Here is a 56178-nt window from a genome sequence, read left to right on the forward strand (position 1 = left end):
CCTCCTTCCGAACAGGACGACGGCAATATCAACTACTTGTCATTGCTGTCGACAGCATATACCGTCGGCGCTATGGCTCGTTTCCCGAAACCACCCGAAGGCAGCTGGACCCAGCACTACCCGCAGCTGGGAACCGAACCGGTGTCCTACGAGGATTCGATCAGCCCCGAGTTCTACGAACTCGAACGCAAGGCGGTGTTCAAACGCGCGTGGCTGAATGTTGGTCGGACCGAACAGCTTGCGCGCAAGGGCAGTTACTTCACCAAGGAATTGAAGGTCGTCAACACGTCGATCATCGTGGTGCGCACGACGGCAGGCGAGATCAAGGCCTACCACAACATCTGCAGGCACCGCGGTAACAAACTGGTATGGAACGACATGCCACTCGAGGAGACCAGCGGCGTCTGCCGGCAGTTCACCTGTAAGTACCACGCATGGCGCTACGATCTCGACGGGAACCTGACGTTCGTTCAGCAGGAGCAGGAGTTCTTCGACCTCGACAAGGCCCGCTACGGACTGGTCGGTGTGCACTGTGAGGTCTGGGAAGGCTTCATTTTCGTCAACTTCGCTGACGAACCGGAGCAGAGTCTGCGCGACTTCCTCGGCCCGATGATCACCGGCCTGGAGGGTTATCCTTTCGGCCAGATGACGTCGCGGTTCTACTACCGCTCTGAGGTCAAGGCGAACTGGAAGCTGTACATGGACGCGTTCCAGGAGTTCTATCACGCACCCGTACTGCATGCGAACCAGTCGCCCGCCAAGTACTCGAAGGCCGCGGCGGAGGCCGGATTCGAGGCGCCGCACTACCGCATCGACGGACCGCACCGGTTGGTCAGCACGTCGGGAATCCGTGCGTGGGAGATGGACTCCGAGATGCGCAAGCCGATCGAGGACATCTGCCAGAGCGGCTTGTTCGGGCCGTGGGACAAGCCCGACCTCGGCGAGATGCCGGCCGGGTTGAACCCCGCGAAATGCGATCCGTGGGGCCTTGATTCGTTCCAGCTGTTCCCCAACTTCGTGATCCTGATCTGGGGGCAGGGCTGGTACCTGACCTACCATTACTGGCCGACGTCGTACAACTCGCACATCTTCGAAGGAAGCGCGTACTTCGCGCAGCCGCGCACGCCAAGGGAGCGGATCGCACAGGAACTTGCCGCGGTCTCTTTCAAGGAGTACAGCCTTCAGGACGCGAACACCCTGGAGGCCACACAGACAATGGTCGAGTCGCAGGCCGTCGACAGGTTCCTGCTCTGCGACCAGGAGGTGCTGATCCGCCACCTTCACAAGGAGACCGCGGCGTGGGTGGACGATTACCAGCGAAAGGCGGTGGAGGTATGACCGCGATGTTGCCCGCTGAATTCGCCGATCTGCAGCCATATTCGGAGTGGTGCCTGGCCAGTGAGCCCGAGCGTTACGCCAAGCGGTTGGCCAGTTCGATGGAGCAGATGCAAGCGTTCTACGACGCAATCACTCCGCGGGCCGAGGAGGCGATCGCCTTCTGCGACAAGTTCCCCCTTGATGACATGCCCGACGACGTGCTCAACCTCATGCACCTGCTGTATTCGATGATCATGGTGTCTTTCCCCGTCGAGTGCTGGAAGCAACCGCGGGTGCCGGATTCCGGCGCTGCGGCCATGGACTGCCTGTCAGAACCCGTCCCATGAGCACCACCGTTCTGCACGCCGCGCGGTGGGCGGACGTCGACGCCGGTGAGGTTTGTTCGCCTGCTTTGGTGGTAGTCGATGGGGAACGGATCCAGGCGGTCAATCCCGTTGAGCTACCGCACGATTCGATCGACATCGACCTAGGCGACGTAACATTGCTGCCGGGGTTGATGGACATGGAACTCAACCTGCTGATCGGGGGACCGGGTGGCCCGGAAGGGCTGCCCAATCCCATGCACGGCGTTCAGGACGATCCCGCGTACCGGACGCTGCGTGGCGCGGTGAACGCACGAACCACGCTCGATGCCGGTTTCACTACCGTGCGCAACCTCGGGTTGATGGTGAAGACCGGCGGATATCTGCTCGACGTCGCACTGATGCGCGCCATCGACCAGGGCTGGCACGTCGGGCCCCGCATCTATCCGGCCGGGCACGCGGTCACCCCGTACGGCGGGCACCTGGACCCGACGGTGTTTCAACGGCTGGCGCCGGGCATCATGCCGCTGTCGGTGGCCGAGGGCATCGCCAACGGCGTCGACGATGTCCGGGCATGTGTGCGGTATCAGATCCGCCACGGCGCCAAGCTGATCAAGGTGTCCGCGTCAGGCGGCGTGATGTCGCACAGCACCGCTCCCGGGGCGCAGCAGTACTCCGACGACGAGTTCGCTGCAATCGCCGACGAGGCGCACAGGGCCGGCGTCCGGGTGGCCGCGCATGCCGTCGGGGACAACGCGATACGAGCGTGCATCCGCGCTGGCATCGACTGTGTCGAGCACGGCTTCCTTGCGACGGACGAGACGATCCAGATGATGGTCGACCACGGCACGTTCCTGGTGTCCACCACCTATCTGACCGAATCGATGGCCGTCGACCGCATCGCGCCCGAATTGCGCAAGAAGGCCGAGGAGGTGTTTCCACGTGCGCAATCCATGCTGCCCAAGGCGATCGCGGCAGGTGTGCGGATCGCATGCGGAACCGACGCCCCGGCGATCCCGCACGGGCAGAACGCCAAGGAATTGTGCGCGTTGGTGGACCGGGGGATGACGCCGATGGAAGCGATGAGGGCCGCAACGGTCACCAGCGCGGAGCTGATCGAGGCAGACAACGAATTGGGCCGTCTCGCGCCGGGATATCTCGCCGACATCATCGCCGTGCCCGGTGACCCTTCGCGCGATATCGCGACCACACTCGACGTGCGGTTCGTGATGAAGAGCGGCCAGATTTACAAGCGCTGACGTCGAGGAGGCGAGCGTGGAACAACGAGACAATATTCTCTGGCTGCTCAAGCAGGCCTGGTACTTCTCGCTGACGACGGTCAACGATGCGGTCAGCGAGCACGGCGTCAGCACCGCGCAGATCGGCATGCTTCGTCAACTCGCGACGGAGCCCGGGTTGTCCGGTGCGGACTTGGCGCGTCGGCTACTGATCAGCCCGCAAGGTGTCCAACTGGCGCTCAAGGAGTTGGAGCGCCGCGGGCTCGTCGAGCGCAAACAGGACCCGCAACACGGCCGGATTCTGCAGGCGTTCCTGACCGATCAGGGGCGCAGGGTTGCCGAGGCCGTAGTCAGCGACGCAATTGCCGCCAACGACAAGGTCTTCGGCGTGTTGAGCGACGAGGAGCAGGAAACGCTTCGTGAGCTGCTCGGCCGCGTCATCGAGCAGGGCACTGGGCACAAACTGCACACCGACCACATCGGCCCCGATGTAGCAAGTAGTTGATATTAATGACAAGTACTTGATAATGTTGCCATTGATGAGCGAAGACACCGAGAAGGTCGTCATCGAATTGAACCGGGGAACGACGACCGCCGCCTACCGGGCCGGTGACACGCTGCTGCAGACAGCTCGTATCGCCGGCTTGCAGGCGCCGTATTCGTGTGAAACCGGTTCCTGCGGAACGTGTATGGCGCGAGTTGTCGAAGGCAGCGCCCGAATGGTGAACAACGACGCGCTCGAAGACGACGAGGTGGCCGAGGGCTGGGTGCTGACCTGTCAGGCGCTGCCGACCAGCCGCACTGTTCGAGTGGTCTACGAATAGGAGGCACCAGATGAGTCGCGTTGCGGTGGTCACCGGCGGTGCGTCTGGCATGGGCGAGGCAACCTGCCATGAGCTGGGCAGGCGCGGCCACAGGGTTGCGGTATTGGATATCGACGAGCGAGCCGCACAACGCGTTTCAGGAGAACTTCGCGCCGAAGGCGTGACCGCGCTTGCGGTCGCGGTCGACGTCAGTGACCGCGCCGCGGTCGAGGAGGCTTTCGCCAAGGTGCGCAGCGAACTCGGCCCGGTGCACGTGCTGGTGACCAGCGCGGGCCTTGTCGACTTCGCGCCGTTCACCGAGATCACGCCCGAGTCATGGGACCGCCTCATCGCGGTCAACCTGACCGGCACCTTCCACTGCTGTCAGGTCGCGGTCCCGGACATGATCGACGCCGGTTGGGGCCGCATCGTGATGATCTCGTCGTCGAGCGCCCAGCGAGGCTCGCCGAAGATGGCGCATTACGCGGCGTCCAAGGGTGCGCTGCTGTCCCTGACGAAATCGCTTGCCCGCGAGTATGGCCCGCTGGGTATCACCGTCAACAACATCCCCCCATCGGCGATCGAGACGCCGATGCAGCATCAGTCGCAGGCCGCCGGACACCTGCCGTCCAACGAACAGATGGCGGCAAGTGTGCCGGTCGGCCACCTGGGCACCGGTGAGGACATCGCCGCAGCGGTCGGATTCTTGTGTTCCGAGCAGGCCGGCTTCATCACCGGTCAGGTCTTGGGTGTCAACGGCGGAGCGGTGCTGTGAGAGGAGGACCGGATGGGGCGCTGGCCTAAACCGGCGGAGGGAAGCTGGACCGAGCATCACCCGGAACTCGGGACCGGCCCGGTCTCGTTTCGGGACTCGACGTCGCCGGAGTTCTACGAACTCGAACGGGAGGCCATTTTCAAGCGGGCGTGGCTCAATGTTGGTCGGGTAGAGGAGCTTCCGCGGCTCGGCAGCTATTTCACCAAGGAGATCTCCGCCGCGAAGACATCGGTGATCGTGGTCAAGGGCAAGGACCAGACAGTCCGTGCGTTTTACAACGTCTGCAGGCACCGCGGAAACAAGCTGGTATGGAATGACTTCCCGAACGAGGAGGTCAGTGGCACCTGCCGGCAGTTCACGTGCAAGTACCACGGTTGGCGTTACGGCCTCGATGGCGCGCTGACGTTTGTGCAGCAGCCTGACGAGTTCTTCGATCTCGACACCGAGCAGTATGGCCTGCGCCCGGTGCACTGCGACGTCTGGAACGGCTTCATCTTCATCAACCTCGATCCCGCACCGAAGCAGAGTTTGCGCGAGTTCCTCGGACCGATGATCACCGCGCTGGACGACTATCCGTTCGAATTGATGACCGAGCGTTACGATTTCGTCGCTCACAACAACTCGAACTGGAAGATCTTCGCCGACGCGTTCCAGGAGTACTACCACGTACCGTCGCTGCACTCGCAACAGGTGCCGTCGGCCGTCCGGCAGCCCAATGCGACCTTCGAGTGCGGGCACTTCCAGATCGACGGCCCACACCGGTTGGTGTCAACGGCGGGCACCCGCAGATGGCTGCTCGACCCGGAGTACATGTACCCCGTTGAAAGGGCCACCCGCAGCGGCCTCGTCGGCCCGTGGCGTACGCCGGAGACACACCAGTCGGCGGGCCTCAATCCCGGAGGCATCGAGCCATGGGGCATCACGAACTTTCAGATCTTCCCCAATCTCGAGATCCTCATCTACCACGGCTGGTACCTGCTGTACCGGTACTGGCCGACGTCGCACAACACGCACAAGTTCGAGGCGTACAACGCATTTCATCCTGCCCGCACCGTCCGCGAGCGCATCGAACACGAGGTTGCCTCGGTGGTGCTCAAGGAGTTCGCACTGCAGGATGCGGGCATGTTGGGCGGCACGCAGGCGGCGCTCGAGTACGGCCTGGACGAACCGATAGTCGACGGCTTCCCGCTCAATGACCAGGAGATCCTGGTGCGCCACCTGCACAAGGTGGCCGTCGACTGGGTCGCGGAATACCAGCGTGAGCGCAGGCCGGTGGAGGTGTGACCATGTCCGACAAACGTCTGCCCAGTGCCTTCGGCGAACTCGAACGGTTCGCCGACAAGTGGTGTCTGCCAACCGAACCCGAGCGATGGGCGGCTCGGCTGGGCACACCGATGCCCGAGCTGCACGAGTTCTATGACACATTCACGCCGCGATTCGAGGACGCGATCGACTACTGCGACAAGTTCCCGCTCGACGACCTGCCCGACGACGTGCTGAACCTGTTGCATCTCATCTACTCGATGGTCATGGTTTCGATGGCCATCGAGGTGTTCGGCACCCAGGAGCCGACCGACTCGGCGGATGCCGTCATCGATCGCATCGGGGCGCCGATACCGTGAGCGTGCTGACCATCAACAAACTCACCGAGTCGGTCGGTGCCGAAGTCGTCGGCGTCGACGCCGATCGGCTCACAACCGATGACCTACTCGGCGGGGCGGTGCTCGATGCCCTCGAACAGAACGGCGTGCTGGTCTTTCCGCGGCTCGGGCTGGATCCCCAAGCGCAGGTTGCCTTCAGCCGTCGGCTGGGCGAAATCGATCATTCGTCCGACGGACACCACCCGGTGGCGGGCATCTACCCCGTCACACTGGACACGTCGAAGAACGCGTCGGCGGCGTATCTGCGCGCAACCTTCGACTGGCACATCGACGGCTGCACACCGATGAACGATGAGGTGCCTCAGAAGGCGACGGTGTTGTCGGCATTCCAAGTCGCCGAGCGTGGCGGCGAGACCGAGTTCGCCAGCACTTACCGGGCGTATGACGAACTGGCCGAAGACGAGAAGGCGCGCCTGGCCACGTTGCGGGTCGTCCATTCGCTTGAAGCGTCTCAGCGCCGGGTCAACGCTGATCCGACCGCGGATAAACTGGCGCGCTGGCGGGCGCGGCCCACGCATGAGCACCCGCTGGTGTGGACGCATCGCAGCGGGCGCAGGTCGCTTGTGCTGGGAGCGTCGGCCGACTACATCGCCGGCATGGACCGGGACGAGGGTAGAGCGCTGCTGGCGCAGTTGCTCGATCGCGCAACGACTCCGGAGAAGGTCTATCGCCACGCTTGGTCGGTGGGCGACACCGTCATCTGGGACAACCGCGGTGTGCTGCACAGGGCCGCGCCGTATGCACCGGACTCCGAGCGGGAGATGCTGCGTACCACCGTGTTGGGGGATGAACCCATTCAGTGAGGGCAGGCGAGGCCCTCTCGTTGACGACGACGAGCCACTATGGAAATCTAATACCCACATATGAGAATCACGTTCTCGCATGCCGAGATCGTTGAAACGGAGCAAGCATGGCGGAAGACCTGACCGCGGTCGACTTCTTCCGGGACAGCCGTCTGACGGATGACCCGTACCCGTTCTACGAGGCACTCCGCGACAAGTGCCCGGTCACCCGCGAGGATCACTACGGCGTGACCATGGTGACGGGCTGGCAAGAGGCCGTCGATGTCTACAACGACGAGAAGACGTTCTCGTCGTGCATCTCGGTGACCGGACCTTTCCCCGGATTTCCGGTGCCGCTGGACGGCGACGATGTGACCGAACTGATCGAGAAGCACCGCGACGAGATCCCGTTCAGCGACCAGCTACCGACGCTTGACCCACCGACGCACACCAACCACCGCGCACTGCTGATGCGGCTGATCACACCCAAGCGCCTCAAGGAGAACGAGGACGCGATGTGGCAGATCGCCGACGACATGCTCGAGGATTTCCTGGCACCCGGCGAAGGCGAGTTCATCAAGGGCTTCGCGGGGCCATTCACGCTGCGAGTCATCGCGGACCTGCTCGGGGTTCCCGAGGAGGACCGCGCCGAGCTGATCGAGCGGCTGGCGCGCGGCACGCACGGCGGTGGGCTTGGCAACGCGGACAAGACGCTGACGAAGACGCCGCTGGAATACCTCTACGAAGTGTTCGCGCAATATGTGGAGGACCGTCGTCGTGAACCGCGGGACGACGTGTTGACCGGGTTGGCGACGGCCTCGTTCCGCGACGGGTCCGTGCCCGAGGTGGACGACGTCGTGCGGGTGGCCACCAACGTGTTCTCGGCCGGACAGGAAACGACCGTGCGGCTGCTCGGCACCGCACTGAAGGTGATCGGCGACCGTCCGGACGTTCAGCGGAAATTGCGTGACGACCGCAGTCTGCTGCCGAACTTCATCGAGGAATGCCTGCGCATCGAGAGCCCGGTGAAGGGCGACTTCCGATTGTCGCGTGTCCCAACGACTATCGGCGATCAGGCGCTTGCCGCCGGTTGCACGGTGATGGTGATCAACGGCGCCGCCAACCGCGATCCGCGTCGTTTCGAGGATCCGGACACCTTCGACGCCGAGCGCAAGAACGCGCGTCAGCATCTGGCGTTCGGCCGCGGAATCCACAGCTGCCCGGGTGCCCCGCTGGCGCGCGCCGAGACACGGGTCGGGCTCGAGCGCCTGCTGGATCGCACCACCGATATCCGGATCAGCCAGAAGCATCACGGGCCGGCATCCGACCGCCGCTACCAATACATTCCGACCTACATCCTGCGCGGCCTCACCGAGCTGCATCTGGAGTTCGATCTCACATGAAAGTCACTGTGGACGAGGACCGCTGCCGCGGCCATGGCATGTGCTTGACGCTGTGCCCGGAGGTGTTCCACATGCACGACGACGGGTACGCCTTCGCCGATCCATCCGAGGTGCCCGCCGGCCTGGAGGACGGTGCCAAGGACGCGATCGCCAACTGTCCAGAGCAGGCAATCAGCGAAATCAGCGATTGATCAAGGAGATTCCGTGCCCAAGGGTTACATCATCATCACCGAGGACGTGAAGGATCCGGCCGGTATGGCCGAGTACGCCAAGTTGGCGGGCAAGGCGATGGCAGGCTCGACGTTGCTGTCGTTCGACCCCAAACCCGAAGTGCTGGAGGGCGACTGGCACGGCACACAGACCGTGCTGCTGGAATTCGAGTCGGTCGAGGCGGCCCGCGAGTGGTACAACTCCGACGCCTACCAAGAGGCGGCCAAGCTGCGTCAGGCGGCGGCCGACTGCAACGGCGTGATTGTTTCGGGGCTGGGGTAGGAGCGAGAACAGAAATCCCCGAACGCACCAAACATCGACAATTGACCATCTCCTGACCGCTGGGCTCTAGTGATCAGCCGGGCATCGTGGCACGGTGGGGCTAGGGGACCGAGTTCGGTCCGACATAGGAGTCATCATGACGCTCACTCGCCGGGACATCACCCCGCTCGTCAGCACAGTGCTGGCGGTACTAGCGCTCGGTATGGCCACCGCCGGCAAAGTCGCCGCCGACCCGACTTATGACGCGAATGACACTGCATTCCTCCACAAGCTCTTCGACGACGGGATGGATTTCGGAGGCCGGGAGCTGACTGTGAAAAAAGCCCGCCAGGTCTGTGACGATCTTCGCGCCGGCGTGTCCCCGGCCGAGGTCCACGACTCGTTGATGAACGGCTCCACTTCGCGTGAGGGTTCCGCGTTCTCAGCGCGCCAGGCCTCGATCTTCATGGCTGACGCGGTCCAATTCTACTGTCCCTGAAACGCCGACTCGTTCGTCAGCCACGGCGGCAGTGAGCCGTGAACGCTGGCGATTATGATCGGCGTCTCTCAACATCGTGCGGCCCGAAACTGCAGTGCGCGAAGACGAATCGCATCACTCGTCAGATATCGAGATGGCCTGCCGCGGGCACTGCCGGACCGCCTCGCGGATCTGCTGCTCGTTCTCTGGGGTCACTTCGTCTTGCAGGATGTGCAGGTAGTCCTCGTCGTCCAGGTCGAACACCTCGGGGATGATGCCCATGCACACCCCGTTGCTTTCGCACAAGCCGAAGTCGACCACGACCTTTTGCGTCACTTCAACACCTTCACCGGCACGTTGTGATAACCCGCGACGTTCTGCATCGTGACTCGTTGCAGCCCGTCGAAATCGACCTCATAGCGCGGCATGAAGTCGAGCAGGTGCTCCAGTGCAATCGTGGTCTCGAGGCGGGCCAGCGCCGCGCCGAGACAACTGTGGATGCCGTACCCGAGGCCGAGGTTCTGCGCCTGCGTCTTGTCCCTGGTGATGTCGAATGTCTCGGCGTTGTCGAATGCACGCGGGTCGCGGTTGGCCGCCGCCTTCATCAGGAACACCGGCTTGCCCGCTGGCACGGTGCCGCTGGGTACATGGGCTTCCTTCAGCGTGTAGCGCACGTTGTACTGCACCGGCCCGACGTAACGCAGCAGTTCCTCCACGGCGTCCGGCACCTTGCTGCGATCGTCGATCAGCATCTGCCACTGTTCCGGATGCCTGGCGAACTCGACGACCGCGCTGCCGACCAACTTGGTGACGGTCTCGGCGCCTGCCCCGCCCAACAGCGTGGTGAAACCGGTGATCTCGATGTCGTCGAGCTTGCGCAGATTGCCTTCGTCGTCGGGAATCTCGGCGGCGATCAAGCGGCTGATCATGTCGTCTTGCGGGTTCTGCCGCCGATCCTGAACCAGGCTGTAGTAGTACATCGCCGAGTCGATGTTGGCCTTCATGTTCTTCTCGGACAATTCGATCTGGCCGGGTTCGCGCTCCAGGCTGGTGTCGATCCAGTGCCGGACCTGCTGCCGGAAATCTTCGGGAACCCCTGCCATCCGGGTGATCACCTCGACCGGGAACGGGCCCGAAAAGTCCTGAACGACGTCGAAGTTGTCGGGATCCACCTTGTTCAGATAGTGCTCTACGAGTTCGACGATGCTGTCGCGCTGGGATTGGATGGCGCGCGGCGTGAACGCCTTGTTCAGAAGGCTGCGCATGTGCCGGTGATCGGGTGGGTCCATGAAGATGATCGACTTCTGCGGCACCTCGCCGGTGCGCACCATGCCGAGGTCACATCCGCGGGACGACGAGAACGCTTCGTAGTCCTTCAGCGCCGCCGCCACATCCGCGTGCCGCGTCAGCGCATAGAAGTCCTCGTCGTCGTCGTAGTAGATGGGTGCCTCGTCCCGCATCCGTTTGTAGATCTCGTAGGGGTTTTCGAAGTACTCCTGCGCGACGGGATTGAACTTCAGTTTCGGCTTTGTCACGGGCTCCTCCTTCGCGGCGGGCTGATGGCCGGAAGCGTTACGGCGGACGGTCTAACTGTAACGCTAACAGTTTCGGTGTCCGGATACATCGAATCCGGCGTTTATCACGTCGTCGAGAAGCCCGAGTTCGCTGCCGAGTTCGGCTGCGGCTTTACGCACCACTGCGACGTCTTTGCCGACGAATTCGCCCACCATGTCGATGAACCCGTCAACAGAACCGCGCGCGCCAACGATGTCGACGACCCGGCTGGCGGCACTGCCGTGCCCGATCGCCTCCAGTAACCGCTTCTCGTCGATGCCCAGTCGGTCGCCAAGCCGCACGGCCTCGCGCAACAGCCCGATCTGCGCGGCGAACAACGCGTTGTTGATCAGTTTGACGGCCTGCCCGGCACCGATGGGGCCGACGTGTTGGATCGGGTCGCCGTAGCCGGCCAGCACAGGGCGGACAGCTTCGACGGCACGGTCCGAGCCGCCCATGTACAGCGTCACGTGGCCCGCGGCGATATCGTGCGGACCGCCGCTGACCGGCGCGTCAACGACCGCGACACCATAGGACTCGGCTTCCGCCGCGATGGCCTCCGCGGTGCGCGGGCTGCCCGTGGTGTGGACGACCAGCACGGCGCCGGGTCGCATCGCCGACAGCAACACGCTCTCCAGGCAGACCTGTTGCACCTGCTCGTCGGTGAACACACAGATGAGGACGACGTCGGCCTCAGCGCCGACATCGGCCAGGTCGGTTACCGGCTGCGCGCCGAGTTCACTGACGGCTCTGCGCTTCTCGACTGACCGGCCGAGTGCGCGCACCTCATGACCGCCCGCGACGAGGCGGCGCACCATGGGCGCGCCCATGCGGCCTGCCCCGACGAACCCGACCCGACTCATCGGGGATGGTCCATGGACTTCAACGCGGCGTCGGCAGCGTTGAACACGGCACCCTCGGGGGCCGACGCGTTGGCCGCCAGGCTCGCGGCGTGCCGGACGTCTTTCTGTAGTAGCCCGCCCGCGATCGGTGCCAGCCCCTCCAACGTTCCGCCGAAGACCGCGATGCTGCCGAGCGCCTTGCTGACCGCCGAACCGGCGTTGAGCACCTCGCACAGCTTGGTGCGAGAGATTCCGAGCGCATCGCCCAGTTCGAGAGTGCTGACCGCGCTGCCGAGGTTCGCGCTGAACAACAGGTTGTTCAGGATCTTGGTGACTTGGCCGCTGCCGAGTGGGCCGAGATGCACGATCGGGTCGCCGTAGGTGGCGAGCACCGGCCTGCACCGGTCGACGACTTCCTCGTCGCCGCCGACCATGACGAGCAGCTTGCCTTGCTCGACCGCGGGGCCGCCGCCGCTGACCGGAGCATCGATCACCGAAACACCCTGTGCCGCAGCCTTCTCGGCGATCTCGCGGCAGGTGTCGGGGTGCACGGTGCTGTGGATCGCGACGACGCCACCGGACGCCAAGCCGGCAAGCACCCCGCGGTCGCCGTAGAGCACCTCGCGGACGTCGTCATCGCCGACGACGCAGAGGCACACCAGGTCGCTGGCGCTTGCGAGTTCGGCGGGCGAGCCCGCGGTCTTGGCGGCGGTGTCTGCATACGGTTCGAGGCTGGCCTCCCGACGCGCCCACAGCGTCGTCTCGTATCCGCCCTCGACAATTCGCCGCGCCATGGGGCCGCCTTGGCTGCCCAATCCGATGAATCCGACGCGCATCAACCCGCCTCCCTCTCATTCGATGTGTCTTGTTGCGCCGCAACACATCCCTCGACGAACGACAACACTGAGGAGTGGTACGCGGGGGCGCTGAACGACAGCGACAGGTTGTGCCCAGTGTCGGCCTGCTGGTTGAGGACGAAGCGCGGCGATGATGTGAACATCGCGCCGATCTGCGCGAGAGTTCGTGGGTCTGAGCGCCAAACCCGCTCGTGTTGGGCCACCGTGAACTGCACAGGCACGCCAACGCGCGCCGCGAGAGCAGGAAAGTCGTGCTGTGGCCAGCTTCTGGTCATCCCGACCTCGTACAGCGCGCCGCCCGACGAGTTCGTCATTCCGGACAGCACGTCGTCGGGATACAGGTTTGCGGGTTGCCACAGTATGTCGCGCAACCCGGTGGGTCGTTGCGTCGCCGTGGCGTTCTTCAAGATCTCCGCTGTCTCCGGGTGGTATTCCACACCGGTTCCTGCCAATTCGAGACCGATGCCCCCTACCTCGGTGGCCATCCGCACCGCGAGTTCGCAGCCCGCGGAGTGGCCGAGGAAGAACAACCCCGCGCCGCGCGGGTGCTCGCCGAGCATCTTGTCGATCGCGCCAGATGTCAGGGCCACCCGTTGCTCCGGTTGGGCCATTGCCTCGGGATATGGAGCCGAGCTGCCATAGCCGGGCCGGTCCAGCGCGATCATCGTGTAACCGCTTGCCGCGCCGGTGCGTAGCAGCGACAGCTCCGGGTGGCCGGGGCAGTCGAAATACGCTGCGGTACTGGCACCGCCGTGAAACGCGACGACGACCGCCTTCGGGTCATCGGCCGCCGCGACCAAGCCCGACATCGGCACACCGCCGACGAGGACGACGCGCGGCCGCGGAGCCGCTGCGGCGGCGACATCGCGCCGCGGAGCCGCTGCGGCGGCGACATCGCGCCGCGGTGTCATGTCTGCGTCCTCAACAGGATCGCGCCGCTCGGGGTGAGCCCGCCGCTGCTGACCACCGCGACGCGGGCATCCTTCACCTGGCGGGGACCGGCCTCACCGCGAAGCTGCGTGACGGCTTCGTGGATCAGACCCATACCGTGCGTGCGGCCGTGGGAAAGCTGGCCGCCGTGCGTGTTCAGCGGTATCACGCCGTCGCGGGCGATGGCCTTTCCACCGTCGAGGAAGTCCTTGGCCTCACCGATGCCGCAGAAGCCGAGTGCCTCGAGCCACGACAGGCAGTTGAATGTGAAGCCGTCATAGAGCTCAGCGACGTCGACGTCTCTGGCCCGCAACGACGTTCGCGTCCAGAGATGGGCGGACTGGCCGAGCACCTGCGGTTCGTGCGTCAACGTGGTCTGGTCCCAGTCAGTGCGCTCGACGATCTGGGTGCCGACGGCTTCGAACAGCACCGGCTCCTTGGGTAGGTCCTTGGCCGCGTCGACGGCCGACACCACCACCGCGACGGCGCCATCGCATGGCACATCGCAGTCGTACAACCCGAAGGGGGTGGTGATGACCCGCGCGTCGAGGTAGTCGTCCATGGTCATCGGATCGCGGTAGATGGCGGTCGGATTCAGGGCAGCATTGGCGCGCTGGTTCAGCGCGATCCAGCCGAGCGTCTCTCGTGTGGTGCCGTACCGGTGGAAGTGCCGTTGGGCGTTGAGCGCCAACGTATGGGCCGCCGACGTCGCCCCGAACGGCATCTGCCAGCTGGAGGTGCGGGCACCGCCTGGCGGCGCCATCCGGCCTTCCTTCATCAGCTGCTGGAACGTCGCCTCCCACAGGGTGCGGAAACACAGCACATGGCGGGCCATGCCGGTGGCGACCGCCATCACCGCCGCGATGACGGAGCCGCCAGGCCCAAAGGTGTCCATGCCACCGTTGATCCACACCGGACGCAATCCGAGCGCGCCCTCGAGCGCGCTGACTCCGCCTTCGCCCATGCCGGCGATGTCGAGCCCGGGATATGTTGAGAGGCCGTCGATGTCCTCGAACGTCAACCCGGCGTCGGCGACGGCCTGCTCGCAGGCGTCGATGGTCAACGACAGCGGCGGTACCATCTGCCGCCTGCCGATCTTCGACATTCCGATCCCGGTGATCGCCGCCGCGTCCTCGAACTTGTCCTTGGTGAGCATCGGTGAGACGTGCTTGCCGAAGTCCTGCGGCGCGATCTCGTCGGCGGCCTGCGGTGCCGCCTCGGTTTCGGTCGTGGGGCGGAACAGCGGCAACCAGACGGCCCCGGCCTTGTCGGTGAGCTTCTCGAAGAGCACCTCGACCAGTTGGCCGATGCTGAGCTCGTCCGGATCGGAGTCGACGATGTTGGTGGTGAGCCGAACACGCGGATCTTCGACGATGGCGACCTGCGCGACGACATACGGCGGCGGCAGGTCCGGGAAGCCGAACCGGTGGTTGACCGTGAAAGCCGACAGTGTCGCCTTCCCCGACACGTCGCGCACGCCCATGTTGCGACCGCGGCAGTACCGGCAGACGGGCTGCGGCGGATGGATCAATGCCTCGCAGTCGCGGCACTCCTGGATGCGCAGCACGCCGTCACCGCCAGCGGTCCAGAAGAACTCGTTTTGGATCGTCAGTTCTGGCAGCGGCCGGGTCACCGGACGAACTCCGAAATGGCTTCACTGTCCTTGGGTTCGGGTTCAGGCGATTCTTCCGCGTCGTGATGGGCCACTGCGTCTGCGGACGGCCGGTGTTCGCCCATGTAGACGATCGCGTGCACGGGGCAGTCGAGCAACGCCCGCATCACCGCGTCGCGGTCCTTCTCGGGCACTGTGCCGTCGCCGACCAACGACGCGTAGCCCCAGTCGTCGAGCGAGAAGTGGTCCGGCGCGTGCCTGGCGCAGATGCCGAAGCCGTCGCAGACCGTTCGATCGAGCCGAATCCGCAAGCCGTCACTCATCAGTGAGACACCGCCTCCACTTCGTATGGCCGCGCGGCGTCGAATGCCGCAGTTCGGCAGGCCTCGCAGTCGTTGGCAAGGTGCTGCGCGACGAGTTGCGGGAACTGCCGCAGCAGACTTGCCGCGACGTTGGTGGCGCCGTCGAGGGTGCCGCATGCACCGCGGCTACGCAGCACAACTGACCATCGCTCGAGGCGTGTCACATCGTCTTGCGTTGCCACGCCGTCGCGTAACGCCGACGTGACGGCGGCCATCGCTGCGGTGCCGTTGAAGCACGATCCGCACTGGCCCGCGTTCTCACGGTCGAAGTACGACATCACGGACGCGGCAACGGCGACGGGGCAGTCGTCGGTGAGGATCGAGATCGCACCGCAGCCGAGGCCGCTGCCCAGCCTGCGGATCGTCTCGTGGTCGAGTGTCGCGTCGAGAATGTCGGTGTTGAGCAGGCCTGCGAAGTAACCGCCCATCAGCGCGCCGCGCACCGACTCGACGGACAGGCCGTGCCAGGTCAACAGCTCGGAAAATGGTGTGCCGTGCTGAATCTCGTATAACGCGGCGGGCCTGCCCGCACCCGTGATCGTGGCAAGAAAGGTGCCCGGTGACATCGGCGTGCCGACCGCGCGGAACTGCTGCGCGCCGTGTTCGTGGATGAAGGGGAGGTTGGCCAGTGTCTCGACGTTGCTGACCATCGTCGGCAGACCCAGCACCCCTTCCTCGAACGGGCGGGGTGGCTTGTCGGTGGGTTTGGCAGGCCCGCCGTTTATGCGGCGCACGGCGGCCGTCTCCTCGCCGGCCACATAGGTGGGTTCAACGGTGATCACGTCGACGTTGGTCTTGCTGAATGTTTGCGGCTCCAATTCCGCCAGCGCCGACGCGATCGCGGTGGCCGACTGAGGGTCGGAGACGTAGACATACGCACGGGTCGCGCCGACCATGGCGGACGCCAGGCGCAGCCCGTCGAGCACGAGATGGGGCCCGTTACGCATCAACCAGCGGTCCTTGACCGACGCCGGTTCACCCTCTTCGCCGTTGGCGACTACGACGGTCTGCGCACCACGGCGCCCGGCGTCGCGCACCGTGCGCAGTTTGGTGCCGAGTGGAAACGCGGCGCCGCCGCGGCCGAGCAGGCCTGAAAGGTCGACCTGTTCCAGCAGCGCGTCGGCGTCGGCGAGGGGTAGATAGTCACCGGCAGAAGGATGTAGCAGGCGTGGCTCGCAGTTCGGCGCGGTGACGATGAGGTCGGTGGTGCTGGACGTCATCAATGGTCCTTCTGCCGCGCGGATAGGCTGACCGACATGAGGACCGCGGTGGTGCGCGTCGGTGTCGACGCGGCAGGCCAGCTCGCGCCCGCGCAGCTACGCGAAGGCATGGCGCGTCTGCGCGAACTGGCCGGGCCCGCAGGCTTCGAGGTGGTGGAGCACGATCTCGCCGACTTGCCGCCGCGGCGCCGAGAAGTGGAACTCCTCATCGCCGGTGACGACCCGGCCGAACTCGAGCGGCGCGCAGTTGACTTGTGCGCCAAGGCGTTTGGCACCACGCCAGCGCCCGGCGTGTTGACGTACATCAGTCGCGGTACTGACGACGACGCCCACGGCGTGCTGGCCGGGTTGGGGCTGACCGGCGAGATCAATCGGGACGCGGGCGACGACGGCTGGGATGTGGTGCACGTGACGCTGCGCAGGGTGGACTTGGAGCGCGTGCCCGAAAGCCGCGTCCACACCGCGCTCGAGGCGTCGCTCAACTGCGAGGTACACATCCACACTGTCTAGCCGTCCAGGAACTTCAAGATCGCGGGGGCAGCCTGTACCCAGGTGTCGAACATGTTGAAGTGGTTGACCTTTCCCAGGGCGTTGTCCTTCGCGGCCTGCTCCCAGGCGTCCTCCGGCCACGGCGGGTCGATCAGCTCGGAACCCTTGATCAAACAGCTCACTTCCAGCGATGTCCGCTTCGGGTGGTCATAATCGTTCTCGCCGCCGCGGATGATCAGCGTCGGCACCTTGATGTTATCGAACATCCCGTCGTCGACCCCAGGAATCGTCTGCCCGGGTTTGGACACGAATGCATTCAGCCAACGCATCATCACCTTGACGAACTCGTCGGGGTCCAACGACAACAAGCGCTGTTCGTTGGCGGGGTTCTCGGCGATGCGCTCCTTCCACTCCTTCTGGTGCAGAAGGCCTTCCATCCCCATCGTGAGCACCGGTCGGATGTTCGGCGTGATGTAGTGCGCGCCGAGCACGAAGGTGCCGTACACGCCACCGACGATGTTCCACACCACGAGTTTGGTGGCGATGTCCGGATACAACATCACCGTCAGCATGGAATCCCGTGCACCGCCCGAACCACCCGCGATGATGCAAGGGCCGATGCCCAACGCGGTGATCAGCGCGTGCAGCGTCTCGGCCCGCATGTGAGATTCGGATTGACCGTAGAATTGCACGTCAGATTTGCCGCAGTTCGGTCGATCCCACAGCAGCACCCGGTAGCCACCGCCCACCAGCGCCTCGGCCAGCGGCCGCAAGCCGGGGATGTCCTTGCTGAAGCGCCCGCCCGGCGTGAGCACGATGAACTCGCCCTCATCGCCGAGGATTTCGTAGACGACGTTGCCGCCGTTGATCTCGATGACCTGTTCGCTCATGCTTGCACCAACACCTCGTTCCCGACGACGCGCACCGGGTAGGTGCGGATGCTCCACTCCGGTTTGACCGCGGTGGTCCCGGTGGCGAGCTCGAAACCCCATTGATGCCACGGGCAGTAGATGTATTCCAGGTCGCGCACCATCACCGCATCGCCCGGCACGCTGTCGTCGACGATGGTTCGGCCCCGCGCACGGCCCGAACACAGCGGACCGCCCTCGTGCGGACAGTAGTTCGCGATCGCGTAGAACGTGCCGTTGACGTTGTAAACCCCAACCCCGTGGCGTCCGATGGGGACGAGTTTGTGGGTGCCCGGCGGAATCTCATCGACCGTGGCGACGACATGCTCACGCCCCTGTGCCAATCTTTTCGGGCCTGCCGACGGCGTCTTCTCCGTGTCAGTCAAGTCAGAACACCCGTACCTGGCCCTCGAGGGCAGGCACCGTCTCAGGCAAGTGATAGGTCGCGATGCCGTTGCGGAACATCACGGCCTCCCTTGCGTGTTCGGGCAGGTGCTTGACCAGCCACCGCGGATCGTCGAACGTCCAATGTGGGTAGTCCGACGAGAACAGCAGGATCTTCTCGCACTCCATCCATTCGAACGCGCGTGTCAACTCGGTCTTGTTTTCGGGATAGTCGAGCGGCTGGGTGGTGAACTTGATGTGGTCCTTGACGTATTCCGACGGTTTGCGCTTGATGTCGACCCACGACTTGCGCGCCTCGTAGATGGCGTCCATCCGCCACATCAGCGGCAGGATCCACGTGAATGCGTGCTCCACCAACACGATTCGCAGTGTCGGGAATCGGTCGAAGAGCCCGTCGAAGACCATGCTCATCACTTGATTGGCGGCCAGCAGCGAATACGTGACCATGAAATCGTGGTTGTAGCTGGGGAAGCCGACCGGCGGGATCGGTAGCTCCTCGTGATGACTGCGTGACAGGTGACAGCTCACCGTGATGTCGTGCTTGGTCGCGGCTTCCCAGATCGGGTTGTACTTCGGATCTCCCCACGCGGGCCGCGGTTCGGCCTTGATCAGGACCTGACCCATGTAGGGATGCCCTGCCCACCGGTCGATCTCGCGCGCGGCATTCTCTGGCGCCTCGATCGCGACACAGATCGAGCCGCGCCAGCGCTCGTGCCAGTTGTTGTGGCTGTCCAGCCAATGATTGTCCTGCCAATCGTTGAGCGCACAGCTCATCGCGTGGTTCACCTCGGGGAAGCGCGCCGGGTACGCGGCCGGTTCGAGGATGGCGATGTCGGCGCCTGCCTCCATGATCAGCTGTTTGAATGCCAGATCCGGGTCACTGCCCGCGAACTCACCGTCGGCGGGGAAGGTGTCGGTCCGCATCGCATAGGCATGCGCGTAATCCGGTGCGTCGTAATAGATCTGGTCGCCGATCCGGCGGGGCAGGAAGTACTTGCTGCGCCACGGCTCCGGGATGTACTGCGCGAGAACCCCGCTCTTTGGCACCGGGTGCACATCGGAGTCGACGCATCGAACGGCGACGTGCTCCGTCGCCGGTTTGCGCTCTGCCACTGTGACTGTCATCGTGTCCTCCTCGGCTGCCTCACGGTGCTCCGACACCGGCCCCGACGTCTATGCCGTAGAGTTCAGCGGCGTTTCGCCAGCACAACTTGTCGCGTTGGTCGTCGGTGTATGCGGCGGGTACCGTCAAATCGTTGAGTTGCCAATGCGGATAGCTCGACCCGTACATCACCATGTCGTCCTTGCCGGTGAAGCCGAACCACTCGCCTGCGAACTCGGTGTCACCAGGGCCGTCCATGGCACCCTGGACGAAATAGGTGTGACCGGGCAGGTAATCGCTGGGCATCTTCGGCGCCCACGGCGTCTGCTCGAGGTGCGGACGCCCGAAGCAGTCCATCCTCCAGATGAACGGCGTCAGCAGATCGGCAGCCCCGTCGGCCCACACGAACTTCAACGCGGGCATCCTTTCGAATACCCCTTCGACGATCAGGTTCATCAAGTGGTACAGGAAGTTCAGTGCCATGAAGCTGACGTAGTTCTCGTAGGTCCTCGGCACACCTGAGGGTGTCGGTGCGAAGGACACGCCCGCTCCGACTTCGATGTGCACCGCCACCGGCAGTCCCGCGCCGGCAGCGGCCTCCCACAGCGGCCAATACTGGGGTTTGCCGTACAACTCCCGGGACTGCAGCGGAACGCCGATCTGAACCACCCGCGGGTGGTCGGCGTATTTCGCGATCTCGCGCAGTGCGCCAGTCACGTCGTCGGGATTGACGCGAATCGTGCCGCGGAACCGATCGGCGTAGGCGTTGTCCTCCAGCCACCGCGACACCATCATCTCGTTGTGCGCGGCCGCGATGGCCGTGCCGAGGTGGCGGTCGGGCATGATGCCCCGCGTCATTGGATGCAGGATCGCCACGTCGACGCCGCGCTCGTTGAACAACTGGCTGCCGACGAAGTCCGGGTCCGAACCGGGATAGCGTCGATCGCCCTCGGTGTTCGGCGCGTATTCGCCGCCCGGCGCGCCGTACCAGTCCATCTCGTAGTCGGGAAACCCGCGACTCTTGAACGGCTCGCGTAGGAAGCTGCGCAGGTCCTTGTTCGACTTACTGAAGATGTGCACGCTGGCATCGATGACGGGCGTCGGGAAACCGGACCGCGTCCCGTCTTGTATCTGCATCGCCAAAGCTGTCCTCCGAGTCATCCGGCCGACGTGGGCGCGTTCGAGCGCTGCGCTGGGAGCGCCGGATAGTCCTAGTGTAAAGCGTTGTTCTTCAATAGCAAGAATCTAGTTCTCAGCGAATCGCTTACCTTCATGCAGGTCAGGGTGCGTGCTGGTCCGTTGCGCGTGCCCGGCAACACGAAACGTGGTAGTCGATTCCAGAGAACGGCTACGTCATCTGGGGAGAATGTTATTCTCAGGTGGCGCGGCCGCAGGCGATCACGTCCCCGGGAGGCTTTGGGTGTTATTGGAGTTCGATGCCGATCAGCGGCTGTGGCAGGAGACCGTCCGTGATGCGGTGAACAAGCAGTGCCCACCCTCACTGGTACGCGACGTGGCCGAGAACGGTGTCGACCCCACCCCGCTCTGGCAGGCCTACGTCGACGGCGGCTGGACCGAGCTGACCGACGCCGAGAACGCTGTCGAGTTGGCGATCCTGCTCGAGGAACTCGGGCGCGCCACCGACCCGACGCCATTCCTGGCGACGCTGAGCCAGTACGCGCCGCTCGCGGGTGACAGGTTCGATTCGCGCCAGGCAGGCACCGCGATCTACAGCGGCGTGACCGCGCACCGGGATGCCGACGGATGGGTGCTGGACGGCACCGCACGCCATGTGCTCGACGGTGATCGCGCCGAACGGCTCGCGGTCGTCACCGCAGCCGGGGTGTTCCTGATCGACGCCGACCGCTCGGTCACCCGGCGCAGCCCGGTGTTCGATCCCGTGCTGCACATTGCCGAGGTGTCGTTCGCGGGCGTGCATGTGCCCGATTCCGATCGCGTGCATGTCGATGCGGAGAAGGCCCGTCATGTCGCACTAGCGGGGATGGCCATCACGACGGTCGGCGCATGCCAGCGGATCCTCGATCTGGTTCTCGAACACGTCAAGCAGCGACAACAGTTCGGCGTTGCGATCGGATCATTTCAGGCCGTTCAGCACAGGGCGGTCGACATGCATGTGGCCATCGAGCGCGCCCGTGCGCTGTCTTACTTTGCCGCACTGACCATTTCGGCTGACGATCCACGCAGGCGGCTGGCCGCCGCGATGGCCAAGGCGGCCGCGGGGGAGTGCCAGTCGGTGGTGTTCCGGCACGGCCTGCAGTTGTTCGGCGCCATGGGGTTCACCTGGGAGAACGATCTGCAGTTCGCGCTCAAGCGGGCGAAGGCAGGCGAACTGCTGCTCGGGGGAGCGGCGGAGCATCGGGAAGTCATAGCGAAGGAATACAGGCCCCTCTGATGCAGCTGACATTTGATTCCGACGTCGAAGAGTTCCGCGCCGAGTTCTCGGCGTTCCTCGACGAACATCTGCCGTCGGAGGCCGACACGCTGGAGCGGCCGAAGTCCGTGTCGCACATGCCGCAATGGGCGCGGGATTGGCAGCGACTGCTGTTCGACAACGGCTGGCTGCTGCCCGCTCAGCCGCCGGAGTTCGGTGGCCGCAACGCCACGGTCCTGCAGCAGTTCGTCCATCTCGACGAGCTGTGCCGACGCCGCATCTACCACAGCTTCAATCCGCAGGGCGTCAACATCATTGCCGCGTCTTTGATCTCGTTCGGTTCGGACGAACAGAAGCATCGCTGGGCGGTACCGGTGCTTCGTGGCGAGATGACCGCATCGCTCGGCATGAGCGAGCCGAGTGCAGGGTCGGACCTGGCGTCGCTGCGTACCCGCGCTCAGCTTATTTCTGACGTCGACGAGCCCTATTTCGTCGTCAACGGCCAGAAGGTGTGGACGTCCGGCGCACATCACGCCGACTTCCTGCTGGCATTCGTGCGCACTGATCCGGATGCGCCCAAGCACAAGGGCATCAGCGCGCTCATCATCCCGACCGACACCCCGGGCGTGGTGTGCAGGCCGTTCGCCGATATGACCGGGCGCGACAACGTCGATTTCAACGAGGTCTTCTTCACCGACGCGCGGGTGCCCGCCGAGAATCTGGTCGGCCCGCTCAACGGCGGTTGGGGGGTGGCGAACGGTTCACTCGGTCACGAACGCACCATGATGTGGCTCGGCTTCGCCGACCGGATCGACAACATGATCGCCGACTTCGAACCCCGCACCGCGCTCCAGCGCGATCAGTACGCCACCACGATCATGGATTACCAGGCGCTGCGCGCGATGGGATCGGCTGCGTTGGCCCGGGCGGCGCGTGGCGAGATGGACACCGCGTCGGTTTCGGTGTTGAAGCTGTTCGGCTCCGAGGCCGAACGGCAGGCCTTCGAGAACGCCTTGACCGCCGCGGGACCCGACGGGCTCACCCATCCGGCGACATCGGGGCCTTATGCGCACATGAACCTCGACCACTACTTCGTCAGCTGGTTCGAACGCTATGCCAGAAGCTTCGGCGGCACCATCGCGGGCGGCACGTCGGAGATTCAGCGCAACATCATCGCCACCCAGGTGCTGGGCCTGCCGCGGCGCTGAGTCCGGTGACGGAAACACTGACTCTCGACCGGCTCCGGCCCGGTATCCTTGTCCTGCAACTGAATCGCCCGAAACGCCTCAACGCGATCAACGAGGTCATGCGCGACGAACTCGCGCAGTCCTTCGCGACGATCGGGGCCGATGCCACGGTGCGCGTCGTGGTGCTCACCGGGACCGGCCGCGGGTTCTGTTCGGGCATCGACGTACGCAACTTCGGGCCGACGCCGCTGGAAGCGACGGACCCGGCGATCGACCGGCTGCGGTTCCAGGAGTCGATGGCCGCGCTGCCGCAGGCGATTTGGGATCTGCCTCAGCCGGTCATTGCGGCGGTCAACGGGCCTTGCGTCGGTGCGGGGTTCGCGCTGTGCCTGGCATCAGACATCCGAATCTGCTCGACGGCAGCCACCTTCGGCAACGGTGCGATCCTGCTCGGGTTGTCGGGCGCCGAGATGGGCATGAGCTATCACCTGCCCCGGATCGTCGGGACCAGCGTCGCCGCCGACTGGATGCTGACCGGTCGCACCGTGTCCGCGTCCGAGGCCGACCGGCGCGGACTGGTCAGCGAACTGGTCGAACCCGAGCGTCTGCTGGAGCGTGCGGTGCAACTGGCCTCGGGCATAGCGGAACTGGCACCGCTGGGCGTGCAGTTGACCAAGCGGGCACTACAGGTGAACACCGATGCGGCGGGGCCGGGCGCGGCCATGGAGTTGGAGAATCGCAACCAGGTGCTCACCCACGCCACGGACGAAGCCGCGGCGCGACGCAACCGCTGAGAGGGGACGAACTATGGCGTGGGACTTCTCGACCGACCCCGAGTGGGCGGCACAACTCGCGTGGGTCGACGACTTCGTCCGATCGGAATGCGAACCGATCGACCTGATCGTCAAGGAGTCGCACGACCTCAACGACCCGGTGCGCCAGGCGCTGATCCCGCCGCTGCAGGAGATCGTCAAAGACCGCGGCTTGTGGGCCACCCACCTCGGCCCGCACCTGGGTGGTCCCGGCTACGGCCAGGTGAAACTGGCTCTGCTCAACGAGATTCTGGGCCGGTCGGAATGTGCGCCGATCGTCTTCGGGTCACAAGCCCCCGACTCAGGGAACAGTGAGATTCTCGCCCACTACGGCACGCCTGAGTTGAAGAAGCGGTACCTGGAGCCACTGCTGGACAACCGCATCGTGTCGTGCTTTTCGATGACCGAACCGCAGGGCGGCGCCGACCCGAAGGTGTTCACCACCACCGCCACCCAGGACGGCGACCACTGGGTCATCAACGGTGAGAAGTGGTTCTCGTCGTTCGCCTCGATGGCTTCGTTCATCATCGTGATGGCGATGACGGACCCGGATGCGCCACCGTATGAACGGTATTCGATGTTCGTCGTGCCCGGCGAGACACCCGGCATCAACGTGCTGCGAGACGTCGGGCTCGGACATCAGCCGCTGGGCGGCGGCCGTGAGGGTTATGTCCGTTACGAGAACGTGCGCGTGCCCGCGGATCACATGCTCGGACCCCGGGGTGGCGCCTTCGTGGTGGCTCAAACGCGGTTGGGCGGCGGGCGAATTCACCACGCCATGCGGACGGTCGGCTTGGTTCGACGCATCTACGACATGATCTGCGAACGCGCGGTGTCGCGGTACACCCAGGGCGCGATGCTGTCAGACAAACAACTCGTCCAGGAGATGGTCGCCGACTCGTGGATGGAGATCGAGGCCTTCCGCCTGCTCACACTGCAGACCGCGTGGAAGATCGATCAGCACAACGACTACAAGGCGGTGCGCGCCGACATCTCCGCGGTCAAGGCGATGATGCAGAAGGTGTTGCACGACGTATCGGCCCGTGCGTTGCAGATACACGGCTCGCTCGGCACGACACACGAAATGCCGTTCGTGTCATATCTTGTCGAGTCCTTCGTGCTCGGCCTGGCCGACGGCCCGACCGAGGTGCACAAGGTGACTCTGGCGCGCCTGCTGCTCAACGATTGCAAGCCCGCCCCTGACATCTTCCCGTCAGAACATCTGCTTCGACTGCGCGACGCCGCCGAGGCGAAGTTCGCCGACAAGCTGGCCGGGATCCCGCGGACATGACGCAGCCAGACGCACGACGGTGCGAGGGCAAGGTGGCGCTGGTGACCGGCACCAGTCGCGGCCTGGGCAAGGCGATCGCGCAACGGCTCGCCAGTCAGGGCGCGACGGTCGCGCTGACCGCGCGCACGCTGGACCCCGACCCCAAGTATCAAGGCTCCCTTCGCCAGACATTGACGGAGATCGAAGCCGCGGGAGGCCGCGCCGTCGCGGTCCAAGCCGATCTGTCCAGCGCCGAGGACCGGGGGCGGCTGTTCGGCGAGGTGGTCGAACGGGTCGGCGCGCCCGATATTCTCGTCAACAACGCGGCGGTCACCTTCCTGCGTCCGCTCGATGAGTTCCCGGAGCGGCGGGTGCGGCTGATGATGGAGATGCACGTGTTGGCGCCGCTGCACCTGACACAGCTGTCGATTCCCGCCATGCGCGAGCGCGGTCGCGGCTGGGTGCTGAACGTGACATCGGTCGGCGGTGATCTGCCCGACGGACCGCCGTTCTCCGACTTCGATCGCACGGCGGGCTTCGGCGTCTACGGCACGGTCAAGGCGGCCCTGAACCGGCTGACGAAGAGCCTGGCGGCCGAACTGTACGACGACGGAATCGCGGTCAACGCCGCGGCGCCGACCAATCCGGTCGCCACCCCGGGCGCAGGCACCCTGGACCTCGCCAAGATCGATACCGAGGATATCGAGCTGATCACTGAGACGGCGGTCATATTGTGCACCGGCAACCCCAAGGTGCTCACCGGTCGCATCGCGCATACTCAGACGTTCTTGCGGGAGATCGGCTGGCTGAGTTGAGGCTGAGCTTTTTATCTGCAGAGCGCGCTGACCATCTATCATCTGGCCAACGGTCGTTTCATCCTCGGACTCGGCAGCGGCGAGACCGAAAACACGTGCCCTCCGGATTTGATTTCGCCAGGCGCGTAAGCCGCTTCGAGGGGGTCCTGATGAGGTGTCCGACGGCCCGGACTTCCCCGCGGGCATCGGGTTGTCCATTCGCTCCGCTATCGAAAGCATTGCGGCTCAACGCAACCAGTCCTTTGAGCCGCGTTAGGACTTCGGACGGCCTACCGTGAAGCGACTCAGCGGCTGGGATGCGCTGCTCTTGTACAGCGAGACGCCCAACGTGCACCAGCACACGCTGAAAGTGGCAGTTGTGGATATCTCACACTTCCAGGGTGAGCCGACCTTCGAGGTGTTCCGGGAGACGTTGCGCCGCCGCCTGCCTCTCCTTGAGCCGCTGCGCTATCAGCTGGCCGGCTTCCCGCTGCAGCGTCCGGTGTGGCGCGAAGACGCCCACGCCGACCTCGACTACCACGTTCGTCCCGTGACGGTGCCAGCTCCCGGTGGCCGGCGCGAGCTCGATGAGGTGATCGGCGCGATCGCAAGCACGCCGCTGGATCGCAGCCGCCCGCTGTGGGAGATCTATTACGCCCAAGGACTGGCCGATCACCGGGTCGCGGTGATCGGCAAGGTGCACCATGCGCTCGCTGACGGTGTGGCCTCTGCGAATCTGATGGCGCGCGGGATGGAATGGCCTGACCGACCCGTGGATGAGAGTGACACGGACTCGCGGCGCACGCCGACGCCGTCAGCGACGGAATTGATCGGAGCCGCCGGGCGACACGACCTCCGCCGGCTTAGGAAGCTGCCGGGCGTGGTGCGCGACGGGGTGCTGGGCATATATCGGCTGCGGCGCCGGGCGCACGGGCGTGGTCGAGATCCGGATCTAGCGCGCCAGTTCCACCCGCCGCCAACTTTTCTCAACCACAAGTTGTCACCGGCACGAACCTTCGCCACCGCCACCCTGTCGCTCGCCGAGGTCAAACAGACCAGCAAGCACCTTGACGTCACGATCAACGACCTCGTGCTGGCTATGGCGACAGGCGGATTGCGCGAACTGCTGCTGCGCTACGACGGCCACGCCGAACAGCCGATCATCGCCAACATTCCTGCAGCCACCGACACTTCACCCGACCGGATCACCGGCAACGCGCTGAGCACCATGCTGGTTTCGTTGCCGGTGCATGTCGCCAACCCGCTCGAGTGGGTCCGGCTGACCAGCGCCGGCACCCGAGTCGCCAAGGAGAACTACGAACTGCTCGGCCCGCGCACCATCGGACGTTGGTTGGAGTACCTGCCTGCAGTCGCCGCGCGCGCCACCTTCCGGTGGACGTCGCGCCGCGAGGCCGCGAACCCGCTCTTCAACGTGATCGTCTCGAACGTGCCGGGCCCAAGGCGTCGGGGCCACATCACCGGGGCAGTCGTGACCGAGATCTATTCGGTCGGTCCGCTGGCCGCAGGCAGCGCGCTCAACATCACCGTGTGGAGCTACGTTGACCAACTCAACATCTCGGTTCTCGCCGATGGCCGAACACTCGACGATCCGCACAATGTCACCGACGCGATGATCCGCGCATTCATCGAAATCCGCCGGGGCGCAGGCTTTGCCGACGCGCATAGCCGGATCGACAGTGCAATGCCCCAGGCCACTCCTGGCTAGCGATTCCGCTCAGCGCCTGCCATGAACAGAAGCTTGTTGCTGGACAGCGACGTACATGGGTCCAGTATCACAGCCACGGTGACGGCGGTTGAGGCTTGTGTGGCCGTAAAGCCTTGTGCGCCAACGCGCGTTCACACCAGTCAGCGGTTGGGTAGCTGCGTGGCGAATGAGGCGCCGTCCGACGTGGGATGAGCCGCCGTACCCGAGCCGGGCCGACGAGTCGCCCGCGCAGGTTGACCAGGCGCTGCCCCCGAAGGTCGGCGCCGTGCTGCGCGGACTAACCCTCGGACCCGCCAGCACGCGAAACCGCAGCACAGGTAGTGAGCGATGTGCTGAAAAACACTGTGTCAGGAACGTCCCTGCCCTCACCTCATGCCCCGTGGTTGTCGTTGCGCCCCGCCAGACAGCAATTGTCGACCTGCCGCCGCGCCGTTGTTTCTAGGCTGAGGAGATGAAGCGACTCTCCAGCGTTGATGCGGCGTTCTGGTTTGCAGAGACACCGGGCTGGCACATGCACGTCGGCGGCCTGGTGATCTGCGACCCGTCGAACGCTCCCGATTTCTCATTCGATGCGGTTCGCGAACTGGTGGCCAGCCGGGTGCCCGAAGTGCCGCAGCTCCGTTATCGGGTGGCCGGTGCGCCACTGGGATTAGACCGCCCATGGTTCGTTGAGGACGCCGAGCTCGACATCGACTTTCACATCCGCCGGATCGCGGTGCCCGCCCCGGGGGGCCGCAAGGAACTCGACGACCTCGTCGGCCGGTTGATGTCTTACAAGCTGGATCGCGCCCGACCGCTATGGGAACTCTGGTTCATCGAGGGCGTCGAACACGGCTGCGTGGCCATCCTGACGAAAATGCACCACGCTCTCATCGATGGCGTGTCCGGCGCCGGGCTTAGTGAAATCTTGCTCGACGCCACGCCCGAACCACGCCCGCCGGCGGATGCGCCCACGGAGTCGTTGGTCGGTGTGGGCATGCCGCGGTTGGAGCTGCGTGCGCTCGGTGGAATGTTCAACCTCGCGGTGATGACGCCTTACCGGGTGCTGCGCATGGTCGAGCAGACCGTACGCCAGCAGTTCGCGGTGTTCGGGCTGTCTGACAAGCCGCCTCGCTACTTTGATGCACCGACCACGCGCTTCAATGCCTCGATCTCGCCGCACCGGCGCGTCAGCGGGAGCCGGGTGCCACTGGATCGGGTCAAGGCGGTCAAGGACGCGTTCGGCGTTAAGGTCAACGACGTGGTGCTCGCGATGGTGTGCGGGGCGCTGCGCAGCTACCTTCTGGACCGCGGGGAGCTACCCGACCGGTCGCTGCTTGCACAGATTCCGGTGTCCACGCGCGGCGACGACACCGCAGTGGGCAACCAAATCACCTCGACTACTGTCAGTCTTCCCACCGATATTGCGGATCCCCGTGAGCGGCTCAAAGCGATCCACGCCAGCGCGAAGGGTGCCAAGACGATGGCCAAAGCGCTCACTGCTCACCAGATCATGGGGTTGACCGAAATCACGCCTCCCGGGCTACTCGCACTGGCTGCGCGCGCATACACCGCCAGCCGGATCGGAGAAAACGTCGCGCCGATCAACCTGGTGGTCTCCAACGTGCCCGGGCCGGATTTCCCTATCTACATGGCCGGGGCGGTCCTGGAAACTTTGTTGCCCATCGGTCCGCTGGTGATGGACGTCGGGCTGAACATCACCTGCTTCAGCTACCGCGGATCGGTCGACTTCGGGTTCGTCACCACCCCCGAAATCGCCAACGACATCGACGAGCTGGCCGACGGCATTGAACCCGCACTAAGCGAACTCGAGCAACTCGCTGGTACCGCGGCATCCGACTGAGCGCGGCCGTTCGGGCGTTGTCAGCCCTTGGGCCGTGAGCCGGCCGCCAGCTCATCGGGGTACTCGTCGTAGTAAGGCACGTAACCATCCTGGCGGCCTTCCAGGACGTAAAGCGGATCTTCGATATCGGAGCCGAAGCCCTCGTCGCGCAGATCGACCTTTTTGCTCTTGAACGTGGAGGTCTGCTCCAGCGAATGGAGGACCCGCACGAACAACGGCACCGCGTAGCTGGGCAGGTGCTCGTACGCGGTGTTGGCCAACGACTTGCCGTCAAATTCCGTTCCTTGTCGGCACACGATGGCCGCCATTCCGGCGCGCCCGTCGGTGCCAGGCACTTGCACCCCGAAGACTGTGACGGCTTCGACGGACGGGTCTTCCGACACGGCCGCCTCGACGTCGGTCGTCGCGACGTTCTCGCCCTTCCACCGGAACGTGTCACCGAGCCGGTCGACGAAAGCGGCGTGTCGCCAGCCCTGTGGACGCATCAGGTCCCCGGTGTTCAACCACATGTCACCGTCCCGAAAAGCGTTGCGTACCAACTTCTTCTCGGTCGCCTCAGCATCGGTGTAGCCCTCGAACGGCTGAATGTTGCTGACCTTGCTCAACAGCAGGCCCGGCTTGCCACCGCGCACCCTGTGCACCCGCCCCTTCTCGTCGCGAACCGGTTCGCCGGTCTCGGGGTCGTACTCAACGAACGCCACCGGTGTCGGACAGATGCCGGCGGTCTTGGGGATGTTGAACACGTTGACGAACCCGGTGTTGCCTTCGCTGGCCCCATAGAATTCGAACACCCGTGGAATGTTGAAGCGCATGGTGAACTCTTCCCAGATATCGGGGCGCAGCCCATTGCCGGCGATCAGCCGCACCTTGTGTTTGCGGTCGGTGTCCTTCTCTGGCTGGGTGAGCAGATAGCGGCAGATGTCGCCGATGTAGACGAACGCGGTGGCGTCGTAGCGGATGACCTCATCCCAGAACCTGGACGCCGAGAACGAGCGGCCCAACGCGAGAGTGGCACCGGCACTGAGCACTCCTGCCACCGCCACGGTCAGCGCGCTGTTGTGATACAGCGGCAGGCAGCAGTAAAGCGTGTCGCTGCTCTTCAACCGCATCCCAAAGGCACCAGCCCCCCCAAGCGCGCCCAGCCACCGGTAGTGCGTCATCACACTGGCCTTCGGCGCGCCGGTGGTTCCCGACGTGAAGATGTAGAAGGCCTTGTCCTTGGCCCGCACAGACGAGGTGGCCGCCGGGTCGTCGGTCGGCGCGTCCGCGGCCAGCCGCTCCAGTTCGTCGACCGTGATCGAGTCGGGGATCTGCCCGTCGGCTTCGTCGACGGCTTTGAGCAGCTCATCGTCGCCGAACAAGACTTTGGCGTTCAAGACCCCGACGCTGTGCGCGAGCACCTTGCCGCGGTGGTTGAAGTTAAGCATTCCGGCGACTGCGCCGAGCTTCACCACCGCGAGCATCAGCAGAACCACACGCGGCGAGTTCTTCAGCATGATTCCCACGACGTCGCCATGCCGGACGCCACGTCCGGCCAGCACGGCTGCGTACCGGTTGACCGTCTCGTTGGCCTGGCGGTAGGTCAGGGTTTCATCGTCGAACTTGATGAACACGCGATCGCCATACCGCGCGGCACGGTCGGCGAAGACCTTGCCGATCGACATCTTGACCGACCGATGCACAGGCAGACCGGTCAGCACACCGCGAATGATGGCGGGCGCGTCCTTCAGCAGACCGGGTAGCCCCTCGGCGATGTCTTTGAGCCCGACGGTGTCCTCAGCCATGAGGTCTAACCCCGCGCGCGGTCGAAAAGGACCACCGGATCGTCATGCACCAGCGAGTACCCCGCGGCCCAGGTCTCCAACAGTTCCTTTCGCGCGCGTCGACCGAGGCGCTCCATCACCGTTTCCGCTGTCTCCATGCCGCGTCGACAAGCCCCGACTGCACCAAAGCATCGTCAATGAACTGCTGCACCGGCCGTGCCCGAAAAAACCCTGTGTGACCGCCGGGATACCAACAGATCTGGGGCTTGCCCCAGTGCTCCCAGAGCCGGGTGGACTCGTCGCGAGGGTGTACCAGCCTGTCGGCGACGCCGGCGTAAAGGTAGCGGCCCTCCATCGGCACCTGGGGAGTCAGCGCAATTGGGGAGATCATCCGGCCGATGGGCTTGGCCAGCGTAAGCATCCGGCGAAGGGCTTCGTAGTCGCCGAGGCCGGCATGGCGGCCGACTAGATCGACCAGATCGGCGACCGGGACGCCGAGAATCGCACAGGCGAGGCCGTCGTCCAAGCTGGCGACCAGCGACGTGAGGTAACCGCCGAGTGAGACGCCGTTCAACCCGATCGGTGAGCCCGGATCATACGACCGTATCCACGACAAAAGACGACGGATACCCCACACCGCATGGGCTGTCCCGTGGACGTCGTCCAGCACATCTTCGCCGGGGAAGGCGGCGCCCTTGGGCAGGCCCCGCGCACGGGGACCATGCATGGGAAGGACGGGAAGCACGACGTTGAGGCGGAGATCCTGGTGCAGATGCCAGGCGCGAAACAGCGCGAGGTCCAGGGCGGCTCGCCCCATCTCCGCGCCGTGCACACACACCAGCCATGGTCGCGGCTCCTGGTGTCGCAACATCAAGCTGTACTCGCGGCTGTTGGCGGCGTAGCTCAACCACCGTTCGCGGCCCGGTTCGCCCGCACGCGGCTCATACTCACTGTCGAAGAAGATGCGCTCGTACGTCCGCCCCAGGCTCTTGACGGGCCTGATGGACACGTCGGTCAGCGTCGGCGGCGCCGCGAAGAAACCCTCAGGGTCCTTCAACCACCCCTTTTCGCGATAAAACTCAAGTGCGGCGATCACCTCGCCTCTGATCCGTTCGATCGTCGTCGGATCCGGGGCTGATCGCATTAAATGAAAGCCCAGCAGCACGATTTCGTCGCCGAACGCATGCGCCGCGAGCGCAATGGTCGGTCGTGCCACTGGAAGCTCGTCGGCCTGACGATCTAGATAGTTGCCCCAGCACCGGGCGTAAAAGCCGCCGGTCCGGGTGAATGGCCCCAGTACCTGTGCCAGTGGAAGGGCACCGCCGCGCCGCCGGTCAGGCTTGTACCCTTCGCCGGCGTCGCCTGGTGCGGTAGCCGGAATGCCTGCCTGCTCGCTGTCATGCATCTGATCTCTACTTCGCCCGCCAAGCGGTTGGAATCGAGTCGCTGACTAACCCTAGCGCCGGGGACAAGGCGCCGACTTCAAACCAGTGGCTGACTTCTGCCGACCTCGTGTCCCGTCCGGAACCGATCATCCACAAGGTCGGTAGGAACGGGGCCGGGCAAACGAATTCAAATTCGCCGAAACGGCCAGTTATGGGCAAACCGTGTCGCGCACACGTGCTGTAATTGGAACATGGATGGGCACCGCCGCCCGTTGGGCTTGCCGTGGCTTCCGCCGCGAGTGCCCGGCATCGCGCCGGTGGGTCGCGTGCCGGCCGGTCGCACCGTGGAGCTACCAGGACGTGGTAGCACCTTTGTGGTCGACTCCGGGCCGGTTGCGGATGGACCCACCTTCTTCTTGCTGCACTCATTGGCCTGCACGGGGCTGATGACGTGGTATCCGACGTTGGCGATGATGCGCGAGTTCGGCCGTGTGGTGGTATTCGACCAACGTGGCCATGGTCAGGGCATTTCGGCCGCACGGTTCTTGTTGGAGGACTGCGCCGACGACGCTGCCGCACTCGCGGATGTACTAGGCGTACGGACGTTTGTTCCTGTCGGCTACTCGATGGGATCGTTTGTAGCGCAATTAATCTGGCGTCGCCACCCACAAAAGGTTGACGGTCTGGTGCTGTGCGCGGGAGCCGCGGCATACAACCGCGTCGCCTATGAGCGGTTGGCAACCGGTCTGTTCGCGGCGATACTCGACGCACTCAGCCCCCCTGCGCGCTCGCCCGCCGCTGCCGCGCTCGCCGCGGCCGAGCTCATCACAAATGACAGCGAGTGGCTGCTCGGCCAGGTCCGCTCCACCAGCCCCGGAGCCATTACCCGCGCGATCGCCGAACTCTTGCGCTTCGACTCCACATCGTGGGTGACCGAGATCGATGTGCCTACGTCGGTTGTGATTCCCTTGCGCGACCGCGCGATTGGCGTGGCACGCCAACGCTGGCTGGCCAGCCAGATAGCCGATTCGCATATCGTGACCGTGGACGCGGGCCACGCGGGCTGTACGCTGCGGTCCAACAATTTTGTGAGGGGACTGCGCGAGGCAATCGAATCGGTGCATCGTCGTCTGGTTACCGAGCAAGCAGGCTAACCGCCATCGAACGCCTTCAGCGAACAGCTTCGCAGTGACGTCCTGTGCCGCAATCGATCCCGCGGCCAGTCTGTCAGCGTCGAAGGAGTTCGGTCAATTCCGTCGTGAAGCTCAATGTCGAGGACGACGTATGCCGCGCGGATGACCGTGCCCGAACTGGGGTGGCTACACATCGAGTTGCGGTACCCGCTGATGGACCGGTCGTCAACGCTACTTCAGGTTTCTGAGCGAACTCGGCGCGATTATGGACTCTCAGCGGCGCGCCGAACTCACAGTCGCTGCAGCGCGAACGTCCAGAATTGTGACCCCGGTGGGCCGTTGAAGCAGCCGACGTCATAGACGGAGTTGATTTCCCCGAACTGGGTGACCTCATTCCAGGTGTAGGTGTCCCGCGTCGGCATGGCATAGCCGGGAAGGCATTGCAAGCCGTCGGGAACGTCAACGGTCAAGGTGTATGTCCCGTTGTCGAGGTGGGCGTAGCCGTCGTAGTAGGCATAGAACTTCAGCCGCGGGATCGCGCTGATACGCAAGCAGTTCACGTCCAGCGACTCCTGGCACGGTGAGACGAACCACACCCATGACGCTCGCTCGTACCGGTTCGTGTTCACGTCGTAATTTCCTGGCTGCATCATGGCCTGCGCCGGTGGGGCGGCCATCGACGCCGCTGCGGTGAGCATCGCCGTCGCAATCGCGAGTGTCATCGACTTCATCGTCGTCCCTTCGTCGATCCCAACCCGGTGGCTGCCTATCAAATCACCTTGCTAGCGCTTTGGAATGCGTATCAGCCGATTACGGCCGCTTCCTTGCGTTCGGTGATCGGCCGGGCGAGTTCCTGTTCGTCGCAGATGCGTTGCAGCTTCTCCAGCGTCTCGTCGAGACCTGGACCCAGCGGCTTGCTCGGGGTGAAGGTTGCGGGCAGACGCTTCATGCCCTGAATGACGCCGATGGTCTCGTAGTGCTCGGTCCCTTCGGGGTCGCACACGTAGTCGGGCATCCGGTCGAGCACGGCGGTGAGCATCGACTTGAACACCGTTCGCGCGACATTGGACCCGACGCAGCGGTGCACGCCGATGCCGAAGCTGAAGTGGCGGTTGCCTTTCCGGTCCATGACGAGTTCGTTGGGTTGCTCGAACACCGACGGGTCGCGGTTGGCCATCGCCCAGGAGATCCAGAGTCGCTCGCCCTCTTTGAATCTCGTGCCCTCGATCTCGACGTCCTCGGAGAAGGTGCGGCCATCACCCGGCGCGGGCGTGAAGAACCGAAGGAACTCCTCCGTGGCCGGGTTCAGCAGCGTGTCGCGTTCCCGGCTCAGCACCGCGCGCTGGTCGGGGTGATCCGACAGCCACTCGAGGGCGTGGGCGGTCAATGCGGTGGTGGTGTCGAACCCGCCGCCGATGATCAATCCGAGGTTGCCCAGAATCTCGAGGTCTGGCGCCGGTTCGCCGCCGATGCGCAGCTGCAGCAACGCGTTGATCATCCCCGGTCGCGGATTCTGCCGAACCTCCATCATCGTATTGATCATGTCGATGCCCATCTGCCGGTTCATCTCGGCGACGCGCGGGGCGTCGGGCGAATGCTCCGGCGTGGAGACCGACAGGTGGGCGGGTTCGCTGTAGACGGGCCACTTCTTCAACTCGATGCCCATCATCGCCAGCGTGAGCACGGCGGGCACGATGTTGGCGAGGTCGTCGACGAAGTCGATGCGGCCTGACTCGATCTTCTCGTCGAGTGCGGCGCGCACGATCTCGTCGACGAACGGCTGCCACCGCTTGACCGCGGCGGGGGATAGGTAAGGGTTCAGCGCACCCCGGTAGATGCTGTGCTCGGGTTCGTCCATCTCGAGAATGCCACCTCGCACCACTGTGGCCCGTTGCGCCTTCGGAATGGTGATGCCCTGGTAGGGCGTCTCGCCGGTGAGGTCGTGATGGTTGGAAACCGCAGGGCAGCGCGCCAATTCGAAGACATGCTTGCTGTCAGCGGCGACCCAGTGCCCGTTGTAGGTTTCCGACCACGCCACCGGACATTTGGACTGCATTTCTTCGGTGATCTTCTCGAACTGCAGCCTGTACTCCGGGGTGTGGCGATCGAAGTAGTAGCGGTACTTCTTGCGATCGGCGGCGCTCAAGTCGTCGACGCTCAAGATCCTGTCTCCCTATTCTTCGATCGAGATGGCCTGCTCCGGGCACGAATGCACGGCTTCGCGAACGGCGTCCTCCTGGTCGGCGGGAACGACTTCGTTCACAGGTGACGAGGTGCCGTCAATGTCGCTGAGCTCGAACGAATCCGGCGCGATCATCGAGCAGAGCGTGTGACCCTGGCAGCGCGCCGAATCAACGAAAACCTTCATGGCGTCAGTCCGATCAGATGTGGTAGTCGTACCACTTGAGGTAGCCGCCTGCGTCGACGCGCTGCTGCGTGCCGGTGATGTAGCGGGCCTCGTCTGACGCCAGGAAGAGGACCATGTTGCTTATGTCCTCGGGTTCGATCCACGGCACCTTCATGGCTTGCTGCACATAGAACACGGGTTCGGCGTCGGCCTTGGTCGGGTGCTCCAGGTCGGGGCGGAACGACTTGTACATCGGCTCGCTCTGCAGCATCGCGGTGTTGCAGTTCGTCGGGTGAATGACGTTGGCGCGGATACCTCGCGGTGCGAGTTCGGTCGCCAGGTTGTGGACGTACTGCGACAGCAGCCGCTTCGAGTGGAGGTAGGCGGCACCACCCGGGTCAGTGCCGGGGTTGTCGTTCTTCGAGACATCCATCAGGGCGGCGGTCGAACCGGTCGCAATGATCGACGCGCCCTCACGGAGATGCGGCAGTGCGACATGGATGGCGTTCAGCGTGCCGATCAGGTTGGTGTTGATCACGTCGACCCAGGCGTGCATGTCGCAGGAGCCCTTCATGCCCGCGATGCCGGCCGACGTGACGACGATGTCGAGGCCGCCCAGTTCTGAGACGCCGTTATCCACCGCCGCTTTGAGCTGTCCCGCATCGCTGACGTCAACCTTGGCCGTGACGACACGTTGCCCGGTCTTCTCGATGTACTGCGCGGTCTCCTCGAGATCCTCCGGCGTGGCCATCGGATAACCGACCGTCGCGAAGTCCTCGCAACGGTCGACCGCGATGATGTCGGCACCTTCTTCGGCGAGTCGGATCGCGTGACTGCGGCCCTGGCCGCGCCCTGCGCCGGTGACAAACGCCACTTTCCCCTGCACGCGTCCCATTCGAAGGTTGTCCTTTCTTAGTGACTGTTATGTGTTTCGGCCGCCGTTGACGCCCAAGATCTGACCGGTGATGTAGCCGGCTTCTTCGGAGATCAGGAATGCGCATGCGGCCGCGATGTCCTCGGGCCTGCCCATCCGGCGCACGGGTGTCGACTCGATGTTCTTCTCGATGACCAGGTAGCCGCGATCGGCGGACTTGCGAAGCATCGGAGTGTCGATGAAACCGGGCGGCACCGCGTTCACGGTGATGCCTGCGGGACCGTATTCGAGCGCCAGCGACTTGGTCAGCCCGTTGACCGCAGACTTGGCGGCGACATACGGCGCCATGTACGGCTGCCCGGAGTGGGTGCTCGAAGAGGAGATGTTCACGATGCGCCCCCACCCCGCTTCGATCATGTCGGGCAGCACCGCTTGAACGCAGTGGAACACGCCGTTGAGGTTGACGTCGATGACGCGCTGCCAGTCGTCGAACTTCAACTCGGTGAACCGCTTGAACTTCTCGAGTCCGGCGGCGTTCACGAGGACCGTGACCGGACCTAGTTGAGTGCGGATCGCCGTCAACGCCTCTTCGACCGCGGCGCGGTCGGTGACGTCGGCGGTGAAGGCGTATTGGTCATCCGACGGATTGAGGTCGATGGTTGCGACGTCCAAACCGTCTGCCCGCAGTCGTTTGGCGACGGCTTGTCCGATGCCGGATCCACCACCGGTAACAACCGCGGTCTTCACGTGCAGGCCTCAGTTATCAAGAACCGTCCTTCCGATTATGAGAACCGTACTCTCGTGATGTGCGTTCCCGCAAGACAATGAAGGACAGTCGTTCGCACTGGTGAGACGTTCAGAGGTTGATTGTCTTAGCTCTATTCGCAGGCAGTGTGAGTTCCGCGCATCTGCTTGAGTTCTCTCTTTACGAATGTATGATTCGCCGATGATGAGAATGAAGTTTCCATCACAGTGCGATGAACGCTGAGGAGTATCGTGCAGGAAACGCCCACCATCTCGAGTGACGCGGGCAGAGCCGGGACGGCGCCGCGGCATCTTCTGATCGACGGACGCCTGCTCGACACCGAACAGACGTTTCCTTCTCTCAACCCCGCGACGGCCGAGGTGCTCGGTCATGCGCCCGACGCCACCGTCGCCGACGCCCAGGCCGCGGTGGCGGCCGCGCGGCGAGCGTTCGACGAAACCGATTGGGCGACGAATATCGATCTGCGCATCCGCTGCCTTGAGCAGTTCCACCGCGCGCTCATCGCCCACCGCGACGAACTCGCGAAACTGACCATCGCCGAAGTCGGCGCCACCGAGTCGCTGTGCCAGGGCGCCCAACTGGACGCGCCGATCGAGATCGTCCGCTACTACGCGGAGCTGCTGAAGAGCTATCCGATGACCGAGGACCTCGGCAATATCGAGAGCCGCGGTATGCAGCACCACCGCTGGGTGGAAAAGGAAGCGGCCGGGGTGGTGGCCGCGATCATCGCCTACAACTACCCGAACCAGCTGGCACTCGCGAAGCTGGCGCCTGCGTTGGCGGCGGGTTGCACGGTGGTGCTCAAGGCGGCTCCGGACACCCCGCTGATCACACTCGCGCTCGGTGAGCTGATCGCCGAGCACACTGACATTCCCGCGGGCGTGGTGAACGTGCTCAGTGGCGCGGACCCCGAGGTCGGCGCGGTACTGACCACCAGCCCCGACGTCGACATGGTGACCTTCACCGGTTCCACCCCGACCGGCCGACGGATCATGGCCGCCGCCAGCGACAGCCTGAAGAAGGTGTTCCTGGAATTGGGCGGCAAGTCGGCGGCCATCGTCCTCGACGACGCCGACTTCAACACCGCCGCGTTGTTTTCCGCGTTCTCGATGGTGACCCATGCCGGCCAGGGCTGCGCGTTGACGTCGCGACTGTTGGTTCCGCGCGCGCATCACGACGAGATCGTCGAGCTGCTCAAGAACAACTTCGGGTTGGTGCGCTATGGAGATCCGGCCGATCCTTCGACCTACATGGGCCCGCTGATCAGTGAGAAGCAGCGCGACAAGGTCGACGGCATGGTCAAGCGCGCGGTTCAGGCCGGGGCCACGTTGGTGACCGGCGGCGAGAAGGTCGACCCCGGCTATTTCTATACGCCGACCCTGCTGACCGACGTCGACCCCGACAGTGAGATCGCCCAGGAAGAGGTGTTCGGGCCGGTGCTGGTGGTGATGGCCTACGAAGACGACGACGATGCGGTGCGGATAGCGAACAACTCGATCTACGGGCTCTCCGGTGCCGTGTTCGGCAGCGAGGCGCGCGCACTGGCAGTGGCCCGTCGCATCCGGACCGGAACCTTCTCTATCAACGGCGGCAACTACTTCAGCCCCGACAGCCCGTTCGGCGGTTACAAGCAGTCCGGGATCGGTCGTGAGATGGGCACCGCGGGACTCGAGGAATTCTTGGAGTCGAAGACGTACGCTCGGGTGGTTTCGGGGGCGGGTTCCTGATGAGGCCGCTGGAAGGCATCCGCGTCCTCGAGGTCGCGATGTACGGGTTCGTCCCGTCGGCAGGCGCGGTACTGGGTGAGTGGGGTGCCGACGTGATCAAGGTCGAACACGCCGTCACCGGTGACCCGCAACGCGGCCTGCGTCAGACCGGCCCGCTGCGGGTCGAGGGTGACCCGAACCCGAACATCGAACACGCCAACCGCGGCAAGCGCAGCATCGGGCTGGACATGTCCGTGCCGGAGGGCCTCGAGGTGCTGCTCGACTTGGCTCGTCGCGCCGACGTCTTCCTGACCAGCTTCTTGCCGGGACACCGGCAGAAGTTCGGCATCGACGTCGATGACATCCGCGCGGTGAACCCGAACATCATCTATGCAAGGGGCAGCGCGCTGGGCCCGCGCGGTGAGGAGTCGGTCAAAGGCGGCTACGACATGACCGCCTTCTGGTGCCGCGCGGGCACAGCGGCGACGATCACCCCGCCCGGCATCGAGGGCATGATCGGCCCGCCGGGACCCGCCTACGGTGACACCATCTCGGGCACCAATCTTGCAGGGGGCATCGCGGCCGCGCTGCTCAAGCGCGAACGCACCGGCGAACCGTCGGTGGTCGACGTCTCGCTGCTCGGCAGCGGGTTGTGGTCGATGGGGCACACCGTTGCGCTGACGTCGCATCTGAACCAACTGATGGTGCAGCCCCCGCCAGGGGTGCACGGTTCGCCGATCAACCCGCTGGTGGGGGTGTATCCCACCGCCGACAACCGCTACATCTCGTTCGTCATGATGCAGCCGACCAAGTTCTGGGCGGACGTCTGCAGGCACATGGATCTGGAGGACCTGATCGAGGATCCCCGGTTCGCGACTGTCGAGTCGATCGCCGAGAACACCACCGCCGCGGTCGACATTCTGCGCGAGGCGATGGCCAAACGCACGCTTCCGGAGTGGAGCGAGCGGTTCTCGACGCTGGCCGGGCCGTGGGCACCCGTGCAGGACACTCTGCAGGCCGCCGACGACGCGCAGATCAGGGCCAACGAGTACATCGTCTCCACCGGTGAACTCGAATTGGTCGCGAATCCGGTGCAGTTCGATGTCAGCGCTCCGCAAACCGGACCGGCGCCCGCATTTGCGGAGCAAACTGACGAAATCTTGGCCGAACTCGGTTTGGATTGGGACCGCATCATCGAGCTCAAGACGGCCGGCGCCGTCACCTAGCTTCGGGAGAGATCTCAATGCCCTATGTCTCGTCGATCGGCACCTACCTGCCGTGTTGGGGTGCGCCCTGGCAGCGGGTGGCCGGTGACGACGAGGATGCGGTCACCCTCGCGGTCGAGGCGGGCCGCGCGGCGTTGATCGCCAGCGGTGCGGTCGAGCGAGTCGTTCTGGTCAGCCGCGACATGCCTTTGCTGGAGAGCAGCAACGCTGCGGTGTTGCTGGCGGGCCTGGGACTCGACCCCGAACTCGAGGTCGACGAACGCCTCGGCGGCGCACCGGCAACGCTGGACGCGGTCGGTTCGGCGCGGCCGCGGACACTGATCATCGGGACCGATCTGAACCCCGCGGGCGCGGCGGCGATCCTGACCGCCGAGCGAGGCGTACAGGTGCGCACCGCCGCGCGTGTCGCCCGCAGTCTTCCGGTGCGCACTCGCAACGCGACCGGCGATGTCACCGACTACGGCGATCCCCGACTGCTGCACGAACGGGGGCTGGTCGCGTCACTGGCTGCGGCATGGCTGGACACCCCTGCCGCAGTGGCCGGCGTCGAGCATGATCGGGCCGTCGAGATGTGCGTCGGCGATCCGCCGCCGCTGCCGACGGCGGGCGCCAGTGCCGGCCTGTTCGCGCTCGCAGGCATGGCTGAATCCGGGATCACCGGGCCGTTGGTCGCCGTCGAGCAGGCCAGCCTGTCAGGGATCACGGTGAGCGCAGGCATCGCCGAGATTCATCGTCGGGAACCGCCCGCGCGCCCGATTCCCGAGGGCACATACCTCGAAGGCGGTGACATCCCGATCTCGCTGGCCGCCTACGAGCGGGCGTTCGAGGCCAAGACGCGTTGGGAGGCGGGCAAGCTCGCGGGCAGTGCGGAACTGGACTTCCCGCCGCGCTTTCGGGTCGCCGAGGACGGCGCGCTGGCCACCGACTATGAATTGATCGCGCTGCCACGGACCGGAACCGTGTACACCGAAACCACTGTGCACATGCCGGTGCCCGGACTGCGCACACCGTACTCGCTGGTGATCGTCGAACTGGACGGAGTGGGGGTGCGGGCGCTGGTGAAGGTGACTGGCGCGGAAGCGGGAACCGTGGACATCGGCGACCGCGGACGACTGGCACTGCGACGCGTCGCGATCCGTTCCGGGGTGCCGGATTACGGGTACATGTTCGAGCCGGAGCGGGCGGTCGCGGCGTGAGGCGCGTAGCGATAGTCGGAGCGGGTATGACCGCGTTCGGGGAGCACTTCGCACTCGGCATCAAGGATCTGCTGCCAATGGCCTTCGCCGAGTGCGCGAAAAGCGTCGACAAAGGGTTGTCGAAGACCGATGTGCAGGCCGCCTGGTTCGGCGCGATGGGAACCGCGGACGGCTTCCCGTCGGGCATCCTCGCGGATTCGCTCGGTCTTCCCGATTTGCCTGTCACGCGCATCGAGAATTCCTGTGCCACAGGCAATGACGCAGTGCGAAATGCGCTGTTCGCGGTGGCCTCGGGTGCGTTCGATGTGGCACTGGTGATGGGGGCCGACAAGCTCCGCGACACCACTTCCAAGGACATGCTGTGGAAGTGGGAGGCGATGGCGCGCGACATGGCATGGGACTACCCACTGGGCCTGGTGTCGCCCGCCGGATTCGCCCTGCACGTGCGTCGCTACATGCACGAGTCACCGGCGACCCAGGAGCACCTGGCCATGGTCGCGGTCAAGAACCACCGGCACGGCGTGAACAATCCCAAGGCGCGGTTGCGATTCGAGATAACACTGGAGCAGGCGCTGGCGGCGCCCACCATCGTCACCCCATTCCGGCTCTACGACTGCGCGCCGCAGAGCGACGGAGCCGCCGCACTTGTCATCGCCGCCGACGAGGTGGTTGACCGCTTCACCGACCGCCCGGTGTGGATCCGCGGTGTCGGGCTCGGGCTTGACTCGGTGATGCATCAGCACAAGCCCGACATGACGACGTTTCCCGCCACGACCCGCGCGGCCAAGCAGGCGTATGCAATGGCAGGCATGACACCGGCTGACGTCGATGTCAGTGAAGTTCACGATTTCTTCACGGGAATCGAGCTGATCAGCTATGAAGATCTGGGCTTTGCCGAGCGGTTCGGGGGCTACAAGCTTGTCGAGGCTGAGGTGACAAGTGTCGGCGGTGCGCTGCCGGTCAACCCCAGCGGGGGGCTGAAGGCCAAGGGCCATCCCCCAGGGGCGACTGGCGTCGCACAGTGCGTGGAGCTGTTCGCGCAACTGCGAGGGGAGGCAGTCAACCAAGTGGACGGTGCGCGGGTCGGATTGGCGCATAACATCGGCGGCCCTACCGCGGTGGCTGCCGTTACCCTCCTGGAAGGCTCGGCTCATGGCGCGCGGTAGTGGACCCGAACGGTGGTCGACCGGCATCTCGCTCGGACGTGGTTCCAAGCCGATGGAGGCCGTCGGTGGATTGTTTGCAATGTCGAAGGACGCGGTGCGGTTCGTCTTCCGACGTCCGTTTCAGTGGCGTGAGTTTCTAGAGCAGTCGTGGTTTGTCGTGAAGGTATCGCTGGCACCTACGTTGTTGGTGGCGATCCCCTTCACCGTGCTGGTGTCGTTCACGCTCAACATTCTGCTGCGCGAATTGGGCGCCGCTGACCTGAGCGGTGCGGGTGCGGCGTTCGGGGCGGTGACGCAGGTGGGTCCGCTGGTGACGGTGCTGATCGTGGCCGGTGCGGGCGCGACCGCGATGTGCGCGGATCTTGGCTCGCGCACGATCCGCGAAGAGATCGCCGCGATGGAAGTGCTGGGTATCGATCCGGTGCAGCGGTTGGTGACGCCGCGGATGCTAGCCGCGGGCCTGGTGGCGCTGTTGCTCAACAGCCTCGTGGTGATCATTGGAATCCTGGGCGGCTATACGTTTTCGATCTTCATCCAGGACGTCAACCCGGGCGCGTTCGCTGCGGGCATCACGCTGTTGACCGGGGTTCCCGAGGTGATCATTTCGTGTGTGAAGGCGTTGCTGTTTGGGTTGATCGCCGGGTTGGTGGCCTGCTACCGCGGGCTCACCATTTCTGGTGGTGGCGCGAAGGCTGTCGGTAACGCGGTCAACGAGACGGTGGTGTACGCGTTCATGGCGTTGTTCGTGATCAACGTGGTCGTCACGGCGATCGGCATCCAGATGACGACGGGAAGCCGCTAATCGATGGGCACCATGACGGTTCTGAAGGCGACGTATCCGCGGTTGACGCGGGTGCTCAAGCGACCGACTGACGCGTTGGGCAGCATTGGCGACCATATGCTGTTCTACTTGCGGGCGCTGGGCGGAGTGCCGCATGCTGCCATTCATTTCCGTGGGGAGGTTGTGCGGCTGATCGCCGAAATCTCCATGGGCGCAGGGACGTTGGCGATGATCGGTGGCACTGTCGTGATCGTCGGCTTCTTGACCCTGGCAGCCGGTGGCACATTGGCCGTTCAGGGCTATTCGTCCCTCGGCGATATCGGCATTGAGGCGCTCACTGGCTTCTTGGCCGCATTCATCAACGTCCGCATCTCCGCACCGGTGGTCGCAGGTATCGGTCTGGCCGCCACCTTCGGCGCTGGTGTGACCGCGCAGTTGGGTGCCATGCGAATCAACGAGGAGATCGACGCGCTGGAGTCCATGGCGATCCGTCCCATCGAATACCTGGTGTCGACCCGGCTAATCGCGGGGATGATCGCGATCACGCCGCTGTATTCGATTGCGGTGGTTCTGTCGTTTTTGGCTTCCCAGTTCACGACGGTGGTGTTGTTCGGACAGTCCGGCGGGTTGTATGACCACTATTTCAACACCTTCCTCAACCCGATCGACCTATTGTGGTCTTTCCTGCAGGCGATACTGATGGCGATCACGATCTTGTTGGTACACACGTATTTCGGATATTTCGCCGCCGGCGGGCCCTCGGGTGTCGGGGTCGCAGTTGGGAACGCGGTGCGCACTTCGCTAGTCGTAGTCGTCTCGGTCACCCTTCTGGTGTCGCTGTCCATCTACGGTTCCAACGGCAACTTCAACCTGTCAGGGTAGGTGGGGGCCGATGAAGAGTAGTGCGGTCCGCCCGTTGACGGGCTTGGCGTTTATTGTCGCCATTGGGTTGATCATCGCTTTGGCCATCGGCCTGTTCCGGGGCAGCTTTACCAAAACCGAGCCGGTGACGGTGATTTCGGATCGCGCTGGTCTGGTGATGAACAACGATGCCAAGGTCAAGATGCGTGGCGTGCAGGTCGGCAAGGTCGAGTCGATCGAGTACCAGCCGGACGGCACCGCGGCGCTGCACCTGGCGATGGATCCGTCGCAGCTACATCTCATCCCGTCAAACGTGAACGTCGACATCCAATCGTCAACGGTGTTCGGCGCCAAGTCTGTTGACATGGTTCCCCCGGATAATCCTTCAGCGCAGCAGCTCCGCCCCGGTCAAGTGATCCAGAGCCAGCACGTCGTGGTCGAGATAAACACCGTCTTTCAGCAGTTGGTGCAGGTGCTGGACAAGATCGACCCCGCGAAGCTCAACCAGACCCTCGGCGCAATCGCGAAGGCGTTCAACGGTCGCGGCGAAAAATTTGGCAGGACGCTGACCGATTTCAACGCTTTCCTCGCCGAAATAGAACCGAGCCTGCCAAACCTCAGCCGCGACCTCGAATCCGCGGTTCCGACACTCAGCGCGTACGCGGATGCGGCACCCGACCTCATCAAGGCCGCTGATAGCACCACAACGATCAGCAATTCCGTCGTCGACCAACAACAGGAGCTTGACCAATTCCTGGTCAGCTCAATCGGTTTAGCGGACATCGGGAACGAGGTGATCGGCGGTAACGAACCAGCGCTGGCCGAGGTGGCGCGCCTGCTGGTGCCCACCACCGAACTGCTCAGCCGGTATCACGAATCAGTGAATTGTTCGATTGCCGGACTAGCCGTGATGGCGAATTCGCCACCACTTCCCGGTAACAACAGCGCCGTGGTCGTGTCTGCCGGTCTGACACTCGGTACCGAACGCTATCGCTATCCGAATGACCTGCCGAAGGTCGCCGCCAAGGGCCGGCCATATTGCAAGGAACTGGGTCTGCCCAATGTTCCCCCCGAGTTCCGGGTGCCGGCCATCGTCGCTGATGTTGGCGCCAATCCGTACCAATACGGAAACCAGGGCATTCTGTTGAACTCGGCGGGACTCAAGAACTGGTTGTTCGGGCCGATTCCTGGACCGCCGCGTAACTCCGCACAGATCGGAATGCCCGGATGACACGCGCGAGGGGCACGCTCATCAAATTCACGGTCTTCGCGGTCGTGATGGCGGTTTTGACCGCCTTCCTGTTCTTGATCTTCAGCCAGATGAGAACTGGTGCGACGAATGGGTACTCGGCGATCTTCACCGACGCTTCACGACTCAAAACGGGAGATACCGTGCGAGTCGCGGGGATTCGGGTCGGCACCGTGAACGGGGTGTCGCTGCAGCCGGACCGCCGCGTGCTCGTCGATTTCGACGCGGATCGCACCGTTGTGCTGACCACCGGAACCCGAGCGCAGATTCGCTATCTGAATCTAACCGGCGATCGCTTTCTCGAACTCGCCGACAGCCCGGGATCGACGAAGATACTACCGGTCGGCTCACAGATACCCGCGGATCGTACGGCACCCGCCCTGGACCTCGACCTGCTGCTCGGGGGGCTGAAACCGGTTATCCGAGGCCTGAATCCGCAAGACGTGAACGCGCTCACCTCCTCGCTCGTCCAAATCCTGCAGGGCCAAGAGGGAACCCTCGAATCACTGTTCTCGAAGACATCGTCATTTTCAAACTCTTTGGCGGATAACAGCCAGGTCATCGAGCAGTTGATCGACGACTTGCGAACGCTCCTCGGAACACTATCCAAGGACGGTGACGAATTCTCCGGTGCGATCGACCGGCTCGAGCAACTGGTCAGTGGCTTGTCGGCCGACCGCGATCCCATTGCTCAGGCGATCACGTCTCTCGACAACGGCACCGCCTCACTCGCCGACTTGCTCGGCCGTGCGCGCCCGCCGTTGGCCGGCACCGTCGACCAGTTGAGCAGGCTGGCTCCCCTGCTGGACGGAAAACACAAAGATTATTTTGACGCCACCCTTCAGCGGCTGCCCGAGCTCTACCGCAAACTCGCGCGGGTCGGCTCCTACGGCTCGTTCTTCCCTTACTACATCTGCGGGATCACCTTCCGGGCCAGCGACCTGACAGGCCGCACCGTGGTCTTCCCCTGGATCAAACAAGAGACAGGGAGGTGCGCCGAACAGTAATGGACAGATACAGCGGATCCCAACTCATCAAAGCAGGGGTCATCGGCGTCATCCTGATAATTCTGGTGATCGTCGTGGGCCTTCAACCGCAAAAGTTGCTGCAATACGCCACCGCCATCAAGTACCAGGCGCTCTTCACCGAGGCCGGCGGCCTCGCGACGGGCAACGACGTGACGGTGTCCGGCATCAAGGTCGGCTCGGTGTCCTCGATCGAACTCGACAACGGCGACGCGCTGGTCACCTTCACCATCGCAGGTAGCGCCGCCCTCGGCTCGGAAACCACTGCGCACATCCGAACCGGAACCCTGCTGGGCGAGCGGGTGCTCGCCTTAGACTCCTCGGGAAGCGGCACGCTGGACCACAATCAGACTATTCCGGTGACGCGCACGTCGTCGCCGTACTCGCTGACCGACGCGGTCAGTGAACTCACCACGAACACGGCGGCAACCAACACCGACACCCTCAACCAGTCGCTCGACACGTTGGCGGCGACGCTCGACCAGATTTCGCCGCAGTTGGGGCCGACGTTCGACGGCCTGTCGCGACTGTCGAAATCGCTCAACGATCGCGATCAAAGTTTGGCCGAGCTGCTGAAAACCGCCGGCGACGTGACCGGCATCCTCTCGGAACGCAGCAACCAGGTCAACACGCTCATCCTGAATGCCAACGATCTGCTCGCGGTGCTCAACGAGCGTCGACAGGCGATCGTCAGCCTGCTCGCCAACACATCGGCGGTGTCGCGTGAACTAACCGGCGTGGTTGCCGACAACGAGCAGAAGTTGGCGCCGACGCTGGAAAGGCTGAATCGCGTCAACGCGATGCTGATAAAGAACCGGGACAATCTCTCCAAGGCGATCCCGGGCCTGGCCAAATACGAGCTCACTCAAGGTGAGATCGTGGCCACCGGCGCCTATTACAACGCGTTCGTACCCAACATTTCACCAGCGCAGATCCTGCAGCCGTTCCTGGACTACGTCTTCGGTTTCCGACGCGGCGTGGACGCAGGTCAGCCGCCGGACAACGCGGGCCCACGCGCCGAGCTGCCCTTCCCAGTCAACGGGATCCCGCTACCAGGAGACCTGCCCGATGATGGCAACCCGTAAGCGCCTCGTCGCACTCACCGCCGTGCTTCTGGCCGTGGTCCTCCTGGCCGGAGCGGTGATGTTGGTGCGCTTGGCCTTCTTCAAACCCCACACCATCACCGCCTACTTCCCGACCGCGACCGCCATCTATCCCGGCGACGAGGTCCGCGTCTCGGGCGTCAAGGTCGGCAAGATCGACTCCATCCAACCCGAAGGCACGCAAACGAAGATGACCTTGAAGGTCGGTCGCGACGTGCCCATTCCGGCTGACGCCAAGGCGGTCATCGTCGCCCAGAACCTGGTCGCGGCGCGGTACGTACAGCTCACGCCGGCGTACCGGAAGGGTGGCGGACCGACCATGCATGACGGCGCGGTGATACCCATCGACCGAACCGCAGTCCCCGTCGAGTGGGACGAGGTCAAGACGCAGTTGATGCGCCTGGCAACGGATTTGGGGCCGAAGGCCGGGGTGTCGGGCACCTCCGTTTCGAGGTTCATCGACAGCGCCGCGGACGCATTGGACGGCAACGGCGCCAAGCTCCGGCAGACATTGGCCCAATTGTCCGGCGCCGCAAGGATTTTCGCCGAAGGCGGCGGCAACGTCGCCGATATCATCAAGAATCTGCAGATCTTCGTCACCGCACTTCGCGACAGCAAAGAACAGATCGTCATGTTCGAGAACCGGCTGGCCAGTTTGACAAGTGTCGTGAACGACAGTAGGTCCGATCTGGACGCTGCGCTAAAGGATTTGTCGGTCGCCCTCGGCGAGGTGCAGCGCTTCGTCGCCGGCAGTCGCGACCAGGTGTCCGAGCAGGTGAGGAGCCTGGGCGAAGTCACCCAGATCCTGGTCGACAACCACATGGCTCTTGAGAACGTCCTCCATATCACGCCGAACGCGGTCGCCAACTATCAAAACATCTACTACCCGCCCTCCGGCGGGGTGAGCGGCGCGATTTCGCTCGCCAACTTCGCCAATCCGGTCTATTTCTTCTGCGGCCTGATCGGCGCCGTCGAGAACACCACCGCACCCGAAACGGCGAAACTCTGCTCGCAATACCTTGGACCGGCTTTGCGATTGCTCAATTTCAACAATCTGCCGTTCCCCATCAACTTGTACCTGCGACCTGCGCCCAAACCGGAAAACATCATCTACACCGACCCGAAGCTAGCGCCAGGAGGTGCCGGGCCAGGCGACGCGCCCGAGCCACCGCCCACTGTGTCCGCATACACCGGTGCCGGCGATGTCCCACCGCCCCCCGGCTGGGGACAGCCACCCGCGCCGCCGGGGTTGTATTCGCCAGGCGGAGAAGTACCCGCCACTCCGTCGCCGGCGTTATTCCCCGGCGCACCGATTCCGGGTCCGCCCACCATCCTTCCCGGACCGCCGCCGACCGTTGACGGCATGCTGCTTCCGCAAAACCCTGCGCTTCCGGCTGATCAGGCGCCACCGCCCGTGGCACCCGGTACGCCATTGCTGCCCGCAGAAGGGGGGCCACGACCGTGACCGGCAGCCGAAAAGTGAGGTGGTTCACCATCATCGGGGCGTGTCTGGCCGTGACGATGACGGGTTGCTCGTTCGAAGGATTGAACTCGCTACCGCTACCCGGCGCAGTCGGACGTGGACCGGACGCCGTCACCTATCACGTCGAGATCCCGAATGTGTCTACGATGGAGTCGAATTCGCCGGTCATGATCAACGACGTCGTCGTCGGCAGCATCGGCAAGATGACCGTCAAAGACTGGCATGCCGATGTGGAGATTTCGGTCAAGCCCGACGTGGTCGTGCCTGCCAATGCGGTGGCCACGGTCGGTCAGACCAGCCTGCTGGGCTCGATGCACTTGGCGCTCAACCCGCCGCTCGGCGAAAAGCCAATTGGCAGATTGCAGCCCGGTGCCACCATCGGCTTGAACCGGTCTTCGGCCTATCCGACCACGGAACAGACACTGTCATCGCTGTCGGTGATCGCCAACGGAGGCGGTCTGGGACAGATCGGTGACATCATCCACAACTTCAGCGCCGCGTTGTCAGGACGCGAACCACAGATCCGCGAGCTGCTCACCCGCCTCGACAACGTCGTTGGCGTACTTGATCAGCAACGCGACAACATCATTTCCACCATCCAGCAACTGAGGCGAGTTGCCGGCACGTTCGCGGGGCAACGCGATGTGATCGACCGCGCGCTCAAGGACATTCCGCCGGCATTGGATGTGCTGGTCAGGGAGCGGCCGCGGTTGACGACCGCGCTGTCGAAGCTCGGCCAGTTGAGCGACACCGCGACTCGGCTGGTCAACGATGCGGGTGACGATCTGGTGGCCGACCTGAAGAATCTCGAGCCGACGATCAAGGCACTCGCCGACGTCGGACCCGATCTGACGGTTGGGCTTCGATTTGCCACCGCCTTCCCGTACGGCCCGACCTTCGCCGACCGAGTCGCGCGCGGGGACAACATCAACCTGTTCGCCGTTTTCGACATCACCTATCCGCGACTGAAGCGGACCTTCTTCCTCGGCACTCGGTGGGGCGACCAGGACGCTAAATTCATTCCCGCGCCCGGAGATCCGTTCTATCTGAATTATTCCTACAATCCGCTCGGTGTGGGTGTCGCGCCGCCACCTCCCGAGGATGCGACCGCCGCGGAGGGGTTGCCTCCTGCGCAAGCGCCGCCGAGTGGGCCGATGCCGGCAGTCACCGAGCCGCTGGTGCCCGTGGTGCCACCGGCGAACGCGGCTCCGGTGACCACATCCTCGCAAGTCTTTGCAGGGCCGTATGCCCCCGAACAGCCGGCACCGCCGGCGGTCCCATCGACACCGGGAGGCGGTGGCTGATGGTTTTGACGCGCTTCGTCCGAAACCAGCTGATTATCTTCACCATCGCGTCGATCGTCGGTGTGGCGGTGATGATTTTCACCTACATGCAGCTGCCGGCCTTGCTCGGTATCGGCCACATTCAGGTGACATTGGAACTGCCGGCCGCCGGCGGCCTCTATCGCTTTGCCAACGTGACCTACCGGGGGGTGCAGGTCGGGGAGGTGAGGGACATCAAGCTCACCAAGACCGGCGCGGAGGCGAAGATGACGCTGGGCACTTCGCCGAAGATTCCCGCGAATTTGCAGGCAAACGTCCTCAGCGTTTCCGCTGTCGGCGAGCAGTATGTGGACCTGCGTCCGCGTACCAATTCGGGCCCGTATCTGCGCAATGGCTCGGTGATTACCGTGGACAACACCACAGTCCCGCAGCAGGTGGGTCCAATGCTGGACCAACTCAGCGCGCTTGTAGGCAGCATTCCAAAAGACCGAATCAGTGACTTGCTCGACGAGTCGTTCAAGGCCTTCAACGGCGCCGGCGACGACTTCCAATCCCTTGTCGACTCGTCGTCAAAGATCACCGGTTACCTCAACGACGTATCCGACCAGAGCCGAGCGCTGATCGATGACAGTGGGCCACTTCTGGATTCGCAGGCCCAGACCACGGACGCGATTCGGACGTGGGCGCGCAGCTTGGCTGGAATCACGGACCAGATCGCGCAGGACGACCCGCAGGTGCGAGCGCTCCTGCAACGCGGACCCGGCTTCGCGGAGGAGGTTTCAGCGCTTCTCACTCAAATAAAGCCGACTCTGCCGGTACTGCTGGCGAACCTCACCACCGTGGGTCAGATCCTCGTCACCTACAACCCGTCGCTGGAACAACTCCTGGTGCTTCTGCCCGGGGTCATCGCGGCCCAGCAGTCATTCGGGCTTCCGAAGAACAACCCGACGGGACTGCCCCTCAGCGACTTCTCACTCACCGTCGCTGATCCGAACGCATGCACGGTCGGTTTCCTGCCGCCGTCGCAGTGGCGCAACCCCGCCGACACCACCACAATCGACACGCCGGACGGGTTGTATTGCAAACTGCCGCAGGATTCGCCCATCGCCGTGCGTGGCGCCCGCAACTACCCCTGCATGGCGCACCCCGGAAAGCGCGCCCCCACAGTCGAACTCTGCAACGACCCCAAGGGGTTTGTGCCCCTGGCGATGCGCCAACACAGCCTCGGCCCGAATCCATTCGACCCGAACCTGGTCGCGCAAGGCGTGCCGATCGACGACCGGGTCGACTTCAACGACAGAATCCACGCGCCGGTCGAGGGCACACCTCTGCCGCCGGGTACGGGCTCGCTCGGTCTGCCGCCGGATCCGTTGGCAGCCCCGGTGTCACCCACACCTTCGGGGCCGCCGTTGCCGCCGCCCCCTCCGGGCAATTCCCTGAACGGAGAGCCGATACCGCCCGTCGAGGCGCCGGTCGCGCCCGTTGCCGGAGAGGCGCCACCGGTGCCGCACGGTCCGCTCCCCGGGCCCGCGGAGGTGCCACCCTCAGACGGCGGGGTTCCTGTCGCGCCAAGCGCGTTCAACGACAACGGACATGGCGGTCCATCGGTCGCGATCGCGAGCTACGACCCCCGCACGGGGCGTTATATGAGCCCCGATGGGCGGCTTCAGCAGGTGTCGACCCCGGTTGCCGGGACGCAACCCAAATCGTGGAAGGACCTGCTGCCCATCTGATCGGCGGGAGGCACCTAAGACATCAGTTCCAGTCGCACGGGCAACTGGGTGACAACCGGCTTGCTGTAACCGCATGCGCCACTGGGCGCCTGTGTCCTTTCCCAGCCGACGACTAAGTTCCGGTCCTTGTTCTTCTCGCTGGTGACCGGATTGAACCCCCACAGTGCGAAGTTCTGGTGAGCAGGGGCCGCAGTGCCGTCGGGGCACGGGAGCCAGTTCGGGATGTCGCGGTCGATCCGCCACGAATCGCCGTTGAAGTTCAGCGCACCCGTCCAGCCCGCGTCGCTTCTGACCTCGCCGTAGCATTCGATCGGACTGACACAATCCGAGGTGACAAAATAGGTCTCGATCTTCGACGGCTGGTCTATGTAGACCATCGCTCCGCCGGCGCCATTCGGACCTGCGCTGGTTTGCGCCCATTCGCCGTTCGAGAAGGCTCGATAGGTGCCGTTGAGCGCAACCCCGTAGTCCGTGGCTTGCGCCGAGGGGGCTGTCCCGATGATTCCGACCAGGGCAACGATCGCTCCACCCGCGGCCCGCAGCTCAACTCCACGCATGACGTCAAGCCTATCGTTCCCGGTAGTAATCCTCTCCAAGAGCGAGAATTTCGTTCCCAGGTGTGGAAAAATTGTGCCGTGCGATCCACCGTCGCGGTGCTTGCTGCCGTCCTCACCGCCGGATCTGTGGCGGCTGCGCCCGCAGTCGCCGCTGACAACGATCCGACCGACTGCAACTATCCGAGTTGCACGCCCGGCATCAAGCCCAACGTCGTGCTGGGTTCCTATTGCGACAACCCCACCTATTACGCGTTCGGTGTGACGTCATGGGGACGCCTGGTGTTCTGCGGTTCGCCACGGCGCTATGAACCACGTTGGTTCCGCTCACCCGAAATGCACGGAGTGAAGAACGAAAACGACTTCTGCCCGGCGATGGACGGCGAGATGGCGCAGGCGCCTGACGGTTTGATCCTGACGTGCGTGGCCTACGAGGGCGCCAGCCGCTGGGTGCGCGGAGATACCTAGAAGTTCACCCACCGCAGGGCGCCGTTGACCGACGCGCACCGCAGCGGAACCCCAGGGGTTCGCATCAGCTGTAAGTCGTTGCCTGCCAACGGTTGTTGTGCCGTCGCGCCGGCCTGATCGCAGGGCAGCGCCACCTCACGTGTGCCGACCAACGGCCCGACCGGCACCCACATGCCCTGCGAGGCGCAGATCAGCGTTCCGCCGCTTGCACCGAGGCCGAACACGAACGACGGTGCGGGCGTACACGGCGCGCCTGCAGCGACGCCTCGCGCGACGTTCGGCACGCAGTCGACGGAATCGCACGCCGCAGTAGCCTGACCGGCGAGAGATATTGTCGCCGTGACCAATCCGCACGCAACTGCTGACGCCGCAAAGACCTTGCGCATGTGCGCCAGCCTACCCAGCCGGTGTGAACTCGATGTTGAGTTCGGTGAGTCCGCGCAGAATGAACGTCGGCTCGTAGGTGTAGTTGCGCGCGTCGATCGGGCCGTGCTCGACCTCGCTGATCCTGATGTCGGCCAGCCGGTCGAGGAGCCGCTCGATTGACACCCGGCCCTCGACGCGGGCCAGCGGGGCACCCGGGCAGGAGTGGATCCCCCTGCTGAACGCGATGTGTTCGCGGACATTCTTGCGGTCCAGTTGAAACTCGTGCGGGTTCTCGAACCGGCGGGGATCGCGGTTGGCCGCGCCGGGGCTGACCATCACCGTGGTACCTGCAGGCACCGGGATTTCGCCGAGAGCCGTTGTCTTGCGGGCCATTCGGAACACACTCTTCACGGGGCTGTCCATCCGCAGGCATTCCTCGATGAAGACCGGAATGAGGCTGCGGTCATCCCGGAGCCGCTGCTGGATGTCGGGCCGGTCGCCCAGCACACGAAGCGCCGCGCCGAGTAGTTTCGCGGTGGTCTCCTGACCGGCGGCGAACAGGAACGTCGCGGTGCGGACGACGTCGACCACCTCAGGGGTGGAGCCGTCGGGGTACTTGGCGGTGGCGATGGAGGTCAGCACGTCGTCGCGGGGCGATTTCCGGCGATCTTCGATGTACTGCGAGAACTTCTCGTCCGCCCACGCCAACGGATTGGTGGCGATCACCTCATGGTCCAGGGCGCCGATGTTGGTTCCGGGCTGTCCTGCACCGAAGGACTGACGGAAGTCCTCGTGGTCGGTTTCCGGGACGCCCAGTAAGTCCGCAACCACCAAGAGGGAGAACGGTTTCGCGTATGCGGCGAGGAACTCGCAGCGGCCGTCGGCGATGAACTCGTCGATGTGGCGATCGGCCAACCGCCACATGAAGTCCTCGTTCTCCTTCAGCCGCTTCGGCGTCAGCAGTCGAGACAGGATCGAGCGAGCGTTGGTGTGCTGCGGCGGGTCCATCGTCACCATGTGCTCGAACATCGGGATCTGCGTGCGGTGCGCTTCGAGCTGCGCGCAGATGTCGTCACCCTCCGGGGTGAACGGGATCGGTGTGAACGGTCCCATCACCGCAACGCATGACGAGTAGTTCTCGGAGTCCTTGTAGACGTTGTTGGCCGCTTCCCAGCCGGTGACGGCGAGGACTCCGTTGTTGATCGGGCAGCACACGGGGTCCTTGCCGCGGATGTGGTCGTAGTACGGGTGAGGGTCTGGCACCAATGACGGATCCGTGAAGTAGTCGACACCGTCGTAATCAGTGGTCATCTGCTTGCGCTTCCTTCCGGATCGCGAGATATGCTGAGCATCTGCTTAGCATGCACGTAGAGTCACGGTCAAGGTGACACCACGGGGCGGCGGCTACCATCTGCGTGGCAGCAGCTATGAGAGGAATTGACATGGCATCGGCGCGAAGAATCGGAGCGCCGGACGCGAAGAACCGCGGCGTGCTGCTCGACGCCGCCGAGCAACTGCTCCTCGAGGAGGGCTACGCGGCGGTCACCTCGCGGCGGGTTGCGGAACGGGCCGGTCTCAAGCCGCAACTCGTGCACTACTACTTCCGCACGATGGAGGACCTGTTCCTCGAGGTGTTCCGGCGCAGAGCGGAAGAGGGACTCGGGGTGCTGAAGACGGCGCTGGCGTCGCCGCAACCGCTCTGGGCGCTGTGGCGCTTCAGCACGATGCCGGAGGCGACGCGACTGACGATGGAGTTCATGGGTCTGGCCAACCATCGCAAGGCGTTGCGGGCCGAAATCGTCTACTACGCCGAGCGTTTCCGTGAGGAACAGAACAAAGCCATCGCCGCCGCGTTGGAGCGTTACGGCATCGCCACTTCGGAGGTCCCGCCCGTTGTGTGGACGGTGTTCGCGACGAGCGTGTCGCAGGCGATCGTGATGGAACGCGCGCTCGGCATGTCTTCGGGTCACGACGAAACCTTCAAGTATTGCGAGGAATGGCTACGCCGCCTCGAAGGTGAACCGCTATCGGTCGAAGTTCACCACGGGCGAATCGAGCAAAGCGCGCCCTTCGGCCCCTGACTGGTCTTCACGACCACACCGTCGACGGCAAGCGCGCAGTGAATGTTCGGCCTCTTCGTTGACTCGCCGGTGC

General features: G+C 64.3%; 58 protein-coding genes and 2 pseudogenes (1 of these 60 running past the window's edge). 37 read left to right on the top strand and 23 right to left on the bottom strand.

Annotated features, from left to right (window positions below; all coding sequences use genetic code 11):
• The first annotated feature begins 72 nt into the window (after positions 1–72).
• From ACGFK1_RS17865 to ACGFK1_RS17925, 13 genes and pseudogenes are all read left to right on the top strand, one after another.
• Positions 73–1338 (top strand): aromatic ring-hydroxylating dioxygenase subunit alpha, encoded by a 1266-nt coding sequence (locus tag ACGFK1_RS17865; protein ID WP_393431722.1) that lies wholly within the window; start codon positions 73–75, stop codon positions 1336–1338.
• Positions 1335–1664, top strand: coding sequence for a hypothetical protein (locus ACGFK1_RS17870; protein ID WP_393431724.1), 330 nt, complete (start codon positions 1335–1337; stop codon positions 1662–1664). Before ACGFK1_RS17865 ends, ACGFK1_RS17870 begins: the two co-directional genes overlap by 4 nt.
• Positions 1661–2899, top strand: a complete 1239-nt coding sequence (locus tag ACGFK1_RS17875) for an amidohydrolase family protein (RefSeq protein ID WP_393431726.1) — start codon at positions 1661–1663, stop codon at positions 2897–2899. Before ACGFK1_RS17870 ends, ACGFK1_RS17875 begins: the two co-directional genes overlap by 4 nt.
• Before the next feature lie 16 nt (positions 2900–2915).
• Entirely contained in the window at positions 2916–3383 is a 468-nt protein-coding gene (locus ACGFK1_RS17880; protein ID WP_393431729.1) for a MarR family winged helix-turn-helix transcriptional regulator, read from the top strand.
• Between the two features lie 46 nt (positions 3384–3429).
• Positions 3430–3702: pseudogene (locus ACGFK1_RS17885) on the top strand (2Fe-2S iron-sulfur cluster-binding protein); the annotation flags it as partial.
• A 10-nt stretch (positions 3703–3712) separates the two neighbouring features.
• Complete coding sequence (locus tag ACGFK1_RS17890; protein WP_393431732.1) at positions 3713–4456, top strand: SDR family NAD(P)-dependent oxidoreductase; 744 nt, start codon at positions 3713–3715, stop codon at positions 4454–4456.
• A gap of 12 nt (positions 4457–4468) precedes the next feature.
• Positions 4469–5740 (top strand): aromatic ring-hydroxylating dioxygenase subunit alpha, encoded by a 1272-nt coding sequence (locus ACGFK1_RS17895; protein ID WP_393431735.1) that lies wholly within the window; start codon positions 4469–4471, stop codon positions 5738–5740.
• Positions 5741–5742: 2 nt separating this feature from the next.
• Positions 5743–6078, top strand: coding sequence for a hypothetical protein (locus ACGFK1_RS17900; protein WP_393431737.1), 336 nt, complete (start codon positions 5743–5745; stop codon positions 6076–6078).
• Complete coding sequence (locus ACGFK1_RS17905) at positions 6075–6920, top strand: TauD/TfdA dioxygenase family protein (protein ID WP_393431740.1); 846 nt, start codon at positions 6075–6077, stop codon at positions 6918–6920. Before ACGFK1_RS17900 ends, ACGFK1_RS17905 begins: the two co-directional genes overlap by 4 nt.
• Positions 6921–7027: 107 nt before the next feature.
• Complete coding sequence (locus ACGFK1_RS17910; protein WP_393431743.1) at positions 7028–8302, top strand: cytochrome P450; 1275 nt, start codon at positions 7028–7030, stop codon at positions 8300–8302.
• Positions 8299–8493: a ferredoxin gene (locus ACGFK1_RS17915; protein WP_393431745.1), complete on the top strand. Its 195-nt coding sequence runs from the start codon at positions 8299–8301 to the stop codon at positions 8491–8493. Before ACGFK1_RS17910 ends, ACGFK1_RS17915 begins: the two co-directional genes overlap by 4 nt.
• A gap of 13 nt (positions 8494–8506) precedes the next feature.
• Entirely contained in the window at positions 8507–8794 is a 288-nt protein-coding gene (locus ACGFK1_RS17920) for a DUF1330 domain-containing protein (RefSeq protein ID WP_393431748.1), read from the top strand.
• A 136-nt stretch (positions 8795–8930) separates the two neighbouring features.
• On the top strand, positions 8931–9272 hold the full coding sequence (locus tag ACGFK1_RS17925) for a DUF732 domain-containing protein (RefSeq protein WP_393431751.1): 342 nt from the start codon (positions 8931–8933) through the stop codon (positions 9270–9272).
• Between the two features lie 114 nt (positions 9273–9386).
• Here ACGFK1_RS17925 and ACGFK1_RS17930 read toward each other — a convergent pair whose 3' ends face one another.
• From ACGFK1_RS17930 to ACGFK1_RS17965, 8 genes are all read right to left on the bottom strand, one after another.
• Positions 9387–9587, bottom strand: a complete 201-nt coding sequence (locus ACGFK1_RS17930) for a ferredoxin (protein WP_393431753.1) — start codon at positions 9585–9587, stop codon at positions 9387–9389.
• On the bottom strand, positions 9584–10786 hold the full coding sequence (locus ACGFK1_RS17935; protein ID WP_393431756.1) for a cytochrome P450: 1203 nt from the start codon (positions 10784–10786) through the stop codon (positions 9584–9586). The genes ACGFK1_RS17930 and ACGFK1_RS17935 overlap by 4 nt, the downstream gene beginning before the upstream one ends.
• 63 nt (positions 10787–10849) lie before the next feature.
• Positions 10850–11668, bottom strand: coding sequence for an NAD(P)-dependent oxidoreductase (locus tag ACGFK1_RS17940; RefSeq protein WP_393431759.1), 819 nt, complete (start codon positions 11666–11668; stop codon positions 10850–10852).
• Positions 11665–12483 (bottom strand): NAD(P)-dependent oxidoreductase, encoded by an 819-nt coding sequence (locus ACGFK1_RS17945; protein WP_393431762.1) that lies wholly within the window; start codon positions 12481–12483, stop codon positions 11665–11667. Before ACGFK1_RS17945 ends, ACGFK1_RS17940 begins: the two co-directional genes overlap by 4 nt.
• Positions 12483–13415: an alpha/beta hydrolase gene (locus tag ACGFK1_RS17950; protein ID WP_393431765.1), complete on the bottom strand. Its 933-nt coding sequence runs from the start codon at positions 13413–13415 to the stop codon at positions 12483–12485. Before ACGFK1_RS17950 ends, ACGFK1_RS17945 begins: the two co-directional genes overlap by 1 nt.
• Positions 13412–15067 carry an OB-fold domain-containing protein gene (locus ACGFK1_RS17955; RefSeq protein WP_393431768.1) on the bottom strand — a complete coding sequence of 552 codons (1656 nt, stop codon included), beginning with the start codon at positions 15065–15067 and terminating at the stop codon, positions 13412–13414. Before ACGFK1_RS17955 ends, ACGFK1_RS17950 begins: the two co-directional genes overlap by 4 nt.
• Positions 15064–15369 carry a ferredoxin gene (locus ACGFK1_RS17960; protein ID WP_393431771.1) on the bottom strand — a complete coding sequence of 102 codons (306 nt, stop codon included), beginning with the start codon at positions 15367–15369 and terminating at the stop codon, positions 15064–15066. The genes ACGFK1_RS17955 and ACGFK1_RS17960 overlap by 4 nt, the downstream gene beginning before the upstream one ends.
• Positions 15369–16628, bottom strand: coding sequence for an NADH-ubiquinone oxidoreductase-F iron-sulfur binding region domain-containing protein (locus ACGFK1_RS17965; RefSeq protein WP_393431774.1), 1260 nt, complete (start codon positions 16626–16628; stop codon positions 15369–15371). Before ACGFK1_RS17965 ends, ACGFK1_RS17960 begins: the two co-directional genes overlap by 1 nt.
• Positions 16629–16664: 36 nt before the next feature.
• Here ACGFK1_RS17965 and ACGFK1_RS17970 point away from each other — a divergent pair, with 36 nt between their 5' ends.
• Positions 16665–17138: a hypothetical protein gene (locus ACGFK1_RS17970; protein WP_393431777.1), complete on the top strand. Its 474-nt coding sequence runs from the start codon at positions 16665–16667 to the stop codon at positions 17136–17138.
• Here ACGFK1_RS17970 and ACGFK1_RS17975 read toward each other — a convergent pair.
• Genes ACGFK1_RS17975 through ACGFK1_RS17990 form a run of 4 tightly spaced genes read right to left on the bottom strand, consistent with a single transcriptional unit; the run spans position 17135 to position 20669 of the window.
• Entirely contained in the window at positions 17135–18007 is an 873-nt protein-coding gene (locus ACGFK1_RS17975; RefSeq protein ID WP_393431779.1) for an alpha/beta fold hydrolase, read from the bottom strand. The genes ACGFK1_RS17970 and ACGFK1_RS17975 overlap by 4 nt on opposite strands.
• Positions 18004–18411, bottom strand: coding sequence for a Rieske (2Fe-2S) protein (locus tag ACGFK1_RS17980; protein WP_393431782.1), 408 nt, complete (start codon positions 18409–18411; stop codon positions 18004–18006). The genes ACGFK1_RS17975 and ACGFK1_RS17980 overlap by 4 nt, the downstream gene beginning before the upstream one ends.
• A 1-nt stretch (position 18412) precedes the next feature.
• Positions 18413–19555 carry an amidohydrolase family protein gene (locus ACGFK1_RS17985; protein ID WP_393431785.1) on the bottom strand — a complete coding sequence of 381 codons (1143 nt, stop codon included), beginning with the start codon at positions 19553–19555 and terminating at the stop codon, positions 18413–18415.
• Between the two features lie 19 nt (positions 19556–19574).
• Positions 19575–20669, bottom strand: a complete 1095-nt coding sequence (locus ACGFK1_RS17990) for an amidohydrolase family protein (RefSeq protein ID WP_393431789.1) — start codon at positions 20667–20669, stop codon at positions 19575–19577.
• 283 nt (positions 20670–20952) lie between these two features.
• On the opposite strand from ACGFK1_RS17990, the gene ACGFK1_RS17995 reads away from it, so the two are divergent.
• The 8 genes and pseudogenes from ACGFK1_RS17995 to ACGFK1_RS18030 all read left to right on the top strand — a co-directional run bounded on the left by ACGFK1_RS17995 (position 20953) and on the right by ACGFK1_RS18030 (position 29556).
• The gene (locus ACGFK1_RS17995) at positions 20953–21945 is read left to right on the top strand and encodes an acyl-CoA dehydrogenase family protein (protein ID WP_393431792.1); all 993 of its coding nucleotides are present in this window, start codon (positions 20953–20955) and stop codon (positions 21943–21945) included.
• The gene (locus ACGFK1_RS18000) at positions 21945–23132 is read left to right on the top strand and encodes an acyl-CoA dehydrogenase family protein (protein WP_393431795.1); all 1188 of its coding nucleotides are present in this window, start codon (positions 21945–21947) and stop codon (positions 23130–23132) included. Before ACGFK1_RS17995 ends, ACGFK1_RS18000 begins: the two co-directional genes overlap by 1 nt.
• Positions 23133–23137: 5 nt before the next feature.
• Positions 23138–23905: an enoyl-CoA hydratase/isomerase family protein gene (locus tag ACGFK1_RS18005; protein ID WP_393431798.1), complete on the top strand. Its 768-nt coding sequence runs from the start codon at positions 23138–23140 to the stop codon at positions 23903–23905.
• A 13-nt stretch (positions 23906–23918) separates the two neighbouring features.
• A complete protein-coding gene (locus ACGFK1_RS18010) occupies positions 23919–25214 on the top strand; it encodes an acyl-CoA dehydrogenase family protein (protein ID WP_393431801.1) in 1296 nt (431 codons plus the stop codon).
• On the top strand, positions 25211–26008 hold the full coding sequence (locus ACGFK1_RS18015; protein ID WP_393431803.1) for an SDR family NAD(P)-dependent oxidoreductase: 798 nt from the start codon (positions 25211–25213) through the stop codon (positions 26006–26008). The genes ACGFK1_RS18010 and ACGFK1_RS18015 overlap by 4 nt, the downstream gene beginning before the upstream one ends.
• A 6-nt stretch (positions 26009–26014) precedes the next feature.
• Positions 26015–26157: pseudogene (locus ACGFK1_RS18020) on the top strand (LLM class flavin-dependent oxidoreductase); the annotation flags it as partial.
• Positions 26158–26282: 125 nt separating this feature from the next.
• Positions 26283–27713 (top strand): wax ester/triacylglycerol synthase family O-acyltransferase, encoded by a 1431-nt coding sequence (locus ACGFK1_RS18025; RefSeq protein ID WP_393431806.1) that lies wholly within the window; start codon positions 26283–26285, stop codon positions 27711–27713.
• A 451-nt stretch (positions 27714–28164) separates the two neighbouring features.
• Entirely contained in the window at positions 28165–29556 is a 1392-nt protein-coding gene (locus ACGFK1_RS18030) for a wax ester/triacylglycerol synthase family O-acyltransferase (protein ID WP_393431809.1), read from the top strand.
• A 20-nt stretch (positions 29557–29576) separates the two neighbouring features.
• Here ACGFK1_RS18030 and fadD6 read toward each other — a convergent pair whose 3' ends face one another.
• Positions 29577–31340, bottom strand: coding sequence for a long-chain-acyl-CoA synthetase FadD6 (gene fadD6, locus ACGFK1_RS18035; RefSeq protein ID WP_393431811.1), 1764 nt, complete (start codon positions 31338–31340; stop codon positions 29577–29579).
• Positions 31341–31455: 115 nt separating this feature from the next.
• Positions 31456–32724, bottom strand: coding sequence for an alpha/beta hydrolase family protein (locus ACGFK1_RS18040; RefSeq protein ID WP_393431813.1), 1269 nt, complete (start codon positions 32722–32724; stop codon positions 31456–31458).
• Between the two features lie 279 nt (positions 32725–33003).
• Here ACGFK1_RS18040 and ACGFK1_RS18045 point away from each other — a divergent pair, with 279 nt between their 5' ends.
• Positions 33004–33858 (top strand): alpha/beta fold hydrolase, encoded by an 855-nt coding sequence (locus ACGFK1_RS18045; RefSeq protein ID WP_393431816.1) that lies wholly within the window; start codon positions 33004–33006, stop codon positions 33856–33858.
• Positions 33859–34127: 269 nt separating this feature from the next.
• Here the strand turns inward: ACGFK1_RS18045 and ACGFK1_RS18050 are convergent, their stop codons facing one another.
• The 5 genes from ACGFK1_RS18050 to ACGFK1_RS18070 all read right to left on the bottom strand — a co-directional run bounded on the left by ACGFK1_RS18050 (position 34128) and on the right by ACGFK1_RS18070 (position 37805).
• Positions 34128–34568, bottom strand: coding sequence for a hypothetical protein (locus tag ACGFK1_RS18050; protein WP_393431818.1), 441 nt, complete (start codon positions 34566–34568; stop codon positions 34128–34130).
• 71 nt (positions 34569–34639) lie between these two features.
• A complete protein-coding gene (locus tag ACGFK1_RS18055) occupies positions 34640–35998 on the bottom strand; it encodes a cytochrome P450 (RefSeq protein WP_393431821.1) in 1359 nt (452 codons plus the stop codon).
• 12 nt (positions 35999–36010) lie between these two features.
• Complete coding sequence (locus tag ACGFK1_RS18060; RefSeq protein ID WP_393431823.1) at positions 36011–36205, bottom strand: ferredoxin; 195 nt, start codon at positions 36203–36205, stop codon at positions 36011–36013.
• A gap of 13 nt (positions 36206–36218) precedes the next feature.
• Positions 36219–37079, bottom strand: coding sequence for a mycofactocin-coupled SDR family oxidoreductase (locus ACGFK1_RS18065; protein WP_393431826.1), 861 nt, complete (start codon positions 37077–37079; stop codon positions 36219–36221).
• A 27-nt stretch (positions 37080–37106) separates the two neighbouring features.
• Positions 37107–37805, bottom strand: coding sequence for an SDR family NAD(P)-dependent oxidoreductase (locus ACGFK1_RS18070; RefSeq protein ID WP_393431830.1), 699 nt, complete (start codon positions 37803–37805; stop codon positions 37107–37109).
• A gap of 249 nt (positions 37806–38054) precedes the next feature.
• Here ACGFK1_RS18070 and ACGFK1_RS18075 point away from each other — a divergent pair, with 249 nt between their 5' ends.
• The 12 genes from ACGFK1_RS18075 to ACGFK1_RS18130 are packed head-to-tail and all read left to right on the top strand — an operon-like array spanning position 38055 to position 52636.
• Positions 38055–39551 (top strand): aldehyde dehydrogenase family protein, encoded by a 1497-nt coding sequence (locus ACGFK1_RS18075; RefSeq protein ID WP_393431833.1) that lies wholly within the window; start codon positions 38055–38057, stop codon positions 39549–39551.
• Positions 39551–40756, top strand: coding sequence for a CaiB/BaiF CoA transferase family protein (locus tag ACGFK1_RS18080; protein ID WP_393431836.1), 1206 nt, complete (start codon positions 39551–39553; stop codon positions 40754–40756). The genes ACGFK1_RS18075 and ACGFK1_RS18080 overlap by 1 nt, the downstream gene beginning before the upstream one ends.
• Before the next feature lie 17 nt (positions 40757–40773).
• The gene (locus tag ACGFK1_RS18085) at positions 40774–41952 is read left to right on the top strand and encodes an OB-fold domain-containing protein (RefSeq protein ID WP_393431839.1); all 1179 of its coding nucleotides are present in this window, start codon (positions 40774–40776) and stop codon (positions 41950–41952) included.
• A complete protein-coding gene (locus ACGFK1_RS18090; RefSeq protein ID WP_393431842.1) occupies positions 41949–43118 on the top strand; it encodes a thiolase family protein in 1170 nt (389 codons plus the stop codon). Before ACGFK1_RS18085 ends, ACGFK1_RS18090 begins: the two co-directional genes overlap by 4 nt.
• On the top strand, positions 43105–43920 hold the full coding sequence (locus tag ACGFK1_RS18095) for an MlaE family ABC transporter permease (protein ID WP_393431845.1): 816 nt from the start codon (positions 43105–43107) through the stop codon (positions 43918–43920). Before ACGFK1_RS18090 ends, ACGFK1_RS18095 begins: the two co-directional genes overlap by 14 nt.
• 3 nt (positions 43921–43923) lie before the next feature.
• Positions 43924–44781 (top strand): MlaE family ABC transporter permease, encoded by an 858-nt coding sequence (locus ACGFK1_RS18100; RefSeq protein ID WP_393431848.1) that lies wholly within the window; start codon positions 43924–43926, stop codon positions 44779–44781.
• A 10-nt stretch (positions 44782–44791) separates the two neighbouring features.
• A complete protein-coding gene (locus ACGFK1_RS18105; protein WP_393431851.1) occupies positions 44792–45991 on the top strand; it encodes an MCE family protein in 1200 nt (399 codons plus the stop codon).
• Positions 45988–47016, top strand: a complete 1029-nt coding sequence (locus ACGFK1_RS18110; protein WP_393431854.1) for an MCE family protein — start codon at positions 45988–45990, stop codon at positions 47014–47016. Before ACGFK1_RS18105 ends, ACGFK1_RS18110 begins: the two co-directional genes overlap by 4 nt.
• The gene (locus tag ACGFK1_RS18115) at positions 47016–48119 is read left to right on the top strand and encodes an MCE family protein (protein WP_393431857.1); all 1104 of its coding nucleotides are present in this window, start codon (positions 47016–47018) and stop codon (positions 48117–48119) included. Before ACGFK1_RS18110 ends, ACGFK1_RS18115 begins: the two co-directional genes overlap by 1 nt.
• Positions 48103–49602, top strand: coding sequence for an MCE family protein (locus ACGFK1_RS18120; RefSeq protein WP_393431860.1), 1500 nt, complete (start codon positions 48103–48105; stop codon positions 49600–49602). The genes ACGFK1_RS18115 and ACGFK1_RS18120 overlap by 17 nt, the downstream gene beginning before the upstream one ends.
• Entirely contained in the window at positions 49599–50924 is a 1326-nt protein-coding gene (locus ACGFK1_RS18125; RefSeq protein WP_393431863.1) for an MCE family protein, read from the top strand. The genes ACGFK1_RS18120 and ACGFK1_RS18125 overlap by 4 nt, the downstream gene beginning before the upstream one ends.
• Positions 50924–52636 carry an MCE family protein gene (locus ACGFK1_RS18130; protein ID WP_393431866.1) on the top strand — a complete coding sequence of 571 codons (1713 nt, stop codon included), beginning with the start codon at positions 50924–50926 and terminating at the stop codon, positions 52634–52636. Before ACGFK1_RS18125 ends, ACGFK1_RS18130 begins: the two co-directional genes overlap by 1 nt.
• A 14-nt stretch (positions 52637–52650) precedes the next feature.
• Here ACGFK1_RS18130 and ACGFK1_RS18135 read toward each other — a convergent pair whose 3' ends face one another.
• The gene (locus ACGFK1_RS18135; RefSeq protein ID WP_393431869.1) at positions 52651–53193 is read right to left on the bottom strand and encodes a hypothetical protein; all 543 of its coding nucleotides are present in this window, start codon (positions 53191–53193) and stop codon (positions 52651–52653) included.
• Positions 53194–53271: 78 nt separating this feature from the next.
• On the opposite strand from ACGFK1_RS18135, the gene ACGFK1_RS18140 reads away from it, so the two are divergent.
• A complete protein-coding gene (locus ACGFK1_RS18140) occupies positions 53272–53658 on the top strand; it encodes a hypothetical protein (protein ID WP_393431872.1) in 387 nt (128 codons plus the stop codon).
• Here ACGFK1_RS18140 and ACGFK1_RS18145 read toward each other — a convergent pair.
• A complete protein-coding gene (locus ACGFK1_RS18145; RefSeq protein WP_393431875.1) occupies positions 53655–53942 on the bottom strand; it encodes a hypothetical protein in 288 nt (95 codons plus the stop codon). The two genes, ACGFK1_RS18140 and ACGFK1_RS18145, sit on opposite strands and share 4 nt — an antisense overlap.
• Before the next feature lie 112 nt (positions 53943–54054).
• Positions 54055–55335, bottom strand: coding sequence for a cytochrome P450 (locus ACGFK1_RS18150; RefSeq protein WP_393431878.1), 1281 nt, complete (start codon positions 55333–55335; stop codon positions 54055–54057).
• A gap of 131 nt (positions 55336–55466) precedes the next feature.
• Here ACGFK1_RS18150 and ACGFK1_RS18155 point away from each other — a divergent pair, with 131 nt between their 5' ends.
• The gene (locus tag ACGFK1_RS18155) at positions 55467–56105 is read left to right on the top strand and encodes a TetR/AcrR family transcriptional regulator (RefSeq protein ID WP_393431881.1); all 639 of its coding nucleotides are present in this window, start codon (positions 55467–55469) and stop codon (positions 56103–56105) included.
• On the opposite strand, the gene ACGFK1_RS18160 is transcribed toward ACGFK1_RS18155, so the two are convergent.
• A protein-coding gene (locus ACGFK1_RS18160) for a hypothetical protein (RefSeq protein WP_393431884.1) crosses the window boundary here: on the bottom strand, positions 56063–56178 show its final stretch. The gene runs 340 nt beyond the window's last position; 116 of the gene's 456 nt are visible here — the last part of the coding sequence; its start codon lies off the right edge, out of view — the gene reads right to left on this strand; the stop codon is at positions 56063–56065. The genes ACGFK1_RS18155 and ACGFK1_RS18160 overlap by 43 nt on opposite strands.

Source organism: Mycobacterium sp. NPDC048908 (assembly GCF_043197955.1).
Lineage (GTDB): Bacteria > Actinomycetota > Actinomycetes > Mycobacteriales > Mycobacteriaceae > Mycobacterium.

Coding starts and splice junctions, on each gene's coding strand:
- ACGFK1_RS18080 (WP_393431836.1), top strand. CDS start 39,551: ATGAGGCCGCTGGAAGGCATCCGCGTCCTCGAGGTCGCGATGTACGGG.
- ACGFK1_RS18040 (WP_393431813.1), bottom strand. CDS start 32,724: ATGCATGACAGCGAGCAGGCAGGCATTCCGGCTACCGCACCAGGCGAC.
- ACGFK1_RS17990 (WP_393431789.1), bottom strand. CDS start 20,669: ATGCAGATACAAGACGGGACGCGGTCCGGTTTCCCGACGCCCGTCATC.
- ACGFK1_RS17875 (WP_393431726.1), top strand. CDS start 1,661: ATGAGCACCACCGTTCTGCACGCCGCGCGGTGGGCGGACGTCGACGCC.
- fadD6 (WP_393431811.1), bottom strand. CDS start 31,340: ATGGCTGAGGACACCGTCGGGCTCAAAGACATCGCCGAGGGGCTACCC.
- ACGFK1_RS17945 (WP_393431762.1), bottom strand. CDS start 12,483: ATGCGCGTCGGATTCATCGGATTGGGCAGCCAAGGCGGCCCCATGGCG.
- ACGFK1_RS18110 (WP_393431854.1), top strand. CDS start 45,988: ATGACACGCGCGAGGGGCACGCTCATCAAATTCACGGTCTTCGCGGTC.
- ACGFK1_RS18155 (WP_393431881.1), top strand. CDS start 55,467: ATGGCATCGGCGCGAAGAATCGGAGCGCCGGACGCGAAGAACCGCGGC.
- ACGFK1_RS17915 (WP_393431745.1), top strand. CDS start 8,299: ATGAAAGTCACTGTGGACGAGGACCGCTGCCGCGGCCATGGCATGTGC.
- ACGFK1_RS17865 (WP_393431722.1), top strand. CDS start 73: ATGGCTCGTTTCCCGAAACCACCCGAAGGCAGCTGGACCCAGCACTAC.
- ACGFK1_RS18015 (WP_393431803.1), top strand. CDS start 25,211: ATGACGCAGCCAGACGCACGACGGTGCGAGGGCAAGGTGGCGCTGGTG.
- ACGFK1_RS17975 (WP_393431779.1), bottom strand. CDS start 18,007: ATGAGCGAACAGGTCATCGAGATCAACGGCGGCAACGTCGTCTACGAA.
- ACGFK1_RS18120 (WP_393431860.1), top strand. CDS start 48,103: ATGATGGCAACCCGTAAGCGCCTCGTCGCACTCACCGCCGTGCTTCTG.
- ACGFK1_RS17985 (WP_393431785.1), bottom strand. CDS start 19,555: ATGACAGTCACAGTGGCAGAGCGCAAACCGGCGACGGAGCACGTCGCC.
- ACGFK1_RS18050 (WP_393431818.1), bottom strand. CDS start 34,568: ATGAAGTCGATGACACTCGCGATTGCGACGGCGATGCTCACCGCAGCG.
- ACGFK1_RS17925 (WP_393431751.1), top strand. CDS start 8,931: ATGACGCTCACTCGCCGGGACATCACCCCGCTCGTCAGCACAGTGCTG.
- ACGFK1_RS17910 (WP_393431743.1), top strand. CDS start 7,028: ATGGCGGAAGACCTGACCGCGGTCGACTTCTTCCGGGACAGCCGTCTG.
- ACGFK1_RS17970 (WP_393431777.1), top strand. CDS start 16,665: ATGAGGACCGCGGTGGTGCGCGTCGGTGTCGACGCGGCAGGCCAGCTC.
- ACGFK1_RS17895 (WP_393431735.1), top strand. CDS start 4,469: ATGGGGCGCTGGCCTAAACCGGCGGAGGGAAGCTGGACCGAGCATCAC.
- ACGFK1_RS18115 (WP_393431857.1), top strand. CDS start 47,016: ATGGACAGATACAGCGGATCCCAACTCATCAAAGCAGGGGTCATCGGC.
- ACGFK1_RS17890 (WP_393431732.1), top strand. CDS start 3,713: ATGAGTCGCGTTGCGGTGGTCACCGGCGGTGCGTCTGGCATGGGCGAG.
- ACGFK1_RS18135 (WP_393431869.1), bottom strand. CDS start 53,193: ATGCGTGGAGTTGAGCTGCGGGCCGCGGGTGGAGCGATCGTTGCCCTG.
- ACGFK1_RS18065 (WP_393431826.1), bottom strand. CDS start 37,079: ATGGGACGCGTGCAGGGGAAAGTGGCGTTTGTCACCGGCGCAGGGCGC.
- ACGFK1_RS18000 (WP_393431795.1), top strand. CDS start 21,945: ATGCAGCTGACATTTGATTCCGACGTCGAAGAGTTCCGCGCCGAGTTC.
- ACGFK1_RS18060 (WP_393431823.1), bottom strand. CDS start 36,205: ATGAAGGTTTTCGTTGATTCGGCGCGCTGCCAGGGTCACACGCTCTGC.
- ACGFK1_RS18105 (WP_393431851.1), top strand. CDS start 44,792: ATGAAGAGTAGTGCGGTCCGCCCGTTGACGGGCTTGGCGTTTATTGTC.
- ACGFK1_RS17900 (WP_393431737.1), top strand. CDS start 5,743: ATGTCCGACAAACGTCTGCCCAGTGCCTTCGGCGAACTCGAACGGTTC.
- ACGFK1_RS18150 (WP_393431878.1), bottom strand. CDS start 55,335: ATGACCACTGATTACGACGGTGTCGACTACTTCACGGATCCGTCATTG.
- ACGFK1_RS17870 (WP_393431724.1), top strand. CDS start 1,335: ATGACCGCGATGTTGCCCGCTGAATTCGCCGATCTGCAGCCATATTCG.
- ACGFK1_RS18100 (WP_393431848.1), top strand. CDS start 43,924: ATGGGCACCATGACGGTTCTGAAGGCGACGTATCCGCGGTTGACGCGG.
- ACGFK1_RS17950 (WP_393431765.1), bottom strand. CDS start 13,415: ATGACACCGCGGCGCGATGTCGCCGCCGCAGCGGCTCCGCGGCGCGAT.
- ACGFK1_RS18085 (WP_393431839.1), top strand. CDS start 40,774: ATGCCCTATGTCTCGTCGATCGGCACCTACCTGCCGTGTTGGGGTGCG.
- ACGFK1_RS17940 (WP_393431759.1), bottom strand. CDS start 11,668: ATGAGTCGGGTCGGGTTCGTCGGGGCAGGCCGCATGGGCGCGCCCATG.
- ACGFK1_RS17965 (WP_393431774.1), bottom strand. CDS start 16,628: ATGACGTCCAGCACCACCGACCTCATCGTCACCGCGCCGAACTGCGAG.
- ACGFK1_RS18095 (WP_393431845.1), top strand. CDS start 43,105: ATGGCGCGCGGTAGTGGACCCGAACGGTGGTCGACCGGCATCTCGCTC.
- ACGFK1_RS18010 (WP_393431801.1), top strand. CDS start 23,919: ATGGCGTGGGACTTCTCGACCGACCCCGAGTGGGCGGCACAACTCGCG.
- ACGFK1_RS17960 (WP_393431771.1), bottom strand. CDS start 15,369: ATGAGTGACGGCTTGCGGATTCGGCTCGATCGAACGGTCTGCGACGGC.
- ACGFK1_RS18130 (WP_393431866.1), top strand. CDS start 50,924: ATGGTTTTGACGCGCTTCGTCCGAAACCAGCTGATTATCTTCACCATC.
- ACGFK1_RS18030 (WP_393431809.1), top strand. CDS start 28,165: ATGAAGCGACTCTCCAGCGTTGATGCGGCGTTCTGGTTTGCAGAGACA.